Here is a 57,671-nt window from a genome sequence, read left to right as displayed (position 1 = left end):
CTTTTTTTATGGATAATATTTCTTTTTCAACCATAAACTTGCTTTTACCAATAGAATCAAAACAGGAACTTCTACCAAAGGACCAATAACACCAACAAATGCTTGAGGAGAATGAAGTCCAAAAACAGCAATAGAAACAGCAATAGCTAACTCGAAATTATTACCAGTGGCTGTAAATGCGATAGATGCGTTTTTATCATAAGGAATCTTTACAGATTTATTAAGAAAGAAACTCACAAAAAACATCAATACAAAGTAGATAATTAAAGGTATTGCAATTTTTAAAACATCCATTGGTAATTCTAAAATTTGATCTCCTTTTAAACTAAACATTAATACAATTGTAAATAATAATGCATATAATGTTATTGGAGAAATAGCAGGAATAAATTTGTGATGATACCATTCTTTACCTTTAAATTTCATTAAAAAATAGCGACTTAAAAAGCCTGCTAAAAATGGAATTCCTAAATATATGACAACACTTTCTGTAACGTCTTTCATAGAAACGCTGACATTAAAGGTGGCTAATCCTAATTTGTTTGGTAACACATTGATAAAAAGCCATACGAAAAAACTGTACGATAATACTTGAAAAATAGAGTTTAATGCTACCAACATCGCTGTGTATTCTCTATTTGCTTTGGCCAGATCACTCCAAACAATAACCATTGCGATACATCTTGCTAATCCTATCAGAATTAAACCAATCATATAATCAGGTTCGTTTTGTAAGAAAATAATTGCCAAAACAAACATCAAGATTGGCCCAATAATCCAATTGAGTAACAAGGATATCCCAATCACTTTTTTGTCCTTAAATGCAGTTGGAAGCAAAGAATAATCGACTTTTGCTAAAGGCGGATACATCATTAAAATAAGTCCAATTGCTAACGGAATATTTGTTGTGCCTACGGATAAAGCATTGGTAAAATTTGAACTATTCGGAAAAATAACGCCTAAACCAATTCCTAATGCCATTGCAAGGAATATCCAGAGAGTAAGGTATCGGTCTAAGAATTTTAATTTTGGTTGCATTTTTATTTATTGATTTTTGAAAAGACATAAAACATTTCTGTGGCGATTTGCCAACTTCGTTCTGTGTAAACTTTATCTTGTTCTGGAGTGTTATCTGCAATTTTAGGGTCTTCAAAAGTTATCGGAATTCTTCTTTCTGCACCTGCTATAAAAGGGCATCCTTCGTCTGCTTGTGAACAAGTCAGAATGGCTGCAAATTTTGAAACTGGATTGTAAGGACTATCATACTTTTTAGAAAAACCAATAATAGGCAGCGCATTTTCGCCAAACTTAATAGCATAAATTGGATTGTTACTTTCCGCTATTTTTAGAATTTGAAAACCTTGCTGACTTAATGTTTCTGCGATTTTTGGAAATAAAGCCGTTTCTTCTGTACCACCCGAATAACAATTTACATTGGATATATTAAAATGTGCGGCTGCAACTTGAGCCCAAATTTGTGCAAAATGACTTCTACGCGAATTGTGGGTGCAAATGAAATTAAGATTTATTTGCTGTTTTTCATTTATTTTATTTTGAATAAAATCTATCAATGGCTCTAGTAGAATTTTTCGGTCTTCGTTAATTTTTAATAAATGAAAACTTTCTACTGTTTTTTTTATCGCTGGGTACATATTTCTAATTGATTTCAAAATGCTTAGACAAAAAATCTTCAATTTCTATAACTGTTTGTTTTGCAGTCCTGTTCACACCTATTAACGTTGCGGAAGCGTAACCCGACCAATTCCCATACCCAACAAACCACAAGCCTTCAACTTCTAAAGATTTGGTTTCATTGGTTTTAGCCGCTCCTTTCTCATCTGTTTTTACTAAGGATTTTAGGAAAGAAGTATCGTAACCAAAGCCTGTGCACCAAATAATAGCATCAAATTCTTCTTGATTGCCATCATTCCAAATCACTCCTTTTTCGTATAATTCGAGGAATGAGCCATTGGAAATTAAAGCTCCTCTTTCACGAGCTTCTTTTACAGGTGGAACCATTACAATACTACCTAAACTGTACTGTGAAGCGTCAAAAACTTTGCCCTCTAATTCTGCTTTATATTTTGCATTAGCTACTTTAAAAAGATAATATCCATCTACTTCATCTGGTAAAAAATCAGGAGCTTTTTTTGTTGCCCATTTTACTGATGTAATTTTTGAAACTTCAGCGACAATTTGAGCACCTGAATTACCTTCTCCAACAACTAGGGTTTTTAAGCCGTTAAATTTCTCTGGATTTTTATAGTTACTAGAATGAATTTGAATTCCCTTGTATTTTTCTATTCCTTTTGTATGGGGAATAAAAGGATTCCCCCACGTTCCAGTTGCAGAAATAACAGCTTTGGTTTTAAAGAAACTTTGGCGCGTATGAACGTAAAAAATACCATCAACTTTTTTAATTTCAATAACTTCACTATTCCGTTTGATATGAAGTTGATAATGCTTTTCGTACTGTTCTAAATAATCTATAACCTGTTGTTTCGGTGGAAATTTATGTTCTGTTTTTGGCATTATCCATCCAGGCAACGAGCTGTAATCTGCTGGAGAAAAAAGCGTTAAACTATCCCAAGCATGAAGCCAAGCGCCTCCAGGAGTATTTTGTTTATCTAAAATAAGATAATTCAATTTTGCACGTCGTAGATAATAGCCACACGCCAATGCACTTTGACCGCCACCAATAACTATAACATCAAAAATACCCTCCATTTCGTTGATTTTTATTGATTTATTTTACATTCTTAGCAACAACCCGAATTAGGTGTACAACAAGTATTGTTTAGTTCCGACAAATTCACTTTTTGTTTTTGGCTAGGAATTCCACACGCATCTTCGGCTAAACATGCCGTTGTTTTGTTTTTTAAAACAAAAGATTTTCCGTTAAAATCTAAATCAAATTTTCCAATCGTTTCGGCTTGATACTCTACTTCAATTTCAGCATCTTCGATCCCAAGTTTTTCCTCGGATAGTTTGATGATGTTTAACAGTTTACCTGGTTTTAGACGATGTTCGTAATCATCTGCATTCCATAACTGAAAGTTAACTACTTTTTCGTTACGAATGGTTCCGCCACAATCGATAAAGTTTTTTGTAATTTGACCAACTTCTGTTACGTGAAAGTGTTCGGGAACAAAAGTCCCATTTTCTAATTGAAATTCAACATTCTCTAATGTTGGTAGAATTTCTTTAATTTGTTCAAGTGTCATAGCTTATTATTTATAATTTGACTTGTTATGATTAATATTCATTTACTTTTACCATTATCGTAATATTACGATGATAATTAATATAAAAAAGTCTTAACAGCATTGTTTAATGTGAACATCTTGTTTAAAAAATGCATTCAAATCGTTTTGAACATCATTCCAAACTTTTTCATCGATACAATAGCAAACAGACTTTCCTTCGATAGTTCCTTGAATAATTCCAAGTGTTTTAAGCTCCTTTAAATGCTGAGAAATCGTTGCTTGTGCCAAGCCTAATTCATCAACCAAATCATTGCAAATACACGCTTTCTGATTGATAATGTATTGTAAAATAGCAATACGTGCCGGATTTCCAAATACTTTGAACATGAGTGCTAATCTATTTTGTTCGTCTGTAAATATTTCTGATTTTGTAGTTCCCATAGATTAATTTCGTATCGTAATATTACGATAATAAAATAAATCAATCCTCATAAAATTTCATTTTAACTCAACTTTTTGATTAAATAAACTAAAAAAATCCGCTCTTTGAGCGGATTTATGTATTCTATTTTACTATTTTATTTATTAAGCCTCGCAAGAAGAACAAGAAACTAAGTTGGCTACTAATTCTTTTGAAACAGATTGAGAGCGTTGATAATACAATGTTTTTACGCCTAATTGCCAAGCTTCAATCATTAAACGGTTGACTTCTTTTACAGGTAAATCTGGCGGAATGTTAAGATTTAAGGATTGCGATTGATCGATGTATTTTTGGCGAATTGCTGCTTGCTGAACAATTTCTAATTGAGAAATTTCTTTGAATGTTTTGAATACATCTTTTTCCTCTTTTGTCAATTGATCTAAATGCTGTACCGAACCTCCATTTAGCATGATTTCACGCCAAATATCTTCGTTATCGATTCCTTTTTCGCGTAATAATTTTGTTAAATATTTATTTTTACGCATAAAGTTCCCTTTCGATAAACCAGCTTTGTAATAATTAGACGCAAACGGTTCAATTCCTGGAGATGTTTGTCCTAAAATTGCAGAAGAAGAAGTTGTTGGTGCAATTGCACATGTCGTTGTATTACGACGTCCATAACCTTTCAATACTTCTGGTTCTCCATAAATACGTGCTAATTCTTCTGAAGCTTTATCAGCTTTTGATTGTATATGTTTGAATATTTCTGTAGTACGCAATTTTGCCTCCATTCCTTCGAAAGGAATCATATTGCGTTGTAAATAAGAATGCCATCCTAACACACCTAAACCTAAAGCTCTGTGACGTTTTGCAAATCGATTCGCTGAAGCTAAATAATAATTTCCTTCTGTTTTTTCGATGAATTCTTGCAATACAGCATCTAAGAAAAAGATGGCTAAACGAACCGCTTCTGTATCTTTCCATTCGTCGTATAACTCTAAGTTCATAGAAGATAAACAGCAAATAAATGATTCGTCCACAGAAGAAGGCAACATAATTTCTGAGCAAAGATTAGACGCATTAATTGACATTCCTAAATCTTTGTAAACCTGCGGTTTATTTTTATTAACGTTATCTGTAAAGAAAAGATAAGGTAATCCTTTTTCTTGACGAGATTCTAAAACTTTCGCCCAAATTTGACGTTTTTCAACATCTCCATCAATCATTTCTTGCATCCAATAATCTGGCACACAAACACCATAAAATAAATTCTGAATAGGACTCCCTATCGATTTAATTTTTAAGAATTCTTCAATATCATCATGATCGATATCCAAATAAGCTGCAAATGCACCACGACGTGTAGAACCTTGCGAAACAACGTTCATTGCAGAATTGAACAATTCCATAAATGAAACTGCACCACTACTCTTTCCGTTATCTGTGATTGCTGCACCCCGCTCGCGTAATTCTCCGAAATAACCAGAAGTTCCACCACCGATCTTTGTTTGCATGATTACTTCACCTAATTTATGCGTAATACCTTCGATACTATCAGGAATATGAACATTGAAACAAGAAATTGGTAAACCACGCTCCGTTCCCATATTTGCCCAAATTGGAGATGATAAACTCATCCAACCTCTTTCAATCATTTCTTTAAAAGACTCTTGAAGTTCAGGTTTGTATAAACGTTTCGCAGCTGCTGCTGTAATACGATCTATTGCTCCTTCGACTGTTTCGCCTTTCAACAAATAACCTCTATTCAAAATCTGTTCAGATTCGGAGTTTTTCCACCATAATTTTGGTGCTTCTCCGTCAGAAAATATATTTTGAAGGTCGTCGTGCGGTATCGGATTATCCATAGTTTTAGATTTTATTATGATATTATATGAAATAATTTTATTTATAGTTGTGTTTTGATGAATGATTCTTTTGGTTAAAATAAATCCTCTGCTGATATACTCTTATCGTGTTTTGTATAATCTACAGGTCGTTTTGCAAAGAAATCGTCTAAACTACTTGCAAAAACTTCTTCTTCGAACCAAGCCATTGGTTTGTATTGTTCTTGTGAAATATGATATATTTTTTTGTAACCAATTTTCGCAACAGCTTCGTCTATACGATATTTCATGTAATTTAATAAATCTGTTTTTGAGTAATAACCGAATTCTCCTTTTTCGAAAATCCAATCTAACATCATTTCTTCTTGATCAATATAACCACGAACTGCAGTTTCTACCCAGTTTTGATCTAATTCTTCTGGTAACAAACCTTCTTCACGAATTTTATTAATCAAATAAATACCAGCATTTGCATGAATTTGTTCATCTGTAGATGTCCAAGCAATAATATTTGCTGTATTTTTCATTAAACCATCAAAACGTGTAAACGCTAAGATATTTGCAAATTTCGAGAATAGTGAACTATCTTCGATAACCAATGCAAAGAATAATAATTTCTCTACGATTGATTTACTTTCGTCTCGCATAATTTCGCCAACGAACGTATTATAACTTTTGAAAATAGGATTTTGTAATGCAACATTAAACTCATCCAAATATCCATTTACTTCCAAAATACGAGAATATGCTTCACTATGTCTGAATTCACATTCTGCAAAAGTAGCGCCTAACCCATTTAATTCTGGTTTTGGAAAATAATGGTATAAATCTCCCCAAAAACCTTTTACCGTTACTTCAACTTGTGCAATAGATAAGATAGAACGTTTGTGAATTTCACGTTTCACATCATCTAAGTTGGCGTGATAATCTTGGATATCCGAAGTAAAATCAACTTCTCCATGCACCCAATATGCTTTTTGGATTGCCTCAGTGAATGTTAAAATTTCAGGATACTCAAACGGTTTATAGTTTACCCTTTTATCAAAAATAGACATAGTTTTTAGACTTTTTTTAGATTAATAAACTTCAGTAAAAAACGATTTATTTCATTAAAAAAAAACAAAGTTAGTCGTTTAATCTTTTTTAGAAATTTGAACCTCAATAGGGTTACATTTTCGTTTCAGTTACTCATTGATTTTTTCAAAATTAAGATAAGATTTTACAATTAAAAATTTTGTGATCTTAAAAATTAAAAAGATTATCAACAAGTTGTTAATTAATTGATTTACAGTTAGTTGATTTTACGTTTTTATTCGTTATAATTTAATAATTTTTATCGAAACTACAACTAAATTGCTAATTATTTTTCTATAATTCAGCAAAAAAATAGGCAAGCCTTGAAGTAGACTTGCCTAAAAGAATATAATTAAATTCTAAATTTTATCTGGCAATATTCACTGCACGAGTTTCACGAATTACAGTTACACGAACTTGACCTGGATAAGTCATTTCGTTTTGAATTTTATCTGAAATTAAGAAAGATAATTCAGCAGCTTTTGTATCATCAACTTTATCACTTTCTACAATTACACGCAATTCACGCCCGGCTTGTATAGCATATGCTTTTTCAACTCCGTCAAAATTAAGTGCAGTCGCTTCTAAATCTTTTAAACGTTGCATGTACGACTCTACAACTTGACGACGCGCACCTGGGCGAGCTCCAGAGATACTATCCGCAACTTGTACAATTGGCGAAAGCAATGATGTCATTTCAATTTCGTCGTGGTGTGCTCCAATCGCATTAATTACATCTGGATGTTCACCATATTTCTCTGCCCATTGCATCCCCAAAATAGCGTGTGGCAATTCTGATTCTTGCTCCGGTACTTTACCAATATCATGTAACAAACCTGCACGTTTCGCTAATTTAGGATTTAACCCTAATTCTGCAGCTAACGTTCCTGCTAAATTTGCAACCTCACGAGAGTGTTGTAACAAGTTTTGACCGTAAGAAGAACGATATTTCATGCGCCCAACGATACGAACCAAATCTTTATGTAAACCATGAATTCCTAAATCAAGGATCGTTTTCTTACCAACTTCGATGATTTCATCCTCAATTTGTTTAGTTGTTTTTGCAACAACTTCTTCGATACGAGCTGGATGAATACGACCATCGGTTACTAAACGGTGCAAAGATAAACGAGCTATTTCACGTCGAACAGGATCAAAACAAGAAAGGATAATCGCTTCTGGTGTATCGTCTACAATTACCTCAACTCCTGTTGCAGCTTCTATTGCACGAATGTTACGACCTTCACGACCAATAATACGTCCTTTGATTTCGTCAGATTCTATATTAAATACAGACACTGCATTTTCTATTGCTTGTTCCGTTCCGATACGTTGAATAGAAGAAATAACAATCTTACGTGCCTGATTTTTAGCATCTAACTCAGCATCTTCCATAATTTCTTGAATATGCGCTTGAGCTTTTGTTCTCGCTTCATCTTTCAAAACTTCAATCAATTCAGCACGAGCTTCATCAGCAGAATAATTTGATATTTTTTCAAGGATTTCTACTTGTTTTTTGTGCATAGTATCCACTTCCTTTTGCTTAATGTTAAGCTTTTCAGTGCGTGATTGTATATTTCCTTTCTCAGATTTAATCTGATCTTTTTGTTTCTGAATATCTGCTAAGTCCGTTTTGATTCTCTCTTCACGTTCTTTTACTTTAAGCTCAGCATCAGCTACTTTTCTTTCGCGTTGATTAACAACTTCTTCATGTTTAGATTTTAATTCTAAAAATTTTTCTTTTGCTTGAAAAATTTTCTCTTTTTTAATCGCTTCTCCATCTTTTTCAGCATCACTAATCAAATTTTGTGCTTTGCGAGTAGCTTCATCAATCAGTTCTTGATTTTGCTTATCAACTGATTTTTTTGATAAGAAATATCCTACCGCCGCACCTATGATTAATGTAACAATTGCAATAATTATTGTCATTGGTTCCATAGTTTATGTAATGTTTATATATAAAAAAACCTACATTAGTAAAGTATGTTTTGAGTTAACTCCTGTAAACAGGATTTGAGTTAGTCCGTTAGTCAAGTATCCGCTGTCAAATAAATGAACCTATAAAGGTTGCGGCCCGCTTTCCGAACGGTGTTCACTCGGTAACAAAACTAGTGTTGAGTTAACCAAAATAGCTAGAACTAATGTAGGAATATTGTTTATTGGACAGTTTTATAACTGTCAGAACTTCTCTTTTTATTTTACGATTGACTGATCAATCAATTCTAATAACTTCGAAATGCGCTCTGTTGTCATTTCTTCATTATCTTTCACTTGCTTTTTCAGTTTTGCTTCGCGTAAAGCTAATTGAATTGTCACCATTGCAAGTGCGTCTTGTTTGTCAGAAACAGCGTACTTTTGTTCAAATTGTTTCAAAATACTATTTATTTCTTCTGCACAAGAAAGTAACATTTCTTCTTCATCAGAATTAATCGTCATGGGATAATGACGTGAAGCAATTTTTATCTCAATTCGTTGAGTTGACATTCTTTTTTATTAATTATTAGTTTTAATTTGAGCGATGCACGTATCGACTTCTTTGATTAACTTGTTCATTCTTTGCTTCATCATTTTTTTATACTCCTGATTTCCGCTCATTGCATTAACGACTTTTAATCGTTTTACTTCTTCATTTAAATTTAAGTTATTCGCTTGCGAATCTCTCAATTTATTTTTTAATCTGGCATTATCCTCTTTCAAAGAATTGATTTCATTTTGTAATTTTTCCAATTCTTGAATCGAGTTTTCTGCGTCTTTCAATATATCTTTATAATTCCCAAGTTGGCCTAAAACACTTAAAACCTTGTTTTCAAGTTCATTAAATTTTACCATTTTTTCCATCTCCTGAGAATTTCTATTATCCTAGCTTCTATTGCAAAAATAGTATTTTTTTACATCTAATCAATACAAAAACCTAAATATTATCAGTTTTTTTTTATTCATTTGACAAATAGATATTTACTCTCTTATTCTGCTTTATCTATCTGTTTTTATCCACACTTACAGTAAACTTCTAATAACGAAAAATAAAAAATACAAATCATACTTATTTTTTTAATTAATCCTATTCACTTTTACAATTTACAACATTTAAAACTTAATTTTAGAAAAAATTATCTCTAAATAATTTTTAAAAATTCTAAAGATTAATGATGTTTGTAGAAGAATTAGTTTACATTTAACTAATTTGTTAATTATTGAATAGAAAAAATGAACGTGATTAAACCAATTTTACTAAACCTATTACTATGTTCTACTGTTTTTGGACAACGAGCAGAACAACCGAAGGCAGACAGTTATCCCAAAAATATATTTCAGAATCCATTAGAAATCACCAATTATTTATCAGGTAATTTCGGAGAGCTTCGTAGCAATCATTTTCATGCTGGACTTGATATAAAAACACAACAACGAGAAGGTTTAAAAGTAAACGCAATTGGAGACGGTTATATTTCTCGTATCAATGTTTCGCCAACAGGCTACGGAAATGCACTTTATATCGATCATCCAAATGGATACACTTCTGTTTATGCACATTTGAGAGAATTTACACCAGAATTACAAGCTTATGTGCGTAAACAACAATATGCGAAAGAAACCTTTAAAATTGAATTACATCCAAAACCAAATGAAATTCCTGTAAAAGCAGGAGATTTGATTGCTCTTTCAGGAAACTCTGGTAGTTCTGGCGGTCCGCATTTACACTTCGAAATTCGTGATACAAAGACGGAAGAACCAATCAACCCCTTTTATTTTGGTTTTGATATTCCAGACACAAAAAAACCTTCTATTTTAGGAGTATACGCTTACCCAATTAATGGTGAAGTGAATCAAAAAAATAATCGTATCGCTGTAGCAAATGGTGGAACTATTTCAGCTTCAGGAACGATTGGATTTGGTGTAAAAGCTTACGACAAGCACAATGGCGCAGAAAACAATAACGGTGTACATCAAATCAATATTTATGTAAATGATGAACCAATTTACACGTTTACATCAAATCGTTTTTCGTTTGATGAAGCCCGAGCTATAAACAGTACGTGTGACTATGCCGATATTCAAAAAAATAATAGCTGGGTGTATCAAGGATTTGTGAAAGATGGAAATCCTGTGCGAATGTATTCTAATTTGAAAAATAACGGAATTTTAGAACTTGAAGATGGAAAATCGTATAAAGTAAAAATTGATGTGTCTGATTATGCAGGTAATTTATCTTCGCAATCATTTATAGTCAATGGAAAATCGTTTGTAGAAAGTGTAAAAACTCCTGAAACAAATCCAATGTTATGGAACAAAGAAAATCATTTCAAAAATCAAGGAATCGAAATCTTTTTTCCAAAAAATATATTCTACGAAGATTTTGATTTAAGCTACAAATTCTCGAATGGGAAACATTGGGTTGGCGATTATTATATGCCAATTCATCAAACTTATACGCTTGTAATTGAACCAACAGCTGAGATTCCAACTGCACAATTAGACAAAGCTGTCATTGTTCGTGAGTATCAAAAAAGAGGAGTTTGGAAAAAAGATTATTTAACGACAACACTTAAAAACGGAAAGCTGGTTGCAAATCCAAAAGATTTTGGTGTTTTTTCTATTTTAATCGATAATACTAAACCGACAATTACTCCGTTAAATATCAAATCAGGTAGTCAATTTACTCAAGCAAATGGTATTATTCGCTTTACAATAAATGATACACAATCTGGAATAAAAGACTACAAGGCTTATATAGATGGAAAATGGGTATTGGCCGAATATGATCATAAAATTAAACGATTAACAATTAATTTGAATAAAGAACAAATTTCGGTTGGCGACCATCAATTAGAATTAAACGTGAAAGATGAAAAAAACAACACAGCAACGTACTCTACAACATTCAAAAAGATTTCTTAGTACCATAAGTTTATCGCTTTTGGGTGGAATTTTATTTGCGCAAACAGCACAAATTAATGGTAAAGTTGTCGACGAAAATAGAATACCGATTAGCGAAGCCGAAATTATCGTAAATGATCAATCTTATTTTACAGATCAAAATGGTAATTTTAAAATTGATATTCCGTCAAATGAATCGATTATTGTAACATTCAACAACAATGGTTATCATTCTTTTACACAAACTTTTACGATAAAGGATAAAAATAGAAAAGAAATATTTGTTCAATTAGTACCCGATGAAACTAATGCGATTCAATTAGGCGAAGCAACAATTTCATTTCAATCCAATACAAACAAACCTTTGCAAAGCACCGTTTTAAGTGCGGCACAAATGCAACAAGGACCAAGTTTGACGGGCGGAGTTGCTGATTTATTAAAAACGTTGCCATTCGTTAACTCGAATACCGAATTGAGTTCGCAGTACATGGTTCGAGGCGGAAATTATGACGAAAACTTAATTTACATTAACGGAATAGAAGTGTATAAACCTCAACTTATTCGCGCTGGTGAACAAGAAGGATTAGGCTTTGTAAATCCGTCAATGACAGAATTCATCAACTTTTCCGCTGGTGGATGGGAAGCTAAATATGGCGACAAAATGTCATCAGTTTTAGATATAACCTACAAACGTCCTAAAAAATTTGAAGGACAATTAGAAGCAAGTTTAATGGGTGGAAGTTTGACATTAGGTGGAGCTTCTAAAGACAAAAAACTTTCGGCTATTGTTGGTGCACGCTATCAGAATAGAAATTTAATTTTAAACACCTTAAAAGGTGACACCAATTTCAACCCTGAATATTACGATGTACAAGCAAATATCAATTATAAATTAAATGACAAATGGAATGTTGCATTTTTAGGAACCATGTCACGTTCGCGTTACGAAATGTTTCCTACAAAACGTGAAACATATATCAATGCTGTAGATAATCCATTGTTATTAACCGTTTATTACAACGGAAAAGAAGACGACAAATTTGCAACTGAAACGGGAAGTTTATCGTTTACCTATCAACCGAATTCTAAATTAGACTTAGGTTTAGATGTTTTTGCATACCATTCGAAAGAAAGAGAGTATTTTGATATTCAAGGTTCTTATTTTATTTCAGAAGTTGATGCCGATGGTAAAGCAACCTCAACCAATGATGTTGGTTCTCAAATTGACCATGCACGAAATAATTTTGATGCGTTGGTGGCGGGAATTCAACACAAGGGAAAATATAAAATCAATGGAAACAATAATATTGAATGGGGAGCAAAATTTCAACAAGAAGACATTCGCGATTTATTAGGTGAATGGCAAGCAATAGATTCTACGGGATATGTTGTGAATCCGAACCCTAATCAAGGATTAAATTTAAGTTATTATGTCAATTCAAAAAATAATTTAAAAACCAATCGTTTTTCTGGTTACACACAATACACGAGCAAATTCATGTGGAACGATGCAAAAGTATTGTTCAATGCGGGTGTTCGAGCAGCTTATTGGGATTTTAACGAAGAAACAACGGTTTCGCCTCGCGCACAAATTGCGATTAAACCAAATTGGGAAAAAGATATGTTGTTCCGTTTTTCGACAGGTATTTATTATCAACCTCCCTTCTATCGCGAAATTCGTCGTTTAGATGGAAGTTTAAATGACAAAGTAAAATCACAACAATCTATACATTTTATTCTTGGAAACGATTACGAATTCAAGTGGATGAATCGTCCGTTCAAGTTAACATCTGAGGTTTATTATAAAATCTTAAATGATTTGAATCCGTATTATGTGGACAATGTAAGAATTCGTTATACTGCAGACAATAACTCAAAAGGTTATGCTTACGGAGTTGATATGCGTTTATTTGGACAGTTTGTTCCAGGAGTCGATTCATGGTTCTCGGCTTCATACGCGCGTGCTTATCAAAATATAGATGACAAAGGAAATATTCCATTACCAACAGATCCTCGATTCAAATTATCTGCATTTTTCCAAGATTACATGGAGTTTTTACCATCTTTCAAGGTAAATGTTAATTTGATTTATGCATCTGGTTTACCGAACGGAGCTCCTCAATTTGCAGATCCTTACCAATACCAAACAACGTTGACAGATTACAAACGCGTGGACATTGGTTTTGTAAAAGAAATTATCAATCAAAAAGACTTAAAACCATCAAGCGGTACGTTTTGGAGTAATTTCAAAGAAATTTCGATTGGTGTAGATGTTTTCAATGTATTTGACATTAAAAATGAAATCAGTAATTCGTGGATTCGCGATGTGAATTCTAACCGAGTTTATACCATGCCAAATTATTTGACAGGACGTTTCTTTAATGGTAAGATTAATTTTAAGTTTTAAAAATATATTTATTGAAACCTAAATCCCTTATTATTACCATTTTCAGTTTATTCTTCGGATGTAGTAATCTCCATGAAGATAAAACTTTAATACTTAAAACTATTGAGAGTGAAAATTACAAGATAGAATGGTATACAAAAAGTGGACTTACTACAGTTTATCCTAATTATATAGATATCACTAATAAAATTGAACATAAAAAACACGAAATTGTCGATCATCTTGATATTTTAGATATTATTCTAATTGATAACGTTAGTTTATTTATCATATATAATAAAAATGCGCAACTTTCTGAAATTAGAAAAAATGATAAAAAACTGGGTTTAAAAATAATCCCAAAGAATTATCATATATATTATACAGGAAAAAGACATTATTAAAAATAATATCAAAATTCAATTCAAAAAAAACTTCATACATTTACCGAAGCACTTCTCACGACAGAAGTGCTTCTTTTTTTACTTGAAATCTGACAAAACGACACACTATGAGCATTGGCAAACTATTTGATTCTATCAGAAACAAAAAAACGAATAAGAATATGTCTGACCAAAATATACACGAAGAATTAGAGAATGAAAACATTCAAGAGAACGTTCAAGAGACGGAAAACACTGTAGAACAGCCACAAGAAGAAACTTCTGGAAAGTCAGAATTAGAAATTATTAAAGAACAATTAGCAAAGGAGAAAGACCAATATTTGCGTTTATTTGCTGAGTTTGATAATTACAAAAAACGTACATCGCGTGAGCGTATGGATATTTTCAAAACAGCAAATAAAGAAGTGATTACATCTTTGTTACCTGTTTTAGATGATTTCGGTCGCGCATTAACTCAAATTGAAAAATCTGGAGACGACAGCTTACATCAAGGTGTTGAATTAATCAATAATAAATTAATCGAAACCTTACGTGGAAAAGGATTGAAACAAATGGAAGTAAATCCTGGAGACGATTTTAATACTGATTTACATGAAGCTATCACACAAATACCTGCTCCAACAGAAGAGTTGAAAGGTAAAATTGTAGATATTGTAGAAACGGGTTATTTATTAAATGATGTTGTAGTTCGCTACGCAAAAGTTGTTGTTGGATTGTAATTTAGATTAAGAACATGTCATCAAAAAGAGATTATTACGAAATATTAGGCGTAGATAAATCGGCAAATGCTGATGTTATCAAAAAAGCCTATCGTAAACTTGCCATCAAATATCACCCTGACAAAAATCCTGGTGACAAAGAGGCAGAAGAAAAATTTAAAGAAGCTGCAGAAGCTTACGAAATTTTAAGTGACGACCAAAAACGTGCACGTTACGACCAATTCGGACATGCTGGAATGGGCGGAGCTGCTGGCGGAGGATTCGGCGGAGGCGGAATGAACATGGAAGATATTTTCTCTCATTTCGGCGATATCTTTGGAGGTGGTGGATTCGGTGGCGGATTTGGAGGTCAATCTCGAGGTCCACGTCGAATGAAAGGTTCTGATTTGCGTATTCGCGTAAAATTGAACTTAGAAGAAATGGTAAACGGTTGCGAGAAAAAAGTAAAAGTTAAACGTTTCAAACAAGCTGAAGGTGTTACATCTAAAACATGTCCATCTTGTGGTGGTTCGGGACAACAGGTTCGCGTTACGAACACATTTTTAGGACAAATGCAGACTGCTACAACTTGTTCTACTTGTCAAGGTGTTGGAAAAGTTGCGGATAAAATTCCTTCAGGAGCAAATAATCAAGGTTTAATCAAAGTTGAGGAAACAATTGACCTGAAAATCCCAGCAGGAGCAAGAGAAGGAATTCAATTGCAAGTTCGTGGAAAAGGTAACGATGCGCCTTTTGATGGTGTACCTGGGGATTTATTAGTTGTTATCGAAGAAGAAGAACACGACACATTAAAACGTGATGGAAACAACTTACATTTTGATTTGTATGTTTCTATTCCTGACGCTGTTTTAGGAGCTTCAAAAGAAATTCCAACAGTTAATGGAAAGGTAAAAATCAAAATTGATAAAGGAACTCAATCTGGTAAAGTATTACGCTTAAAAGGTCAAGGTTTACCTGATCTTAACGGTTATGGAAAAGGTGATTTATTTGTTCATGTTAACATTTGGACACCAACTCATTTATCAAAGGATCAAGAAGCGTATTTTGAAAAAATGAGAGATGACGATCATTTCTCACCAGAGCCTTCTAAGAATGAGAAATCATTTTTTGAACGTGTAAAAGATATGTTTCAGTAATTAATAAATATTGAATTTTATAAAGCATCCAGACAATATATGGGTGCTTTTTTTATGTTTATACTATATTCTTCATTTATTTTTTATATTATTTCGTTATTAATTAAAAAATAATATAACTTTATTGAAATTAATAACACTATACAAATGAAGAAAAATTTTACTCTTATCTTCTCTGCATTTTTGTTATCAATGACTGCTCAAGCTCAGAATGCTGAACAATTAATTGATAATTACCAATTGCAGAGATCGGGTAACAATGTCGAGTACAAATTTGTACAAACGATTAATGACGAAAAAGATCAAACTCAAAGAGTATTTACCCAACGAACTTTCCAAGGGATTCCTGTTTATAACAGTTATACAACTTATTTAGTAAAAAATAATCAGGTTGTTTCTGCTTTAGCTTCTGAAAATTTTAATTCTCAATTAAAATCTGCAGCTGTTACTCCAACACTTACATCTCAACAAGTACTTCAGAACATTGCACAATCGGAAGGTTTAAAACTTATTACGAACGAATCTTCAGATGAATTTGGTGTTCATTTTACAAAAGATGACACTTCTGAATTGGTTTATTTTATCAATGATCAGAAAGAAGCTATTTTAAGTTATACATTATCTTATCGATTATTTAACGAAAAACAGAACGATGTCATACATGTTGTTGTTGATGCTAAAAATGGCAAAATCATAGATAAACACAATACAACGTTAAGCTGTAGTTTTGATCATGGAGCCTTTCATAACGAAAATTTAGCACACTTTAATAAAGCAGATTGGGATTGGTTATATGACGATGGTAATAATGTAGCATCTGCTCAGTATAATATCTACAAATTACCAATAGAAGCGCCTAACAGAGGTGATCGTTCAATTGTTAATTTATCTATATCTAACACCACTGCATCTCCAAATGGTTGGCATAATGTAGCGGATGGAACAATCAAAACAAGAACCGAAGGGAATAATGTACGAGCTGTACGAGATCATAATTCAACTGCATATAATACGTTCAATTCTATAGCAAATACAGTTACAATTAACAACAATGATTACGCAGATGCAGGAGAATCTTTAAATTTTGATTTCCCTGTAGATTTCAGTTTAAATCCTTTTAAAAACTGGCAAGCAGCTACAACTAATTTATTCTATATGAATAATATGATGCATGACATTCTTTACAACTATGGTTTTACTGAAGTAAACGGAAATTTCCAAAAAGATAATTATGGAAAAGGAGCAACAGGAAATGATGATGTAGTAGCATTAGCTCAAACACGATTTAATGAAGGTGTTTTAAACAATGCAACTTTTGCTACTCCTGCTGATGGTAAATCACCTCGTATGGCAATGTATTTGTGGAATCCTCCAGCAAATGCAGATACAGATCCTTTAACAATCAATTCTCCTTCAACAATTGCAGGAAAATATAGTGTTTTCTTTTCGCCATTTGGTGCTGAATTACCTACTACAGCCCTAACTAAAGACTTAGCTTTATTACGTAAAAGCGAAACAGAAGGAAACGAATTTGATGGTTGTGGCACCATAATAAATACTGCTGAAATTGCTGACAAAATTGCTGTTGTCTACAAAGGAGGAAGTTGTAATTATGTTACAAAAGCTAAAAATGCACAAAATGCAGGTGCAAAAGCACTTATCATAATCAATAATATTGGAGGAAACTTTACAATCACAGGAAACGATTCTTCTATTACAATTCCTGTTGTTGGATTGACAAGAATTAATGGAGACAAAATAAAAAATGAACTAATAAACGGAACAACTGTTAATGCAAGTCTACAACACAAAGACATTCCTTACGCTGACGGAAGTTTTGATAATGGTATCATTGCACACGAATACGGACACGGTGTTTCTAACCGTTTAACTGGCCCAATAACAAATTCTAACTGTTTAGGTAATCTTGAACAAATGGGTGAAGGTTGGTCTGATTTCTTTGCCTTAATGTTAACTCAATTACCAGGTGATACTGGCTCAACTAAAAGAGGTATTGGAACATTTGCTACCAGTCAATCTGTTGATGGAAACGGAATTCGTCCTACTCCATATTCAACTGATATGACGGTTAACCCTGCAAAATACAGCTTCTTAAAATCATATGGCAATAACGATTCACCACATAGAACAGGATATGTTTGGGCATCTATGATTTGGGATATGAATTGGAAATTAATCGACAAATATGGCTTCTCTCCTGACCTATATAATGGTAAAGCAGGTAACAACATGGCTTTACAATTAGTCATGACAGGTCTTAAATTACAAACATGTTCTCCAGGTTTTGTAGACGGTCGTGATGCTATCCTTATGGCTGATGAACAACTATACGAAGGCGCTAACAAATGTGAAATATGGGAAGCTTTTGCTAATCGTGGTTTAGGATATAGTGCAAGCCAAGGGAGTGTATTCAGTAGAATTGACGGTACAGAAGCGTTTGACATGCCTCCTGCAGATGTATTAAATTGTGATTTATCTACAAGTGACTTAAAAGAATCATCATTACAAATGTATCCGAATCCTGCAAAAGATATGGTTTACATAATGGATAAATCAATCAAAAATGACATCAAAGTAGATATCGTAGATATGACCGGTAAAGTGGTTTCAACAAAAACTGTTAAATTCGATGGACAAAAAGGAAGTGTTGAAACAAACAACTTACCTAAAGGTGTTTATATTTTGAAATTCAAAACTGATCAAGGAACAGTTACAAAAAAATTAATTAAAAACTAATTTCTTAGTATATATCAAATAAAATAACCAGCTCATTGAGCTGGTTATTTTATTTGATTCAATAGCTACTATTATTAATTAATAATAATTTTATTGGATTGATTTTTTGTTTTCACGATGTAAATTCCTTTAGGTAAATTATTCAATTTAACTTTTGAATTATTAGTTACGTGTTGAATGGTTTGAACTAATTGTCCATTAAGATTATAAATCTGAATCGTTTCGTTCTTCTCAACTCCATTGATAATAAACTCATGATTTTTAACCGGATTAGGATATATAACTAATTTCGCTGAATTCATATTCACATCATCCGTTGCTAATTTTTCGTAACAAGTCCAAGACAAGTTATCAAAAGAAACACGGTTATTTGTTGTTTCATCAACCAATTCGATGACAACATCTCCTTCAACATTGATGTTTTCGATTGTAGTCGTTTTGGCTTTTTTAGAATAAGGAATTTGTCCTTTTACTTCTCCGTTAATTTTTAACGTATAAAAACCTTCAGAATCTGAAAATGGTAAATACGTTTTAACGGATAAAGAACCTATTCCTCCAGAAATAGTAGAAGATGTTAAAGTTCCTTTTTTTATACAAATTGCTTTGTTACTATCTCCATCGATATAAACTTGTCTATCTGTTCTTGCATTAGTAGCACTCCACACAATTCCATTATTAGACCAAGTTCTATCAGTGTAAGATGATGCAGGTGGTGTACCTCCTGTTGATGGAATATTCTCAAAGTCTTCTGTTCCACAAGTTGTTCCTTCTCCAGACCCCCCTCCTGTGTTAGTTTCTTGAGTTGTCACTTCTATTGCAATACTGTTATCAGATTTATTTCCTGCATAATCTTTTGCAACAACATAAAAAGAATACGTAGAAGAAGCTTTTAAACCAGAAATTGTAGCATTGTTATAGTTAACTGTTGAATTGTATTCGTTGTTCATGTAAACATCATAACGATTCACACCAACATTATCTGTAGAAGCTGTCCAAGTTAAAGATACACTTGAAGAAGTTACATTTGTAGACGCTAAATTTGTAGGAACCGTAGGTTTTTCTGTATCTGGCTCACCTCCGCCTTCTCCTCCGAAAGATTCTGGCCAAGTATTTTGCGCGTCAGGTCCACCCCAAATAACTGTCGCCAAATAAGGATTATCAATAAAAGGGTTTCTATTTCCTTGTACATTTGCAACAACATTATTTCTTTGAATCTCAAATTGAGATACAGGATCTTCTACATTCCATTTTAATAAAATATCAGGAAAATCTGAAGAATATGTACTTGGCCCAAATGTAATATTAAGAGGTAAAGCTCTCGAATTATATCTTGCATACATATACATCAGAATACGAGCTACATCTCCTTTCCATTCGTCTCCTGGATACCAACCTCCACGGTTAGTTTTCATCGCCATTGCTCCTACTCCATCATCAAAAAACAAACTACCTCTTGTACTATTTAATGAAACATCTGCAGGGCGCAAATGATGACCATCTGCTCCAGGTCCTGAAGTTCCTAAATTTGGAGTACCCTTAGATTTTGCATAAACATGCTCTCTATTCCAAGATCCACTTTTAGATCTACTTCTTTGATGTGTCCCTGAAGATTGAGAACCATATATCAAAAGTAAATTTGAAGGATTTTCTGGATCAACATCACTTTTTCCTAACAATGTTTTAAGTTCACTATACGAAATGACTTTTTTATGAGTATCAGAAATCAATTTTGCAAGATCTCCTTTCATTTCATTCTTCGTCTTATCAAAATTGACGCTCGAGTAATATGCTGGAGCTTTTTGTGCTTGTGCAAATAATGCTAAAGCAAATGATAAAAAAGTAAATTTCAATTTCATTTTTAAAGTAATTATTTATTTAATTTTATAAAGTTTGTTTTGTTACAAGAAAGTTCTATTGTATAATTTTTCAAGATTAATGGAATTTGAATATTAAATTCCAAAAAATATTTCTCACCAAATTGATAAAACTTTGCTTCTTTCTTTTCTCTCAAAATAGATGAAGTAACTTCAACATCTATTTCTTCTTCGTCAATTGATTGCGTTAACCAATTAATATTTTGATCAGTAAAAAGGAATACATCACAAAATAATCCGGGATGATCTTTTCCTTGACCTACAAAAAGCCTATTTTCATGTTCATCAATTCCAATCACATAGACAGGCAATTTTTTTCCACTTACATTCAAACCTTTTCGTTGACCAATTTCAAATCCTTCTACTCCATTATGTTCACCAACAATAAATCCATCAAAAAGTGAATATCGCCTTTGTTCAACTCTCCAAAAAAGTTCTTCCTCTTTCGATAAAAAAACAGGCTTTTCTTTCTGATAAACTAACGATTCGTATGGTATTTCTACAATCTGTCCGATCATGACTTGTTGTGATTTTATTGTTAAAATCTCTTAAAAAAAAGAGAAGGACTGCAAAGATAAAGTGTTAATATTAATTAAACTTTAAGAAATTAACTTAATTGCTGAAAACAAAAAAAAGACATCAAAATTGATGTCTTTTTTTCATATTCCATAAAAATAAAATTAATGTTGATGTTTTGAATGATCCTCATCTTTTTTAGGATTAGCTTCGGTGTAATGCTCTCCTTCAGCCTCCTCGCGTTCGTATAAACAACAAGAGTGTAAATTTTCGTAAACCTTATCATCTGCACGTTTCTCATTCGTATCATGCCCAACTGCAACTACTGCATTTTCTACCGCATCAACCTTATTTTTTGTCTCATTCAGAACAATATGCAAGTTATGTGTATCTTCGTCCCAAGTGGCTATTTTAACACCTTTCACTGCATAAGCCGCTTTCTCTATACGTTCTTTACATTGACCACAATTTCCTTTTACATGTAAATCATGCTTTGCATTTTTATTTTGTGCTTGTGCGCTAATTCCTAAAGTCGCAACCAAAGCAAATGCTAATAATTTTTTCATTTTTATATAATTTTTAATGATTTTTATTTTAAATTAAATCTTAATCCAGCGTAATACATTTGTCCAAAAACTGGTGCATAAACTATCGAACTATCGAAATTTGAACCAAAAGGATTATCAGCTCCTAAAATGACACGTTTTTGTTGATAATTTGTTACATTTTCCCCTCCTACATACACTTCAAATCGTTTTGAAAAAACTCTTGTAATCTGAAAATTCATTGTTCCGAATGGATTCGAATACTCGTTCAATTGATTTTCTGGCAAATTGTCCAATGTATTTGGTAAACGTTGTTTTCCTATCCAATTATAAGTAATATCAAAACGCCAATTTTTTCCATTTTTTTCATGCGTTTCATATTCTAAATTCGTAAAGAAACGATGTTTTGCTTGCAAAGGACGTCCTAATTTACCTTTTTCATAATCCGTTGCGATATCATAATATTTGTATGATGCTCTTATTTTGAAATGTGTAAATGGATTATAATTAAAATCAAACTGAAAAGAATTTGCATACGAATCGCCTTCTAAATTATAAAAACGAACCTGACGAGCTGAATAATCAATATCGGTTACAATTTGATTTTCGAAATCTGTTCGATAAAAATCTGCTGTAATATCTGCGTTTTTTCCAAATAATTTAAACTCTTGCGTTACAGAAAAACCATAATTCCAAGCTATTTCTGGATCTAAACCATAGATCTCTCCTCCATCTCCAATAATATTAAATTGTCTTGATGAAGCAAACAAATTTTGATTTTCTGCAAAAATATTATTCATGCGTTTTCCTCGACCAACAGAAGCTTTTATGGTTGTTCCTTTTGCAGGTGTATAGCGTGTATGCAAACGTGGCGTCAAAAAGAAACCCATTCGATTGTGATAATCTGCACGAAGCCCTACAATCATATTGAAATTCTTCATATTATCAAAGGTATATTCGAAGAATGCTCCTGCTGAATTATCAATTCGATCATAATTCGCATCTGTCGGAAGCGCTACAAATTCTTTGAATTTATCGTACGTAAAACTCGCTCCTGTAGAGAATTTATTTTTGGTATTGCTAATAATCGAACTAAAAATATAATTAGCATAAAAGCTCTGTTGTTCGATATCATATTGATTCAGTCCAAAATAAGAATCTTGTTTATGGTAACTAAACGCTGTTTGCAATCCCATACTTTGATAAGGCATTTCTGGAAAAACATATCCTATTTTTGATGAAACATCAACACGATTTGTATTGATTTCTGATCCCCAATAATTAGTTGTCAACTTGTCGCGTTTTTTATCAAAATCTAACTGTCCAGCTTGCTTTTGATCATTCAGATATCGTGCAGAAAAGAATCCAACCCAACCTTTTTCTAAGTTTTGATACTGCCAACGATTCATCACATTTACTTGATGACCAAGTGGATTGTCTAAAAATCCATCATCGTTCATATCATTTTTAGATAAACGTGCGTTTCCATGCAAAAACAATGAAGAACTCCATTTATCATTTAATTTTTTATTTAAATGTACATTCCCTTCGAAACGAGAATCTGATGAACCATACAAATTGACAAACAATGGAATATCGTCAGCAGGTTTTATTAATTCTGTATTAATCTGCCCAGAAATACTTTCGTACCCATTAATCACCGTTCCCGCACCTTTTGTAACCTGAATACTTTCTACCCAAGTTCCAGGTGTAAATCCAAGTCCGAAAGCTTGTGATGCTCCACGAACATTTGGAATATTTTCTTCCGCAATCAAAATATACGGTGATGTTAATCCCAACATTTTGATTTGTTTATTTCCTGTTACCGCATCCGAAAAATTGACATCAATGGAAGGATTTGTTTCGAAAGATTCGGCCAAATTACAACAAGCGGCTTTCAACAATTCTTTGCTTGACATTGTCGTCATATTGGTTGCAAACTTCGATTTTTTAAGTGAACTACTTGTATCTCGTAACACAACTTCATTTAAAGACGTATCGCCAAAATGATTTTTTACATTGATTGTAATAGTTATAAACTCGTCTTTTAACTCTTTGAAAGTAGTTGTTTCATTCTCATAAAAAACTCCTAAAACTGATGTTGGTTGATAATTCTCGATCTCAAAATTTCCGTTTTCATCTGTGAGTACAGCAATATCTGTCGATTCCCAGAATACTTCTGCTCCAACAATTGCTTGCTGATTTTGATCTGTTATTTTTCCTTTTAAAGTAGATTGTGCGTAAGTTAACGCAACACTTAGTATTAATACTGAAGTGAATATTTTTTTCATTTTTACGATTTAAGGCTAAATGCCTATTTATTATTATGTACTTGCTGATTTTGATTTAATCAAGTACTTTAATATTCAAGTAATAACGTATTGCTTTCTGATTAGTTTTTAATCGAAATAAAACGGTTATTAGCCTTCGTAAAACGTTAATTGAGAATTGAGTATATAATATGGAGGCGCATTTGATGCAACATAAAAATCAAGAAAACTTGACTGATTGTTAACCTCTTCATTCTGAATCGAAATTTTAATTTGAAGAATTTCTGAAGCAATAAAACTTATCGGAAAAAGCTTCTGAATTTTAACTGTTTGTTTTTCTACAAATTTATCCGAATATGAAATATCCTTGCAACAATCATCATCTTCTTCTGTTTCTCCTTGTGGAATCTCACAGTGATTTGATTCTGATTTCGGAGGACAACATGAAGTTGTCATTTCCATCTCGCACGAATTATTATCAAGATGATTCAACTTCACTTGCTCCATCTCTCCTTGACAAAAATGCATAGAAAATGCATAACTAAGATTTGAAAAAATCAAAATTATTGACAAAACGTATTTTATGTAATGTTGCATTTTCATGTCGAACAAAAATAAACAAAATTTTGAAATACAGAGAATAGAAAATTTATATCATTTTCTGATTTATTTATAGAGTTTCCTTCTTAACCATACAACTTTTCTTACATAAATTTCTTAATAATAACCTTTCTCTATTTGATTTTATCAATTCATACCTAAAAACTCATCAAAATTCACTAAAATTGCACTTTAAATAAGAACACACAATTAATTATGTCAGAAGATATTTTCAAGAAAGTAGTTTCTCATGCGAAAGAATATGGTTTCATTTTTCAATCGAGTGAGATTTATGATGGATTATCAGCCGTTTACGATTATGGTCAAAACGGAGCTGAGCTAAAAAATAACATCAAACAATATTGGTGGAAAGCAATGGTACAAATGCACGAAAACATTGTCGGCATTGATTCTGCTATTTTTATGCATCCTACTACTTGGAAAGCTTCAGGTCACGTTGATGCGTTTAATGATCCTTTGATTGATAACAAAGACTCTAAAAAACGTTACCGTGCCGATGTTTTAATTGAAGATCATTGTGCTAAAATCGAAGGTAAAATCGAAAAAGAAGTAGCTAAAGCTGCAAAACGTTTCGGTGATGCTTTTGATAAAGATCAATTTGTTGCGACAAATCCTCGTGTTGTAGAATACCAAAATCAAATCAACACTATTTTAGCACGCATGGGTAAATCTTTGGAAAACGAAGATTTGGACGATGTAAAAGCTTTGATTGAAGAATTAGAAATTGCTGATCCTGTAACAGGTTCTAAAAATTGGACAGAAGTACGTCAATTCAACTTGATGTTCGGTACAAAATTAGGAGCTACAGCAGATCAAGCAATGGATTTATATTTACGCCCAGAAACAGCTCAAGGTATTTTCTTAAATTACTTGAACGTACAAAAATCTGGACGTATGAAATTACCTTTCGGAATTGCTCAAATTGGTAAAGCTTTCCGTAATGAGATTGTTGCACGTCAGTTTATTTTCCGTCAGCGTGAGTTTGAACAAATGGAAATGCAATTTTTCGTAAAACCAGGAACAGAATTAGATTGGTACGAAAAATGGAAAGAAACTCGCTTAAAATGGCACCAAACTTTAGGATTAGGAAATGATAATTACCGTTTCCACGACCACGAAAAATTAGCGCATTACGCAAACGCTGCTGCTGATATTGAGTTCAAATTCCCATTCGGATTCAAAGAATTAGAAGGAATTCACTCGCGAACAGATTTCGATTTGAAAGCGCACGAACAACATTCAGGTAAAAAAATTCAATATTTCGATAACGAAACAAATGAATCGTACACACCTTATGTTGTAGAAACTTCTGTTGGTTTGGATCGTATGTTCTTAGCAGTTTTCTCAAACTCTTTAAAAGAAGAAATATTAGAAGATGGATCAGAACGTACAGTTTTAGCTTTACCACCAGCTTTAGCACCAATCAAAGCGGCTATTTTACCATTAGTTAAGAAAGATGGTTTACCAGAATTTGCAGAACAAATCGTGAAAAAATTACGTTTAGATTACAATGTAATTTACGAAGAAAAAGATTCTATTGGAAAACGTTACCGTCGTATGGATGCAATTGGTACACCTTTCTGTATCACTGTTGATCATGATTCATTAAACGATAATTCTGTTACATTACGTTTCCGTGATACAATGGAACAAAAACGTGTTTCTGTTGATGATTTAGCACAAATTATTGATAAAGAAGTTAACATGAAATATCTTTTCGAAAAATTATAACATTTTTCAATACAATAATACTAAAGCTCAGCACGTTCTGAGCTTTTTTTGTATTTTTTATTAATTTTTTTAACAATTTGGCAAGTCTTTTGATTTTAAACTAACATATTAATCTAAAAAAAATAAATTTATGGGCTTTATTATTAATCTTTTGGTATCAGCATTAGTTGTCTTTGGACTTGCTAACATTTTACCTGGAGTAAGTATCAAAGGATACGGATCTGCAATAATTGTTGCAATTGTTATAGGTCTTTTAAATGCTTTTATAAAACCTTTGCTACAATTTATTAGCTTACCTATAACAATCTTAACATTAGGATTATTCTCATTTGTAATTACGGCTATAATTATATTGTTAGCGAGCGCAATTATGGGAGATAGTTTTCATGTTGACGGATTTTGGTACGCCTTATTATTCGGAATTATTTTAGCTTTTGTCAACTCTTTAGTTGGAGGATTGATGGGCGATTAATTTTACACATTATTACATATAAAAAGCTGTCTTATCTGAGACAGCTTTTATTTTTTGTATTGATTATACGCTTTATCTAATCGAGTTTTAATTCTCTTTTTTACTAATCTCGGAGCAAGAATTTCAATTTCTTCACCAAAGCCTAAAATTTCTCGTTCTAACTCAAAATTATGCACCACTTCTATCGAAAACAACGTTCCTTCATCTGTAATCTCCAATGTTTTTTGCGATGCATGAATAGGTTTTGTCACGACATAAGGCGCCAATTTTTTATTAACCCGAAAAATAACTCGTTGCTCCCTTTCTTTCACGTTTTTTGTCACACCAATCACATTATTATAATACGTATCAAAATCAATTTCTAACTCATCAATAAACGGCTCATTGGCCAATTCATAAAACTCAACAATCCTATCCAAAGCCAAAGTATACAACTTCATGTCTTTTCTCGATTTAGCCAATAAAAACCAACGATTGCGATATTCTTTTAACAAATACGGATAATAAACTTGTTGTTTTGGTTCTTGAATTTTTGCTTTGAACGATTGATACGAAATCAACAAAGGTTGTTTCTTGACAATTGCTTGATACAACCGATTCAAATGTTCTAAACCTTTTAATAAAGGATTTTCTTCGAACTGAATATAATTTGGTTGTTGATGAGTTTGCTTGGATAAATTATTTTCGAGACGCGTAATAATCTCATTCATATCATCAAAATAATTAAAACCATTCAATTGTTTCATCACCGAAATCACTTCTTTCATTTTATCCAAATCTGCAGACGAAACTGGTGAATTATGAATCGAATACTCTCGATCTTCATATTCATAAAACTTTTTTTCTCTAACAACAATTGGCGCGTTATAGCCCAATTTATCACTACGCATCACTTGTAAGTCACCTTGTATCGTTCGTTTCGAAACTCCAGACGTTATTCCTTCATATTCGTATAAAGCTTCCGAAACTTTTTCAATCAAATCATCTAAAGTCCACTTTCTATAATGATTTTGCAAACATTTATCAATCGTTTGGTAGCGTATTAATGCAATTTTATTAGTTGCCATGGTTGATTTCTTTGTTCAATACTACAAATTTCAAATCAAAGTACGCAATCTATTTGCGTAGAAATTTTTATTTCAACTTTTATTCAAAATATTTTCAATATAAAACCCTCTATTTATCATTATTTACAAATTATTTTGAAAAAATATTTTATTACGCAATTCTCGTGCGTACTTCTACTCCAACTTTGTCAAAGGTTTAACAACCAAATGATTTTAATTGTTCCTTGACAAATGTTTCAGTATAGCATTGTAGTAGAAAATGTTTCATCACTTCTATTCTGAATAATTAAAATCTCCAGTGGATGGGTCGTAGGTTCGAATCCTACTTTCAGGAAACTGAAATAGCTCAGTGGGTAGAGCAATTCATACAGACTTTAAATCTGTTCATCGCCCGAAAGGGCAACATTGAAAACAAAAAAGCTAAAAAGTTTTCTTTTCGAATAGAGAATTTATTTCGTAGAAATGAATTTGAAATAAGATCAAAAACTTGCTTAAAACCTGAATTTGAAACTTTAGTTGATGATTGATTTTAAAGTTTTTAAACAAAACATCAAGTCAAAATGATTTGAAACAAGTTTAAAAATAAGACATCAAAACAAGCTGCTCAAACTTCAAATTCCGTTTTAAAAAAGGAAAATGATTTAGCTTTTTTAATTAGTAAAAAAGACCAGATTCTTCGATAAGCTCCTTTAGATTTGAAAATCTTAAATTGTAATAAAAAAAGAAGAGAATAGAGTTTGAGTAAACTATGACAGGCTCAGAGCTATATAATCTCATATTCTGATTAAGACTCAACTCTTTCTTATCAAATTCTCAAATAGAAATTCGGGCTTAAAACCCATTAGTAAGGAATCGAGTTATTGATAAGTTTCTCTTCTCATTAAATTCAAATTTATGGAAAAAATTGTTATCGGAATTGATGTGAGTAAATTAACTTTAGACATCTGTATTCAAGTAAATAAAGAGAATCGTTTTGAGAACATTTCTAATACTGAAAAAGCAATAAAAGATTTTTTCAAACAGTTTGATAAAAAACAAGAAATTCTGATTGGAATGGAGAATACAGGTCGATTTAACGCTATTCTTTACAGCGTTTTAGTCAACTATTCTTTTACTGTTTATGTGATTAATCCTTTGCATTTGAAAAAAAGTATGGGGCTCGTTAGAGGTAAAAATGATAAAATTGACAGTGAACGCATTGCTGTATTTTTACTGAAAAACCATATGGATCTTCAAGAGTGGAAACCTAATTCTCAAGTGATTGAAAAAATTAAATTATTGAATGCTGAAAGAAAACATCGCGTTAAAATAAGAGCTGGATTACTAGCTCAAGCAAAAGATGAATTATTTTTAAAATCAATTGTTGACAAAGCTGTTTTACGTTTAAACACTAAGCTAATCGATGTATTAACTAAACAAATTAATGAGATCGAAGATAGAATCTATCAATTAATTTGTAATGATGAACAGCTTTATAACCATTATAAAAGAATACAATCAATTCCTGGTGTAGGAAAAGTTTTAGCATTTAATATGTTGATTAAAACGGATGGTTTTACAACCATAAATACGCCAAGACAAATGGCTTGCTATGCTGGAATAGCTCCATTTGATTTTCAATCTGGAACTTCCATAAGGCGAAAACCGAAAGTTTCATCAATGGCTGATAAAGATTTGAAGAAACTATTGCATTTAGCTGCAATGAGTGCTATTCGTTTAGACAATGACTTGGCTATTTATTATCATCGAAAGGTAGAAGGAGGGAAAAATAAAATGTCTGTTTTAAATGCTGTTAGAAATAAAATTATTCATCGGATTTATGCACTAATTAAAAATCAAAATATTTATAAAAATAACTTGGTTTTGTCATAGAAATCAGAATGACAATAATTCGTCAGTTCGAGTGGTTTTCGTTTCGAAAGAAAAAGAAAATTATATCGAGAATAGAGAATTATTCAATCCTTTTTCTCGATACAAAATTGTTTCACAATTTCACTCGAAATGACGGTTTGAAAAAATAATAAAAACCTATAAAAATAATAAAATGAAAAAATTAGCAATTAACAACCAAGAAATTGGAATCTATATCAAAAATAAAGAAGTAGAAAAAATTTACACAAGAGGAAATTATTGGATTTTCTTCAATAAAAACATCGAAAAACTAAACATCAACGAAATAATTGATGAAAAATACCAGGCAATGTTTATGGAAAATGAAATATTGAAAGAAATGGTAGATTTTATAGAAGTGTTGCATAATGAGGTATTGATTATTTACAAAAACAATCAAATCTATGATTCGTTTTACAATAAAAATGTGATGATTTGGAAAAATTCAACTCAATTAAAAGCTGTAAAATTTGATTTGAATTCTACTGACGAAATTAAGAATTTAACAAAAAGAGAAATTGATATTTTAAGAAAAGCTGGTGCGATTCGTATTATTTCAATTCCAACTTATCATGAAGGAATTTTGTTTAAAGACAATGAATTTGACTCGGTTTTTAAAGCTGGCGATTATAAATTTTATAACAACGAAGTCAAAATTTCGATGGTTTCTTATGATATGCGTCCGCAAACAATTGAAATTTCTGGACAAGAAATTTTGACAAAAGATAAAGCACAATTGCGAATCAATTTTATGGTAGACTACCAAATCACAGATTTGATAAACGCTTTTCAATCGAACAAGGATTTCGAGAAAATGATTTATCAAGCGATTCAATTGGGATTGAGAGAATTTATTGGCAATATGAATTTTGATGATTTGATGTCGGATAAAAATTCGGTAACGAATTATATTATTCAAAAATATGAAACTCAATTTGAAAAAATTGGTCTAAAATTAATCAACGCAGGGATGAAAGATATTATTCTTCCAGGAGAAATAAGAGAAATTATGAACCGCGTTTTGATTGCCGAAAAAACAGCACAAGCCAATTCGATTACACGCCGTGAAGAAACTGCTTCGACAAGAAGCTTGTTAAACACAGCAAAATTAATGGAAGAAAATGAAACTTTATGGAAATTAAAAGAAATGGAATACATTGAAAAAATAGCTGATAAAGTTGGAGAAATCTCAATTTCTGGTGGATCAAATGTATTAAATGAATTAAAAACTATGTTCTCGAAATAGTATTCGAAACATAAAAAAAACGTTTAAATTTAGATTAAAATGTCACAAAAAATAGATAATAAACCAATTAACGGAAATGATTTGATTGCCTTGGGTTATCCTGAAAATGAAATATTAGGAATCGCCTTAAAAATCAACAAAAAAAGAAATGGTTACACAAAAGCAGAAATGCTTGATAAATATGTGCAAGTTTTATCTTCGCCACAAGATTTCTTAGAAGATAAAGTTTTTAAAACATTGGCAAAAGGTTTTATTGATGGAATTCATTCGCCAAAACAAGATGAAAACTTAATTGAATTGAAAGAAAATCCTAACGATTTCAACATTTATGGTGCAGAAAATATTGAAGATGGTGCATTAGAACAAATGAAAGTGGCCATGAAATTACCTGTAACTGTTGCAGGTGCTTTGATGCCAGATGCGCATCAAGGATACGGTTTACCAATTGGTGGTGTTTTAGCGACAAAAAATGCGATTATTCCTTATGGTGTCGGTGTTGATATTGGTTGTAGAATGGCTTTATCAATTTATGATTTACCAGCTTCTCATTATTTTGAACATCACGATTCGTTAAAAGAAACGTTGATAAAAAACACAAAATTTGGTGCAGGCCATGGATTTCATGGTCAATACAAAGCAGAACATCAGGTTTTGGATGACACAAAATTTGAAACGAATACTTTTATTCAGAATTTAAAAGACAAAGCGTGGTCGCAATTAGGTTCTTCTGGTGGTGGAAACCACTTTGTAGAATTTGGTTTGATCGATTTCAAAGAAGATGATGAGAAATTAAACATCAAAAAAGATTCGTATTTAGCTTTATTAACACATTCTGGATCGAGAGGCTTCGGTGCTACTATTGCTGGATATTACACTAAAATCGCTAAAGAAATTTGTAAACTTCCGTATAAAGCACAAAATTTAGCTTATTTGGATTTGGATTCTGCAGAAGGTCAAGAATACTGGATTTCGATGAATTTAGCGGGTGAATATGCTTCGGCTTGTCACGAAATTATTCATCAAAAAATCGCAAAATCAATTGGTGCTGAAGTTTTAGCGAAAGTAGAAAATCATCATAATTTTGCTTGGAAAGAAATTCACAATGATGAAGAAGTAATTGTGCATCGAAAAGGTGCTACACCAGCTGCTAAAGATGTGATGGGAATTATTCCAGGTTCGATGACTGCGCCAGGATTTTTGGTTCGAGGAAAAGGTGAAGAAAATTCGATTCATTCGGCTTCGCATGGAGCTGGTCGACAAATGAGCAGAACACAAGCGATAAAATCATTGTCTCAACACAAGATAAATGATTATTTAAACGATTTTGGAATTACATTAATTGGCGGTGGAAAAGACGAAGCCCCAATGGCATACAAAGATATTCACGAAGTAATGGCTGCTCAACAAGATTTAGTTGATGTTGTGGCGATATTTACACCAAAAATGGTCCGAATGGCTGATGACGGCTCAAGAGAAGATTAAATGAAAAGCCTGAACAAATTTGTTCAGGCTTTGTATAGTCTAAAAGATTAAATCCATTCTTTTGGATGCATTAATACATCAAGTAATTTAGCTTCTGGTGAATCTGTTTCAGGCTGATGATTATAATGCCATTGTACGTGTTTCGGTAAACTCATTAAAATAGATTCAATTCTACCATTTGTTTTTAAGCCAAACAAAGTACCTCTGTCATGAATTAAATTAAATTCAACATAACGACCTCTCCTTATTTCTTGCCACTCTTTTTGAGCGGCAGTATATTCGTCATACTTATGTTTTTCAACAATTGGCAAATAAGCTTCTAAAAAAGAATTTCCGACTTCCGTCACAAAATCATACCATTTTTCAACAGGCATTTCTTCGGTTGGTTTTAAGTAGTCAAAAAACAAACCACCCACTCCTCTTGCTTCTTCGCGATGCGTATTCCAAAAGTATTTATCACATTCTTGTTTATATTTAGGATAAAATAAATCATTATGTGCATCACAACTTTTTTTACAAACCGAATGCCAATGAATAACATCATTTTCATCTAAATAATAAGGTGTCAAATCTTGACCTCCGCCAAACCATTGATCTACAACATTTCCATCTTGATCATACATTTCGAAATATCTCCAATTAGCATGTGTTGTTGGAATATGTGGACTTGTTGGATGAATAACCAAACTCAATCCACAAGCAAAAAATTTACCTGATGAAACATTTAGCGCTTTTTGCATTGTTTCTGGTAATTCTCCATAAACTTTCGAGATATTAACACCAGCTTTCTCAAAAACAGCTCCGTCAGTTAAAACACAAGAAAGACCTCCACCTCCTTCTTCGCGATGCCATTCGTCTTTTATAAATTTTGCTTTACCATCTACTGCTTCTAACTGAGCAATAATCTTCTTTTGAAGATCTTGTATATATTGGAAAAATTGATCTTTCATCATAATTATTTTTGCAAATATACTAATGATATCTACTCGTGATGAAATTAGGTTTAGGTTTAAATAAGATCAAGCAATAATTAAATAAGATCAAGCAATAATTAAACTAAAAAAAACACATATTGATTAATAATTTTTAAATGGTATATTAAAATTCAAGCTTGCTGCTTCTCCTCTTTCAGTAAGAGCAGGAATTATTTTCTTATTATCTTTTTTCAATTTTACAACATAATTTACAAAAGCTTTGTAAGAAGAAACTTCTCTGAATCAGTTCCAATTATTTCTAAATCTTGAAACTCGCCTTCTTTACTTATTTTGAATTTAACCTTTGTATTAACATTTATTTCATTAATTGTTAAATCATTACTTTTTAAAACCTGTTCTACTTCAAACAATAGTTGTTTATTAAAATATTTACTAAAGCAGTCTGCTAATTTCTGTACACCTTTCTTCTCATATTTTTCACATCCAGGGTAAATTAACATTACAGCTTTTCTATTTCTTGTCCAAATAAAACAGAGCTAAATAGCAATAGTATAAATAGTAGTTTCATTATATTTTATATTTAACTAAAATAATCAAAACATCAAATCAATGTAATCAATTATATTTATTACAATTTAAAACACGATATATATAATTGATATATTCTTAAAGAAATAAAATCACACCAATAGTCTTTATAATAACTGATTTACAATTGTTTAATAAAATAAAAAACGAATAACTATCTAATTCCCCATCAATACAATACTTACACAAAAAAGTTATTAACAATATTATTCACAAAACAAATCTTTGTCCTACATTTGCAAAAGAAATTTTATAAAAGAAAATATAAATGTCACAAAACGGAATTCCATCGGTTAATTTAGCAGACTTTTTATCTGATGATCCTGCAAGAAAACAAAAATTTGTCAACGAAATTGGTCAAGCATATGAAGAAATAGGATTCGTTGCTTTGAAAGGACATTTTTTATCTGACGAATTAGTTGAAAATTTATATAAAAGCGTTCGCGAATTTTACGCTTTACCTACAGAAACTAAACAAAGTTATATCGTAAAAGGCATTGGTGGTCAACGTGGTTATACGGCTTTCGGAAACGAACATGCTAAAGGTAGAACTGTTGGTGATTTGAAAGAATTTTGGCATTTTGGACAGTATTTAACTGAAGAAGATAAAGCGAAATACAATTATCCAGAAAACGTGAAGGTAAATGAAGTTCCTGGTTTTAATACTTATGGAGAAGAAACATACCTACAATTAGAAAAAACTGGAGTTTACGTATTGCGTGCTTTGGCCTTATTCTTAGATTTAGATGAGTTTTATTTTGATGATAAAGTAAAAAACGGAAATTCTATTCTAAGAGCAATTCACTATCCTCCTATCACAGAAGAACCTAAGGATGCTGTTCGTGCAGGCGCTCACGGTGACATCAACTTGATTACGTTATTAATGGGCGCTCAAGGTCGTGGATTACAAGTTCAACGTCACGACGGAACTTGGGTTGACGCAATTGCCGCTGACGACGAATTAGTTATTAATGTTGGTGATATGTTATCTCGTCATACAAACAACAGATTAAAATCTACTATTCATCAAGTGGTGAATCCTGAGAAAGAACTATGGGGAACATCTCGTTTTTCTATACCTTTCTTTATGCATCCAGTTTCTGATATGGATTTATCTGTTTTAGATAATTGTATAACAGAGGAAAATCCAAAACAATTTGAAGATATTACTGCTGGAGATTTTTTAACTCAGCGTTTAAAAGAAATTGGTTTAATTAAATAAACCATATTTAATCTATTATTTCAAAAAAAGAGAGTTGATTTTTTCAACTCTCTTTCTTTTTACATACCTTTTACGTACATATTGTAGTTAAATATATCCAAACACAACAAGGTGTATTTATAATCACTTTTATTGATATTCACTTCTAAAATTGGATCAGAATTGTAAAATCTAATTTTTAAATTGTCATTTTTATCCAACAACAAATAAATAGAAGAAATCGTCGGTCTAATCTCATTCATCCAATTTTTCAATAACTCTGTAGAGTCTTTAATTAATTCAAACTTCTGAAAATAATCTTGAAAAAAATTCTCTAATCGTTGTACTTGTGTTAACCGATCTAATTCACGATACAAATCTATAAAAGCACATAACTTTTCTCTTTTCGGACAAACACATGGATAAGGATGTTCGCCATTGTAAAACCATCTTTGCCACTTTTTACAACTTGTTTCGTCAATCGCTTTTTCAAATTCATCTTCATATTTCAAAAGCCACCAATTCATTCGGCAAATTCGTAAACTACCTTTTGAAAGCTGTAAAAGTTCGTCTATATAAGCACTAACATTTAACATGAAATAGAAAATTAAAGTACAGCTAATTTACATTTTTTTTTCTTGAATTTTAAGATTTTAAGAATAATTTTTCAAATTTTAATATCTTAAAACTTTCATCAAATAAAAAGTTATAAAAGAACATTTTATCATGCATGATTTTATTCTTCATTTGTACATTTCGAACTGGGATTAAGACATTAAACTGAAACTTCCTATCTTTCTCAAAATGTGCTACTGCAGCATAATAAACCAAATTATACCATGAATCAATCGGTGCGTAAATTCCATAAAAATCTGGGTACAAAGCATCCGATTCATTCTTATAAACATTTGTAATTGTATAGTGATCTATTTCAAATTTTGTGACACATTTATAGGGAGATAATTTAGTACAAAAAGATAAATTTTGATCGTACTTCGCCCCATCTAATTGCAAACCAAATTCATCCATTTTTAAGTCTTGGAATTTATTAATTGTTGGATCAATTACAATTATTTTATTCGGAAAAGCCAAACTTTGTTTTTGGATATCCTGCAAAATAGTATCATAAATCGTCGTTCGTATTTGATCTGGATTAATAATTTGCGCATCAACTGATAAGAATAAGTTAAAGGTTAAGATGAATAAAAATAGTCTCATTCTGTTTTTTGATTAAAATTTATTTACCTTTATTAGGCTGTTAAAATGAAATCAAAATTAACACAAAGATTCTAATTCGTATTATTTCTTCATTGTAATGTGATTAAATAGTTAAGCTATCGTTAAAATAAAGCTTTTTAATTTTTCTCTTACAGTGTATTAATAAAAGCTAACTATTTACTTTAAAAACATATAATCAATTACAAATAATTAGTATAGTTTTTATCTATATATAGTATAAATAAAAACTTTAACTATTTTTTCAAATAACACATAAAAGTAGGACATTTGCAGTGTCAAATAATTTATTCATAGATAGTAAAACAAAGAGGACAAACGAGTATAAGGAAATGGATTTATGAAGTTTGAAATTACTCGCACTCTTTTTTACTTTTTAGAGTTTTTTATAGTAGTTTAGGTTGGTTAGTAATCCGTTCTTATAGAACGGATTATTTTTTTATAGCTGTTCTATAAAATCTCTCAGTAAATTATAGACTTTTTCAGAATAACTTAAATCTAAATTTTCGGGTGTATCATAAGGATCATGATAAAAACCTTTTCCTCCTAATGTATAAATAAAAAAAGACGGAACACCTTTCATATAAAACGAGCAATGATCAGAATTACATGCCTCTCCTCTTGTTTTTATTTCTCTAAGATAATTATTTTTGGAATTTATTTTTACTAATTGTTGAAACTCCTTCAAAAATATCTTACCATTCACCACTTGAACCCCCTGCTCGCCAGCTCCCATAATATCCAAATTAATTAAAAACTTGATTCGGTTCAAAGAAAATAATGGATGATTAACATAATAATCTGCACCTAAAATACCTGCTTCTTCGCCTGCAAAAGCCATAAAAACGGTTTTATATTTGGGTTGATGTTGTGAATAATACTTCATTAACGTCATCATCATTGCAGTTCCACTTGCATTATCACTTGCTCCTGGAAAAATTGTAGACCCCACTTTTCCTAAATGATCATAGTGCGCAGAAATTACAACTACACTATCGTTGTTCTTTCCTTCTATATACCCAATTATATTATTTGCCTCGAAAGAATTATTCAATTCTGATTCAATAAAAAAATCGTTTATTTTTAAGTTTTTTGTAAAGTAATTATCCGAAATAATAAATTCTGAAACCGAAGATCTTCTTTGACTTAGACTTGCAGTTAGTTTATCCGAAGTAAATCTAAAAATAGCCCGATGTTGGTTGTTATCTTTTTCATAAATATTCGCCCATTGTTTGTAATATTGCTGAATAGAATCAACTTTTGTTTGTAATGGAGGCAAAATAATGTGTTTCTCTTTTTGATTTTGATTATCCTTTATAATAAAACTTCTTGTCTTTTCTTTAGATTGAAAAGATGCGATATATGCAACTGTATCAAATATATAAAAGGGTAAATCAACTTTAGATATTGACTTAGAGCTTGGTTTCACAATAAAATCAATCCCATATTTTAACTCTTTTCCATTTATTTTCAACTTTGCATCTTTAATTACATTAATCGGAAAAGTGAATGTTTGATGATAATCCGAAGAAAATGATTTTAGTCCATTTTTTTGAAATTCGTTTTGTATATAAATACCCGCATTCCTCATTCCATCTTCTATATAACCACGTCCAGCAAAAGATTTTGAAGTAAGTGAATCTAAAACTGTTTTAAAATAGTTTTGGTCAAACGATTGAGCTTTAGCTATCGCAACTGTAAAACAAGAAATCAATCCAAAAAGTATTATTTTTTTCATCATCATTTGATTCATATTCTTTTAAAAAAAAACATTCAACACAAACTCAATTATCATTTTAATAAAAAACAACAACTATCTATAGTAACTCGTTAACAAATTTAGAAAATCTTTAAAGAGTAAATCAAATTAATACTACTATAATTTTTATATCTTGCATTATATAAGTTATTATAATAAAAACAACAAATCACAATTAAATGAAAGAAGTCGTAATAGTTTCAGCTGTTCGTACAGCAATGGGATCTTTTTTAGGAAGTTTATCAAATGTTCCTGCTACAGATTTAGGTGCAACAGCGATTAAAGGCGCTTTAAATAAAATTAACCTTGATGGTTCTTTGGTTGATGAAGTATACATGGGGAATGTTTTGCAAGCTGGAGAAGGACAAGCTCCTGCTAAACAAGCCATGATAAAAGCAGGTTTACCAAATACAATTCCTGCAACAACCGTAAATAAAGTATGTGCTTCAGGAATGAAAGCTGTTATGTTTGCAACACAAGCAATTCGTTTGGGTGATGCAGAGATTGTAGTCGCTGGAGGAATGGAAAACATGTCGATGGTTCCTTTTTATTCACCAAATGCAAGAACAGGTAATAAATACGGAAATACCGTTTTATTAGATGGCATTGTAAATGATGGACTACAAGATTATTATAGCAAAGAAATGATGGGTCTTTTTGGAGATACTTGTGCAACTGAATTTAATATTTCTCGTGAAGAACAAGACGAATTTGCCATTAATTCTTATAAAAAATCGGCTGCTGCTTGGGCTGCGGGTAAATTTGACAATGAAGTTGTTCCTGTAGAAATTCCTCAACGCAAAGGAGAGCCAGTTATTTTTAAAGAAGATGAAGAGTATAAAAATGTAAACTTTGACAAAGTTCCAGGTTTACGTGCTGTTTTTTCTAAAGAAGGTACTGTAACTGCGGCCAATGCGTCAACGATTAATGATGGAGCTTCTGCTTTAGTTTTAATGTCTTTAGACAAAGCAAATGAATTAGGAATAAAACCTTTAGCTAAAGTAATTGCTTACGCTGACGCTTCTCAAGAACCTTCAAAATTTACGACTGCACCAGCGAAAGCGGTTGAGAAGTTATTGAAAAAAGCAAATATGTCTGCAACTGATGTTGATTTTTGGGAATTTAACGAAGCTTTTTCAGTCGTTGGAATCGCTAATACTAAAATTTTAAACTTAGACGCTTCTAAAGTCAATGTTAATGGAGGTGCTGTTTCTATTGGTCATCCACTTGGAAACTCTGGATCTCGTATTTTAGTTACCTTATTAAACGTTTTAGAACAAAACGGAGGTAAAATTGGTGGAGCAGCTATCTGTAATGGTGGCGGTGGAGCTTCAGCCATGATTATCGAAAAAATGTAAAATTCAATATACCAAACTAAAAGCGTCCACTCATCTTGTAGACGCTTTTATCTTTTGAAATTGAATGAATTGTAAAAAATATCAAAAACATTCTACATTTATTTATAATTGGCTAAAAAACCTTTTCTATATTTGTTGAACTGAACAAACACTTTTGTATGGAATATTTAGAATTTGAACAACCTATCAAAGATTTAGAAGAACAGTTATTAAGCTGTCAAATCGTCGGCGAAGGAAGCGGTGTTAACATCAAACAAGCTTGCGTTGAAATTGAGATTGCAATTGAAAATAAAAAGAAGGAAATCTATGGTAATTTAACACCATGGCAACGTGTACAATTGTCTCGTCATCCTTCTCGCCCTTATACTTTAGACTACGCTTACGCGATTACAGATAATACATTTATCGAAATTCACGGAGACAGAACATTTGCTGATGATAAAGCTATGGTTGGTGGTATGGGAAAAATCAATGGTCAAACTTTCATGATTATTGGTCAACAAAAAGGTAAAAACACCAAAGAAAGACAATATCGTCGTTTCGGAATGTCGAATCCAGATGGTTACCGCAAAGCATTACGTTTAATGAAATTAGCAGAAAAGTTTAATATTCCTGTTCTTACTTTAGTCGATACTCCAGGTGCATATCCAGGTTTAGAAGCTGAAGAACGTGGACAAGGAGAGGCAATTGCTAAAAACATCTACGAAATGTTAAAACTTACTGTTCCTGTAATTACAGTTGTAATTGGTGAAGGAGCTTCTGGTGGAGCTTTAGGAATTGGTGTAGGAAATAAAGTTTTCATGATGGAAAACACGTGGTACTCTGTAATTTCACCAGAAAACTGTTCGACTATTTTGTGGAGAAGTTGGGATTACAAAGAACAAGCTGCTTCTCAAATGAAATTAACTGGACCTGATATGTTAGAATTAGGATTAATTGAAGACATCATACAAGAACCTCTTGGTGGTGCTCATTACAAGCCAGAAGTTGCGTATACAAATCTTAAAAATAAAGTTTTGGAAACGTACAATGAATTGAAAAAATTATCTCCAAAAGAACTACAAACGCAACGTCAAGAGCGTTATATCAAGTTCGGAGAATTTTCAGGATAATACATTTTACAACAACATGTATTGTAGAATATACAAATTTAAAACGAGATATAAAATTAGTTATATCTCGTTTTTTTCTTTAATTTTGAGCCTCTTATGGAACAAGCAAATTATAATCCTGAAATACCAGCCAACAAGCACAATATCATTGGTTTAGAGAAAGGTAAACTTCCTCCACAAGCTGTTGATTTAGAGCAAGCTGTACTTGGTGCGATGATGATTGATAAAAAAGGGCTGGATGAGGTAATCGACATCCTTACACCACAAGTTTTTTATCGTCCCGAGCATCAAGCGATTTATGCTGTCATTCAAAAATTATTTAACGATTCTGAACCGATTGATTTGTTAACGGTTTCGAATGAATTAAAAAAAGATGGCAAATTAGATCGTATTGGAGGTGATTATTATTTAATCCAATTAACACAAAAAGTTTCTTCTTCTGCACACGTCGAATATTACGCACGTGTGATTCAAGAAAAATATATTTTACGTCGGTTAATTGAAATTTCGAGCCAAGTGATTGAAAAATCATACGACGATACAGCAGATGTTTTCGATTTATTAGATTATTCAGAATCGAAATTATTCGAAATTACAGAAGGTGGTATCAAACGTAGTTATTCAGAAGCCAAAGATTTGGTAACTGAAGCAATTGATAAAATTAAGGCCCAGTCTACAAAAGAAGGAATGTCTGGTTTATCTTCTGGATTTACAGAAATTGATAAAATTACTTCTGGCTGGCAAGAATCCGATTTGATTATTTTAGCCGCTCGTCCAGGTATGGGTAAGACTGCCTTTATCCTTTCGATGGCGAAAAATATGACGGTTGATAAAAATATTCCAGTTGCCGTTTTCTCTTTAGAGATGTCTTCTGTTCAATTGATTACACGTATGATTTCAGGTGAAACAGGGATTTCAGGTGAAAAATTGCGTAAAGCAAAATTGGCTGACCACGAGTGGAAACAATTATATACAAAAGTAAAGGGTCTTGAAAATGCACCTTTATATATCGATGATACTCCCGCCCTTTCGATTTTCGATTTAAGAGCAAAAGCACGTCGTTTGGTTTCTCAGCATGGCGTAAAAATGATTTTAATTGACTACTTGCAATTAATGACGGCCGGTGGAAAAGCAAACGGAAATCGTGAACAAGAAATTTCGATGATTTCGCGCTCATTAAAAGCGATTGCAAAAGAATTAAGTATTCCTGTTATTGCACTTTCGCAATTATCGCGTTCGGTAGAAACACGTGGAGGAAGTAAACGACCTTTACTTTCAGATTTACGTGAATCTGGAGCTATTGAACAAGATGCCGATATCGTTTCGTTTATTTATCGTCCCGAATATTATAAACTCGAATATTGGGATGACGAGAGTGAACCTTGTGCTGGACAAGCTGAATTTATCATTGCGAAACACCGTAATGGTGCGTTAGAAAATGTACGTTTACGCTTCATTAATGAACAAGCTAAATTTACTGATTTAGAAACTTCTTATGGTAGCGATTTCGAAATTCAAAGTTCAATGAATGATGGTTCGCAAGAAATGGGAAGTGCTATGAATTTATCTGCTATTGATCCTTCAGATGCCTTTGGAGATTTTGGAAGTGAGTTTACCAGCTCGATGAACAATGACGACGATAATTTACCATTTTAATACATAAAATCAATTTAAATAAGATATATCTTAAGCTGAAATCGTTTTCAGCTTTTTTTGTTTATATTAATTACAATTAATAATTCTTTCAAGCTTATGGTGACCATCTTAGTATTTGAAATCTTGAAATACTTTTGAAATATTCTATTTTCAATAAACTAAAAAATACTTATTCATCATTCCTTGCAATCAACTCAATTACATTTTATTCGATAAACTATCAGTTTTATTTATCCTAAAAGTTTTGTTAGGAACGAGAATTGCTACAACTTTGTATAGATTAAATAAAGAGTGAAATGGCAAGTTCAATCAGAACACTAAATCCTGCTACAGGTAAAATCGAAAAAGAATTTCAAGCCTACACAAGCGAAGAAATCAATCAATATATAGACGACGCAAACGAATTATATCAAACATGGCGATTCGAATCTTTTGAAGATCGAAAAGCTGTAATGAAACGTGTTGCAAACGAAATGCGTAAACAAAAATCACGATTAGCAGCTTTAATTACAACTGAAATGGGTAAACCATTGCATGAAAGTGAAATCGAAATTGAGTATAGCGCAAATATTATCGATTATTATGCAGATAATGCAGAAGAATTTTTAGCAAATGTTCCTTTACAAACAGAAAAAGGTGATGCCTATGTGGTTTCAGAACCTATTGGTGTTTTGTTAGGTGTTATGCCTTGGAATTTTCCTTTTTCTCAAATAGCACGTTTTGCAGGTCCACATATCATGGCTGGTAACACGGTTGTTTTGAAAACAGCTTCTAATATTCCGCAATGTGGAATTGCATTCGAAGAAATGTTTACAGCAGCTGGTGCACCAAAAGGTTTGTACAAAAACTTATTGATGTCAGGAAAAGATACTGATGCAATTATCAATAACCCAAAAATAGTTGGTGTTTCTTTAACTGGTTCAGAAGCAGCAGGTGCAGAAGTTGCAAGTATTGCAGGTAAAAATGTAAAACCTTCGGTTTTAGAACTTGGTGGTTCTGATCCAATGATTGTTTTAGATGATGCCGATATCGAAAAAGTAATGAACGGAACAATTAATGGACGTTTGCGTAATGCTGGACAAGCGTGTACTTCTTCGAAACGAATTATTGTACAAGAAGGTATTTACGACGAATATTTAAAACGAATTACAGCTCATGTAAATGGAATGAAAGTTGGCGATCCGACACAAGCAGATACTAATATGGGACCTGTCAGTTCAGAAAATGCCTTAGAAAAATTATTGGATCAGATCAATGATTCAGCAAATAAAGGTGCAACAATTGTTGCTGGAGGAAAACGTATCGATCGTGATGGTTTCTTTTTAGAACCAACGATTTTAACCAATTTAAAACCTGGAATGAAAGCTTATGACGAAGAAGTTTTTGGTCCTGTAGTTTGTATTTGGAAAGTAAAAAATGTGGAAGAAGCACTTAAAATTGCGAATGACACAACTTATGGATTGGGGGCATCTATTTACACCGAAAATGTCCCAAATGCAGAGAAAATTGCACGTAGAATAGATTCGGGTATGGTTTACGTGAATAAACAAGTTTCATCGAGTCCAGATTTACCTTTTGGAGGAGTAAAACATTCGGGATATGGACGTGAACTTTCTAAAGCTGGAATTTTAGAATTTGTGAACAAGAAATTAATCATGATTGCAAAATAGTTTTTCGATCAGCATGATCAAACATAAAAAAATGCAACTTTTAAGAGTTGCATTTTTTTATTGAATAAAACCTTGTTTTTGTTCCATTTGGTCAATTTTGAAAAGAATCAAATCGCGCATTATTTTCGCTCTATTTTTAGCTTCATTTGCTATCTCTCCTTCAAAATTTTCGTCAATTATTCCAAACCACAATTCCATCCAACGTTCGAAATGATGTGGTTTTAATTTTTCTTTCTGACTCAAAACCAAATGTGTTCGCATTGGCCAACCTTCAAAAGTTGCTTTTCCCAACAAAACAGTTTCCCAAAACTGAATCATATGCGGTAAATGTTCGTCCCAATTTACCTTAGCAACTTCCGAAAAAAAGTAACCAATGACATCATCTTTTTGCACTTTATCGTAAAACGTATTTACCAATAAAGCAACATCTTCTGAAGTTTCGATATCTTTTTTCATTAAAACAAATTTACAAAGAACTTAATTCAATTCATCAATGTTTTTAATCACAAAAAAATGCAGTAATTTTACAGTCTTATAAAAACGAATCGAATTGGATAGCAATAGACAACAAAAAGTAAGTAAATTATTTCAAGAAGAATTAGCAGAAGCTTTTAGAAAATGGGCTGTAAAGGAATTCCCAGGAAATTTGATTAGTGTTACAGAAGTAAAAGTAACACCAGATTTAGGCGTTTCTAAAATCTATGTTAGTATTTTCCCTAACACTCAAAAAGATGAAATTTTCAAGGAAATAAAAGTAAATACACCGTTTTTTAGAGGAATTTTATCAAAAAGTGCTTCTAAACAAATGCGTATTACACCTGAATTAATTTTTATTTTAGACAATTCGTTAGACGAAATGGATAAAATCGACAAAGCGTTAAGAGGAGAAGGAAATAATCCGATCTTATAATGAGAAACATTTCGCTTTACATTGCAAAACGCTACATTTTTTCGAAAACGAATACAAATGCTGTAAACATTATTACATCGATTGCTGTTGGTGCTATTTTGGTTGCTACAGCTGCTTTGTTTATCATTTTATCCGTTTTTTCGGGTTTAGAAAAAATGAATTTAAAATATTATAGCAATGTAAATCCTGAAATTAAAATCTCTCCTTCGAAAGGAAAAGTATTAGACAGTTTAACTTTTGTTGTGGATCAATTGAAACAACAAAAAGAGGTTAAAGCTTTTTCGAAAATCATCGAAGAAAAAGTCTACATTAATTACAAAGGAAAGCAAGATATTGCCTACTTAAAAGGTGTAGACGAAAACTTTACCAAAGTTACCCGTTTGGATACGGTAATTTATGGTGGACAATATTTAGATTATACACGAGCGGATAATTTTATTGTTTCGAATGGAATTGCAGAACGTTTGCAACTTTATATCGATCCGATAACGCCAGCAGATTTGATGATGCCAAAGGCAGGAACTGGTTTAATCAAACAAGAAAGTGACGCTTTTACGAGTAAAGATGCGTATAGTGTTGGTGTCTTTATGTTGAATGAACAATATGATAAACATATTTTTACAACACTTGGATTAGCGCAAGAATTATTACTCTTGAATCAAGACCAATGTTATTCGATTGAAGTTAAAACAACTGGCAAAAAGTCGTTTAATGAAGTGAAGAATCAACTTCAAAAAGCATTAGGCGATAATTATAAAATTGAAACCAGACAAGATTTAGATTCAGCTTTCTTGAAAGTGATGAATATGGAAAACTTGATTAGTTACCTGATTTTTACTTTAGTCATTATCATTGCGTGTTTTAATTTGGCAGGAACAATTATCATCTTGATTTTAGATAAAAAGAAAGAAATACAAACCATGTATAGTTTTGGTCTATCACGAAAAAACATTCGTAATATCTTCTTTCAAACTGGATTTATCATTACTTTTATTGCGATGACAACAGGTTTATTAATTGCTTCGGTAATTGGATTGTTACAAATTAATTTTGGATTGGTAATGGCATCCGCAACCGTTCCTTTTCCTTTTCTATTTTCTGTAGAAAACTTTATTGCTGTTATTATAACGGTATTAGGTTTAGGAAGTTTAGTTTCGTGGATAGTATCAAGACAAGTGAAATAAAAAATACAACTATTCAATATAAATAGCTTGAAGATTTCTTCAAGCTATTTGTATTTTAATCCCATCTATTCCAACGAATATAATTAGGTTTTGAGAAATCAAAATCCATCATTTGATAATCTCTATTATCTAATAAATTAGTTTTGATTAAGTTATTACCTTGTCCTGGAATTGACGGATAATACGACAATGAAAATCGAATATTGTTAAATACAAAATAATCATTTGTCAACATTACACCTATACTAAAACGCGAATAAATCGGGTTATTATTCAAAATAAATTTTTTGCTATCCCCTATCGCTGCAAACATAGCATTGAAATAAGGTGAAATACGAAATCCTAAAAATTCGTATGGTAAATACGATTGTAATTGATATTCTATCATCAATTTTTGTTGCCCCGTTAAATCTCTATCCGATTTAAAACCAGCCATTCCAAGATAATCATGTTCATGAAGAGAGAGTTGATCTGCGGGTGAATCCATCCGATTATGTCCCAATAAATAATTCGCCTTTACGAAGTTCCTGAATTTCCAATCTCCCCAATTGATTAACCTTGCCATATATTGCATTTCCACTGACAAGGTTTTTTGTTCAAATTTTCCTTTGTTAAAAAAGCCTCCAAATTCAACACCAAAACCCCAGAATCCGGTATTCAAGAAACCTCCCGCAGAAGCTTTCCCTCCTAAATAATAACGAGTTGTTTGGCGAATATTCTGAATTCCGCCTATTATTCCTAAAGTTTTACCAATTGCAATATCTTCTTCGATATCATAATTAAAAATATATTTTGTTTTGATGTATCGTTTAGATGAAATTCCTAAACCTACTAAATAATTGGTTTGATCAGAAAAAAAATGAACCGGATCATTTTCTTCTGTAGGCATTTCCGTATAATTACGATCATAAAATCGACCAGAAACAATAAGGTTAGTGATATTTTCGGAATGACCATCATCTATTCGAAAAGCCCTCGCTAACCAATAATCTTGAAAATTATACTTAAATGGATTGTTTTCTAAAACTGGTTTATCAAAATCTAACGAATCTTTAAAATAAATTTGCCCCACAGAAACTCCTCCTGCATAATGCGCCAAAGGAGAATAAAAAGGACGTACAAAACTCACCGATTTGGAATAATGATCATCTTCATTCTTAAAATAACGTACATTACCAATAATTCGAGTTTGTGCAATATTAGGCACTGTATAATTGAATTGATAAAGCGAATTTCCTGTTTTATAATTGTGACGATAACGATTATCAAATACATGTCCTACCCCCAGAAAATTTCGTTCACGAACTCTTAATCCTGCTTTTGAACTTGAAACGGAACCTGTAATAAACATACTCCACGAATCTATCGAATTAACATATAAATCAACCGAATCTGTTCCAACAGCTTCTTCTTTGATTTCGACACGACGAATAGAACGATTTGCACGAATTAGACGTTCTGACTCTGCTACTTTTAATGAATCATAACGTTCGCCTGGTTTAACTAACATGTTTTGGCGCAACACAAAGTGTTTTGTTTTCCCGTGTAATGTATTTCCAGCTCTTTCTATCCATTTTGTAGGTACTCTAGTCGTATCTTGTAAAGAGTAACCAAAAGGATCTTGTGTCTTGTAATATATGTTTCGAATTACCTTCCCTTGATACTTTTCGTTTTCAGCAGCATTATTGTATTGAATAGGAAATCTTGTTGGTTTTTTCTTGAACAATAATGTTTCGTAAAGTTTTCTGAATTTAGAATGAGATTTATTTTCTATCCTAACGGTATCAATTTTAATACTGTCATCTTGTGCATTCACAACCATGGATAAACTGAAAAATAGAAATCCAAAAAATGTTAATGATATATTTTTTTTATTAAACACACTTCAAGTTATAAAAGTCTAACCGCTTTTACAAATCTTGTTTTCCAATAATTTTCATCAAGGGAAGAGATAATAACACCTTTTGAAGTCGAAGAATGTACAAAATAGATTGCTCCATCGTTATTAATACGCTCTACGATACCCACATGAGAAATAGAATTTCCAGAAGTATTAAAGAAAATCAGATCACCTATTTTAACATTTTTAATGTTAATTTCTTTTCCATACTCAGCTTGATCACTCGAACGACGCGGTAATTCTAATTTCATTTCCTTAAAACTTACATAAACTAATCCCGAACAATCGAAACCAGATCGAGTAATTCCTCCATATTTATAAGGTGTACCTAAATAAGACTTGGCTGTTTTTAGAATTTTATTAATGTCACGAGGAGCGCTATCATCTGCATTTACAGAACGAAAAACTTCTGAAGTTTCTGATTTTTTAGTTGAAGAATATACTTTTTTAGCACCTGTTTTTTTGTAAGAAGTTACTTTGCTACTTCCACAAGATGTTAAAAACAAACTTATCATTAGGATTGTTGTAAGGTATATATGCTTCTTCATTTCTATATTCTTTTCTATTTTACTTCAACAACTTTTCAACGAATAAATGTACTAAATATTATTTTGCATCACCTCTGTTAACAATTGTTTGGCTCTTAATAATCGAACTTTAACATTTGGTAAGGTTAAATTAAGTTCCTCCGCAATCTCTTTATAGGTTTTATCTTCGATGTATCTCAATTCGATAATTTTCTGATACGGTTCTCTCAGCTTTGCAATGGCCTTTATTAGCGTATCATTATCTTGTTTCTGTATCAGATGTTCTTCAGGAGATGGATGATCTTCTAAAATCTCGAGTAGATTCGTTTCATCATCAATTGAAATATTAAGTTTAGGAGATTTTCTAATATGATCAATCATCGTATTATGAGCAATAGAAATCACCCAAGTCTTAAAGTCAAAATCTTCGTTATATAATTTCAATTTACTGAAAACCTTAGTAAACGTTTCTATCGCGATGTCTTCTGCTTCTTCCTCGTTTCTAATCTTACTATAAACATAATAATAAACTTTGTTCCACAAAACCTCAATCACAGCATTCTGAGCGTTTCGTTTTCCTTTTTTAGCTTCTAAAATTATGTTTTCTAAAGTCATTTATAAATCAATTATTATAAATATAGTAAATTTTATCCATAAAAAAAAGCTTCAATACGTATATTGAAGCTTAAATCAGTAGACCCACAGGGATTTTTAATTACATTATAATTAATTAACTATAAGTAATTTACAAATTTTTCGTTCCAAATTCGTTACAAAATATGCATTTACAAAAAGATGTAGCAATTCTACTGGACAGGAAATAGCCTCAATTAATACTAAATTTATGTTGTTTAAATACGAAATAGGAACGGAAAAGTCCCTTTTTTTTTATTTATGTTCTTAAAATATTTATATTTATTAAATTCGGTCAAAAAATCGTTTATTATGATATGAATTTTAACGATAAAAGAACGAAAATAATAAGCTACAAACCTTTATTTATCGACCTTTTGGTCAGTTATAATTCTTAAAATTGTATCGAGTTTTCTGTTGATGATAGAAAATTTAACTTCCTGAGTATAATTATCAATATTTTCATTTACAACATTTGCCTTATTCGAAAATTTTACATGATCATCATACATCGATATAGAATCATTTATCCAATAATCCATAGATATATCTTCAAATACATTTTGAATATTTTGTAAAAATTCCCAGTTCGGATTTCGTCCAGCTAAATAGTTGTACAACGTTTGGCGAGTTATACCTACTTTATCTGCCAACTCTTCTTTACTAATACCATTTTTTAGCCTTTGGTATTCTAATTTTTCTTTAAAAACATTCATAAAATTATTTAGATTGATTCTTAATTGTAAATATATTTTTACATTTTGTTTTATAATGTAAATAATTGTTTACATTTGTATAACAAAACATAACAAAACAATACAAATCTAAACAAAAAATAGACATTAATATTATGTATTTGCATAAAGAACAATTAGACGAATTATTTCGTTTTTTACCCACAAGATATCGAAAGGAAGTTTGTAAACGTATGAAGATAAAATATACCGATGCAAACAAACAAAAAGTATGGCGTGTAAAAACTGGAGAAACGACAGACAATAAAATGTTAGAATGTTTGATCAAACTGGCAAAAGAAAATCAAACATTATACAAGAAGAATAAACAGCTTTTAGAAGCTGAATAATTTTTTTGTCTTTACTCAACCATTATTTAGACATAAAAACAAAATTTAGACAATCCGCTATGATTAAACAAAACTTTTATCCAGGAATGATTAATTCCGAAATAGAGTTTTTCACAACAGGTGAAACTCTAACATTTATTCAAAATGGTAAAATGTTACCATTCTCAAAAATAGATTCAACTATATATCAAATGTTGAAAGATGAAATGTATAAAGATATTGACGCTCATTTGGCACTTATGGACTGGCATCCAAATAACGAACAAATGCAAGTAGAACAATTTACAAAATGCAGATATGGTGGCTTAGACTTTAATGCAGACATCACTGCATCTGGTCGAGTACAAAAAGGTGAATATTGGGAATGCCCAATAAGAACTAATTGCAAATCTGCTGGATTAGTTTGTAAAAATATAAAAATACATCATCAACCTATTACCATAGATGAAGTTCAATTGATAAAGCTATTAGTTACCGATATGACGAACGATGTCATTGCAATGGAACTAAATATAGCTTTGGGAACTCTCCACCTAAAGAAACGTGTATTATATGAAAAGCTTGAAATTTCGACCAAACAAGAATTGACAATTTTCGCTTTTCAATACAATATTATACACACCAATTAAGAGGCAATTAACAACATATAAAAAAGAAGTTTAACGAAAAATTCAACAAAAATGAGTTTAGAAAAAATCACAACACAAGAACTTTCAAGCGCATGGAATGTGTTAGAAATTCTACAAAGAACACAGAAATTTAACGTAGAGCAATCTACACGTAAAGTTTTAGAAAGATTTGAATTTCTTGAAAATTCTAAAGAATTAATAATGCGTGAAATAGTTGATCGTGTTCATCCAGTTCATAATGATTTAAAACAAAAAAAGGCATCATGAAAACAAACACACAATTTCAAGCTATAGATGCTTGGTTAATGAAATGGGTAGATTATTATAATTCAGAAGATGCCAATATTTGATATAATAGCATATGATATCGACTATGAAGTTTACCGTTGTAGAAAATGTGGTCAAACTTTTCAAATAAAACATATTTGGAGCGATATTTTTTTGACTAAACCTAAACAAAATATTAACAAAAACCCAAATATTAGACAGTAATGAGATTCTTCACAGAGAATGACAAAGAAATAACAGATAGAGTAAAAGACGGTAGAACTAAAATATTTACCGATGCTAACTCAGCAGAGAAATATGCACGTCAAAAAAAATCATATCACTATCCATTATTCGCAATGGATAATAAGAAAAAAATAATCGCGTACGGAGTACCTAAATAATTAAAAACAAAAATATGGAAGGATTAAAGTTAATCAAGTCAACTGAAATTGGTTTGACTTGGAAAGAAATAAAAAAGTTATTGAATACTTATCCTGATGAACAATTAGAATCAAAAGCTGTTTTACATCATATAGATAATGAAGAATGTGAAATTCATGCCTATTACATGAATGATTTTTATGAAACAGAAGAAGATTTTATAAATCCATCCGGAGAAGGTGTAGAACCTATTAGTCATTATGAAAATGAAGATGTTTCTGATGAAAAAATCATATTCAAAAAAGGTACTCCAATTTTATACATATCATAATTATGGCAATCAATAAATTTCAAATTATCGGAAATGTAGGAAACGATCCAAAATTACATTTCTTCGAAGGAAAAGATCAATTATCAATTCAGTTTTCTGTAGCTGTTACAAAAACGTGGAAAAACGCACAGGGCGAAAAACAAGAACATACTACTTGGATTCGATGTACACGCTACACAAAAACTCAAGAATTAGCTAAATACATCAAGAAAGGAGATCGTATTTATGTAGAAGGAGAAGCCTTTGCATCGGCATACATAAAAGAAGGAAAAGCAGAACCAGTTTTAGAAATGCGTGTCAATAAAATAGACTTTTTAGAACGTAAATCTTCTACAGCAACTCCACCCGCTCCTGATGATGTTCCTCCAAGTGATAACGCAGAAGACGATTTACCTTTTTAAATTTTTTAATAATGAAAGAAAGATTAATTATTAAAACATCAGGAATTCAAATAATGGAAGGTGATTTTGTTAGAACTATTGTTGGTTTTTTTTATAGACTAACTGGAAATAAAATTTCTATAATCTTTAATGGTTCAAAAGGATACTTAGACAATATAGAATTATCGTGTGAGGGGAATCAAAAAGAAGGTACTAATATTATTAATTTATACGATATAACCCTGAAAAGGAATCAAATATCAAAGAAGCAAATTAATATATTTTATTCAGAAGAAAATGGGATAAGAGTATCATTAGGAAAATTATTACCAACAGACCCAAAACCGATGAAATTACCTTTTTAATAACAATTCAAAAACAATAAAAAAATGACTACAGAACAAATTGAACAAGCATGGGGTGAAGAATTATACAATGCTTTTTCGGAATGGATAGATGATAAGGGATGGTTAGTAGGAAATTGGCCAGACTATTTAGAAGAAAATTATTCTAATTGGGACAAAAACTACAACGACACTAATATAAAATCAAATTTGTATTCTCAAATGTATAATTTGGATATTGAATTTTTAGATGAAAACGAAGATGCTTGTAGACCTGTTGAATTAAGAGAGGTAGAATTTTATACAACATTATCTGAAAAACTAAATAAAAGTTATAAGGTTACAAAATCACTTAGTCTAATTGATTTTAATGATGAAGATGTGGTTAAAATTATTAATGCAGCAAATAATTTTAATCCTAAGGATTATTCTGAAAAAGATACTGTATTACCAACTGAAGAATCTTTATTAAAATTAAAGATTATCACACATCCTGATTGGCAATATTTCTTTAACGATGAAAAAATATGGAAAGATGTTGTAAAAGATATACAAGATGGTATAACCTTTTTCTTTTATTGGAAAGATAATTTCATTTGTTGGGAAAGATAAATTAACCACCATGCACAACTACGACAACAACGATTACCGAACTTTTAAATTAATAGGATTGTCAGCAATCCTATTAATTATCATTCTTATTTATTTCTTTAAAATCCGCTAAAACTATGTCACTAATCAAAGAAGAATTTATCAACGATTTACTTTCTAAAACCGATATTGTAGAAGTATTTTCACGTGATAATAAAATGAGTAAACAAGGTGCTAACTGGACATGTTTATCTCCATTCAAACAAGAAAAGACACCTTCTTGTATTGTTTCGCCAACCAAACAAATGTTCTTTGATAAATCTGCCGATATCAGTGGAAATGTATTTACGTATTTAATGCAGAAAAACAACTTCACATATCCAGAAGCTGTACGCGAATTGGCGAAATTCTATGTAATGGACGTGCAATACGAAGATTCTGCATCGGCTCAACAATACGAAGAAAAGAAAAAGAAAATGGACGATTTGCGTCCTATTCTAAAAGCTACTCAAAAACAATTCGAAGAACAATTACATTTATTACCAAAAGATCATGCTGCGTGGTTAGAAATCGCAAAACGTGGTTATACAGAAGAACAAATTCAACATTGGGGAATTGGTTATGCACCAGGTGGAAAATTTTTGTACAATTTACTTTCTCCTAAAGGTTTGGTAGAACCAGGACGCGAACTAAATTTAATCAACGAAAAGAACAACGATAAAATTTGGGAACGTCTTACCTACCCTATTTTAGACGAACGTGGCGAAATGATTGGTTTTGCATCACGATCTTTAAAAGATGGTGACGAAACAAAATGGATGAATCCTGCGAACACAGAGTTCTACAACAAAAGTTCTCAACTATACGGACTTAATTTTGCTTTAAAATCTATTGCAAAAACCAATACCGTTTGGTTTGTAGAGGGCTATAATGATGTAATTGCATGGCAAGAAAATGGAATTCCAAACGCTGTTTCTCCTTACGGAAAAGAATTGGCAGAAGGTCAAATCAAGAAAGTAAAACGATTTGCACACAAAGCAATTGTTTGTTTCGATGGCGATGAAGCTGGTACAAATGCTATTCTTCGAAATGTACCAAAATTGTTTGCACAAGGTTTTAATGTCGAAGTATGTTTACTTCCTAACAAGTTAGATCCTGATGATTTTATTCGCAAAACTATTTTAAATAAAGATGAAAAGTTAGATCAACATTTACGTGATAACGACTATATCCAAAATGGTTTTTCATTTTTAATGGAAAATTGGATTACTGGCGATACACCAATCGAAAAAGCAGAAGGCGTTAAAAAATGTTCGCGTGTTCTTTCTACTATCGAAGATAAAACCTTTCGTGAAATCTATTCAGAAATGTTACAGAAAGCTTCTAAACTTTCGAAAACAGTTCTAAAAGAAATCATCAAAGATTTAGATTCTGAGAAAATAGAACGCAAAAATATCAATCTTTCTGAGTACGATTTACCAGTAAAGTTGCAAGATGTTGACATTTCGAAATACAAATCAATGATTCGCGAATACAATTTCTTTCAACATGAAAATGAAATTTGGATGTTAGTCGAACGCAATGACGAATTAGATACGTTCAAATCGATTTCTAATTTCGAAATTGAAATCATTCAACACATGAATGATGATAAATATCCAAAGAAACTATTTCGTATTCGTAACAAAAAAGGTGTAGAACGTATTTTCGATGCGCCTGCAGATGCTATGCAAAACACAGGTGTATTTACCAAAACGATTGAAAACCAAGGAAACTACCGTTTTAAAGGTCGTACAAATCATTTAGAAAACTTAAAGGATTTCCTTTTCGATTCTATGGGTACGGGTCGTGCTGTAGATGTTTTGGGATGGAATCCAGAAGGTTTTTTTGTTTGGAATAACGAAGTGACTATTCCAGGAACTGGACGTGTTAAAATGGACGATAATGGCGTATTTCATTTCAACGATACAACATTCTATGTACCATCAGCGAATGGGATTTATAGAAACAATCCTACTCGTTACATTTCACAAAAACGTTTTATCGTGAAATCGGGAGATTTTACTTTGGGCGAATATTTAGCACAATTACGAAAAGTTCACCGCGATCATGCGATTACAGGAATTCTATTTTTATTCGCAGCTGCTTTTCATGATATTGTGAAATCAGAAATCAGCGCATTTCCTTTGTTATTTTTATTCGGTCCTGGTTCTTCTGGAAAGGATCAATTATCACAAGGTTTACGTTCATTTTTTGGTGACATTCAATCTGTAATTTCCCTTTCATCTAAAAAATCTACAGGTAAAGCACAAATTCGTGAGTTCGCTCAATTTGCGAATGTTATTACCCACTTATCAGAATATCGTAATGGTGATCTTGAAACAAACGAAATGTTGAAAGGACTTTGGGATTTGAACGGATATAAATTCGGAACATTAGATTCGCGCGTTTCTTCTGACGAAGTTCCAATTCTTTCAGCTCCATTAGTTACATCAAATGATTGTCCAACTGAAGAACCGCTTATCATTCGTATGCTTTGGGAAGAAATGGTGGTAAATTCATTTGATGAACAAGCCAAACAAAACTTCAACAAGTTAGACGATATGATCAAAAAAGGTGTATCACATTTCATGGTCGACATCATCTTGAAACGTCACCTGGTTGAAGAACGTTTTACACGCGAATTCAGAGAATATAAGTCAACATTAGCCAAAAGAAAATCATTCAAAGGATTACCAGAACGTATCGCGACTAATCATGCTGTTATTGCTGCCATGTACGAGATTTTCCACAACGAAATACATTTTCCTTTTACACGCGACGAAATGTTAGCTCATTTTGACGCAATGGTTACCGCACAACGCAGAAGAATAGAAAACGAATCTGTAATTCAGAAATTCTGGCAATTGTTCGCATCATGTTTACGCATGTCTACGCCAGCTTATTTAAAGCATGGTTTAGATTTTAAATTAGACGGTTCTACGATTTATTTCAACTTCTCATTTGTATACGGAAGAATTCAACAAGATTGGTACCGCACATTTGATCAAACCGCTCCAAACAAATCAGAATTACGCAAAGCAATGAAAGATGATAATGCATTTATCGGTGCACACGATTCGGTTCGTTTCTCAGAAGGTGCCAATACATCTGCATTGAGTTTTGATATGGAGAAGCTGAAACCAGAAGATAGAAATACAATTTCCTATGCTGTGGATATACAAGAACGTTCGAAAGCGATGCCAACCCCTGTGACCCCAGACTTATTTGTAAATAATAAAGAAGTTTCGGCGAATTCTGACACAACAAATAAAGAAGTAGAAGATGATTTACCATTCTAACAAAGAAATTAAACTAAAAAATTGCGTCAATAATTTCTCAAATGACACATTTTTTTTCCAACATTTCCAACAGAGAGTAAAATATTGATTTTAAATAAATTAAATATAAAAATAGTGTTGGAAAAGCTGTGGATTTGTTGGAACACGTTGGAAATTGTTTTTGTTTTCCAACACTTTCCAACACAAAAACAACCAATTAAGCAATTAACATATTGTAAATCAATTTTGTAGGATTGTTGGAAAACGATTTTATTTTTTCACTTAATAGAAACAATTTTTAGACATTTTCACAAAAAATAGACATGAAAAGAGCCACAATTAATTTAAGATTAGCACAATCAAAGGATTTCAAACAGGAATCTATTGATTGTAACAACATAAGAAAGATGGTGATACGTGAAAACTTTCCGTTTTTCATCTACCTAAAAGAGTTTGATTGTTACGATGGTCCTATCCTGATGAACAAAAAATTGGATATGGAATTATTCCGAAAATATTTAGAAGCCAATTTGATTTATGTGTTCGAATCAGTGGACCACGAAATTTTGTATGGCGATCTCGGATTAGAAAAAGAAGAACCACAAACTGACATCGCATGTTAACATTAGTAGAACAAGCCAGAGTAATTTTGATTATTGACGATTGCACATCCATTGACGAAGTATCGGAAGTAACAAGTTTCATATATGGTTATGTCATCGAATTGACATCAGACACCCAAGAACGAAAAGATATGCACGCTTTCCTTAGAAAAGTAGCATTCCATAAAATAAAAGAATTTTTAATTGAAAAATAATGAAAAAATTAGCTGCAATAAAAAATGCTTACAAAAGATTTTGGATACAATTACCAGAAGAAGCGAAAGAACAAGCATTACAAAATAATGGATTTATTCATCAAAAATATTTAATTGATTCAAGAGGTAGCCTTTTAGATTGCTTAGATTTTGAATGGATGGACACTTATGATTCTGAATTTGGTTTATCGATAAGAGTTTTTAGACCTAAATCACTTCAAGGAATCGAAAACAATAATGGTTGGATTTGTATAGAAAGTGAAGAGGATTTGCCGAAAGACTATGAGATTAGTTACCACGCATGGAACTCAGAAGG

The 57,671-nt window shown here is 31.8% G+C and carries 55 protein-coding genes and 1 pseudogene; 30 read left to right on the top strand and 26 right to left on the bottom strand.

Features of this window, described 5'->3' with window-relative positions; translation table 11 throughout:
• Positions 1–6: 6 nt before the first annotated feature.
• The 10 genes from arsB to IF125_RS04465 form a co-directional block, all read right to left on the bottom strand.
• The gene (gene arsB / locus IF125_RS04510; protein WP_225541670.1) at positions 7–1,038 is read right to left on the bottom strand and encodes an ACR3 family arsenite efflux transporter; all 1,032 of its coding nucleotides are present in this window, start codon (positions 1,036–1,038) and stop codon (positions 7–9) included.
• 2 nt (positions 1,039–1,040) lie between these two features.
• Complete coding sequence (locus IF125_RS04505; RefSeq protein WP_225541669.1) at positions 1,041–1,652, bottom strand: low molecular weight phosphatase family protein; 612 nt, start codon at positions 1,650–1,652, stop codon at positions 1,041–1,043.
• 4 nt (positions 1,653–1,656) lie between these two features.
• Positions 1,657–2,727 (bottom strand): ArsO family NAD(P)H-dependent flavin-containing monooxygenase, encoded by a 1,071-nt coding sequence (locus IF125_RS04500; RefSeq protein WP_225541668.1) that lies wholly within the window; start codon positions 2,725–2,727, stop codon positions 1,657–1,659.
• A gap of 32 nt (positions 2,728–2,759) precedes the next feature.
• On the bottom strand, positions 2,760–3,224 hold the full coding sequence (locus tag IF125_RS04495; RefSeq protein ID WP_225541667.1) for a DUF6428 family protein: 465 nt from the start codon (positions 3,222–3,224) through the stop codon (positions 2,760–2,762).
• A 93-nt stretch (positions 3,225–3,317) separates the two neighbouring features.
• Positions 3,318–3,647 (bottom strand): ArsR/SmtB family transcription factor, encoded by a 330-nt coding sequence (locus IF125_RS04490; protein WP_225541666.1) that lies wholly within the window; start codon positions 3,645–3,647, stop codon positions 3,318–3,320.
• A gap of 144 nt (positions 3,648–3,791) precedes the next feature.
• Complete coding sequence (locus IF125_RS04485; RefSeq protein WP_171622012.1) at positions 3,792–5,492, bottom strand: ribonucleoside-diphosphate reductase subunit alpha; 1,701 nt, start codon at positions 5,490–5,492, stop codon at positions 3,792–3,794.
• Between the two features lie 74 nt (positions 5,493–5,566).
• Positions 5,567–6,526 carry a ribonucleotide-diphosphate reductase subunit beta gene (locus IF125_RS04480; RefSeq protein WP_225541665.1) on the bottom strand — a complete coding sequence of 320 codons (960 nt, stop codon included), beginning with the start codon at positions 6,524–6,526 and terminating at the stop codon, positions 5,567–5,569.
• Between the two features lie 385 nt (positions 6,527–6,911).
• A complete protein-coding gene (gene rny, locus IF125_RS04475) occupies positions 6,912–8,483 on the bottom strand; it encodes a ribonuclease Y (protein ID WP_171622014.1) in 1,572 nt (523 codons plus the stop codon).
• Between the two features lie 255 nt (positions 8,484–8,738).
• Entirely contained in the window at positions 8,739–9,029 is a 291-nt protein-coding gene (locus tag IF125_RS04470; RefSeq protein WP_171622015.1) for a cell division protein ZapA, read from the bottom strand.
• Between the two features lie 9 nt (positions 9,030–9,038).
• The gene (locus IF125_RS04465) at positions 9,039–9,383 is read right to left on the bottom strand and encodes a hypothetical protein (RefSeq protein WP_225541664.1); all 345 of its coding nucleotides are present in this window, start codon (positions 9,381–9,383) and stop codon (positions 9,039–9,041) included.
• Between the two features lie 369 nt (positions 9,384–9,752).
• Here IF125_RS04465 and IF125_RS04460 point away from each other — a divergent pair, with 369 nt between their 5' ends.
• The 6 genes from IF125_RS04460 (at position 9,753) to IF125_RS04435 (ending at position 18,825) form a co-directional block, all read left to right on the top strand.
• Positions 9,753–11,444, top strand: a complete 1,692-nt coding sequence (locus IF125_RS04460) for a M23 family metallopeptidase (protein ID WP_225541663.1) — start codon at positions 9,753–9,755, stop codon at positions 11,442–11,444.
• The gene (locus IF125_RS04455) at positions 11,392–13,830 is read left to right on the top strand and encodes a TonB-dependent receptor (RefSeq protein WP_225541662.1); all 2,439 of its coding nucleotides are present in this window, start codon (positions 11,392–11,394) and stop codon (positions 13,828–13,830) included. Before IF125_RS04460 ends, IF125_RS04455 begins: the two co-directional genes overlap by 53 nt.
• Before the next feature lie 11 nt (positions 13,831–13,841).
• Positions 13,842–14,213: a hypothetical protein gene (locus IF125_RS04450; protein WP_225541661.1), complete on the top strand. Its 372-nt coding sequence runs from the start codon at positions 13,842–13,844 to the stop codon at positions 14,211–14,213.
• 107 nt (positions 14,214–14,320) lie between these two features.
• Positions 14,321–14,932, top strand: a complete 612-nt coding sequence (locus IF125_RS04445; protein ID WP_171622020.1) for a nucleotide exchange factor GrpE — start codon at positions 14,321–14,323, stop codon at positions 14,930–14,932.
• A 14-nt stretch (positions 14,933–14,946) separates the two neighbouring features.
• Positions 14,947–16,068, top strand: coding sequence for a molecular chaperone DnaJ (gene dnaJ / locus IF125_RS04440; RefSeq protein WP_171622021.1), 1,122 nt, complete (start codon positions 14,947–14,949; stop codon positions 16,066–16,068).
• A 147-nt stretch (positions 16,069–16,215) separates the two neighbouring features.
• Positions 16,216–18,825 carry a T9SS-dependent M36 family metallopeptidase gene (locus IF125_RS04435; protein WP_225541660.1) on the top strand — a complete coding sequence of 870 codons (2,610 nt, stop codon included), beginning with the start codon at positions 16,216–16,218 and terminating at the stop codon, positions 18,823–18,825.
• A 74-nt stretch (positions 18,826–18,899) separates the two neighbouring features.
• Here the strand turns inward: IF125_RS04435 and IF125_RS04430 are convergent, their stop codons facing one another.
• The 5 genes from IF125_RS04430 to IF125_RS04410 form a co-directional block, all read right to left on the bottom strand.
• Positions 18,900–20,681 (bottom strand): endonuclease, encoded by a 1,782-nt coding sequence (locus tag IF125_RS04430; RefSeq protein ID WP_225541659.1) that lies wholly within the window; start codon positions 20,679–20,681, stop codon positions 18,900–18,902.
• An 11-nt stretch (positions 20,682–20,692) separates the two neighbouring features.
• A complete protein-coding gene (locus IF125_RS04425) occupies positions 20,693–21,217 on the bottom strand; it encodes a tRNA methyl transferase PRC-barrel domain-containing protein (protein ID WP_225541658.1) in 525 nt (174 codons plus the stop codon).
• Positions 21,218–21,379: 162 nt separating this feature from the next.
• Positions 21,380–21,781 carry a heavy-metal-associated domain-containing protein gene (locus tag IF125_RS04420; RefSeq protein ID WP_225541657.1) on the bottom strand — a complete coding sequence of 134 codons (402 nt, stop codon included), beginning with the start codon at positions 21,779–21,781 and terminating at the stop codon, positions 21,380–21,382.
• A 23-nt stretch (positions 21,782–21,804) separates the two neighbouring features.
• Positions 21,805–24,051, bottom strand: coding sequence for a TonB-dependent receptor (locus IF125_RS04415; RefSeq protein WP_225541656.1), 2,247 nt, complete (start codon positions 24,049–24,051; stop codon positions 21,805–21,807).
• A 129-nt stretch (positions 24,052–24,180) separates the two neighbouring features.
• A complete protein-coding gene (locus IF125_RS04410) occupies positions 24,181–24,627 on the bottom strand; it encodes an HYC_CC_PP family protein (protein WP_284583959.1) in 447 nt (148 codons plus the stop codon).
• A gap of 219 nt (positions 24,628–24,846) precedes the next feature.
• Here IF125_RS04410 and IF125_RS04405 point away from each other — a divergent pair, with 219 nt between their 5' ends.
• Both IF125_RS04405 and IF125_RS04400 read left to right on the top strand, forming a co-directional pair.
• Positions 24,847–26,382 carry a glycine--tRNA ligase gene (locus IF125_RS04405; protein WP_225541654.1) on the top strand — a complete coding sequence of 512 codons (1,536 nt, stop codon included), beginning with the start codon at positions 24,847–24,849 and terminating at the stop codon, positions 26,380–26,382.
• Between the two features lie 130 nt (positions 26,383–26,512).
• Positions 26,513–26,854, top strand: coding sequence for a phage holin family protein (locus tag IF125_RS04400; RefSeq protein WP_225539317.1), 342 nt, complete (start codon positions 26,513–26,515; stop codon positions 26,852–26,854).
• A 47-nt stretch (positions 26,855–26,901) separates the two neighbouring features.
• On the opposite strand, the gene IF125_RS04395 is transcribed toward IF125_RS04400, so the two are convergent.
• Positions 26,902–27,921, bottom strand: coding sequence for a helix-turn-helix transcriptional regulator (locus IF125_RS04395; RefSeq protein WP_225541653.1), 1,020 nt, complete (start codon positions 27,919–27,921; stop codon positions 26,902–26,904).
• Between the two features lie 894 nt (positions 27,922–28,815).
• Between IF125_RS04395 and IF125_RS04390 the strand changes: the two genes are divergently transcribed.
• The 3 genes from IF125_RS04390 to IF125_RS04380 all read left to right on the top strand — a co-directional run bounded on the left by IF125_RS04390 (position 28,816) and on the right by IF125_RS04380 (position 32,539).
• Positions 28,816–29,793, top strand: a complete 978-nt coding sequence (locus IF125_RS04390; RefSeq protein WP_225541652.1) for an IS110 family RNA-guided transposase — start codon at positions 28,816–28,818, stop codon at positions 29,791–29,793.
• Between the two features lie 172 nt (positions 29,794–29,965).
• On the top strand, positions 29,966–31,057 hold the full coding sequence (locus IF125_RS04385; RefSeq protein WP_225541651.1) for a slipin family protein: 1,092 nt from the start codon (positions 29,966–29,968) through the stop codon (positions 31,055–31,057).
• Between the two features lie 39 nt (positions 31,058–31,096).
• Complete coding sequence (locus IF125_RS04380) at positions 31,097–32,539, top strand: RtcB family protein (protein WP_225541650.1); 1,443 nt, start codon at positions 31,097–31,099, stop codon at positions 32,537–32,539.
• A gap of 47 nt (positions 32,540–32,586) precedes the next feature.
• On the opposite strand, the gene hemF is transcribed toward IF125_RS04380, so the two are convergent.
• Together hemF and IF125_RS04370 are read right to left on the bottom strand one after the other, a co-directional pair.
• On the bottom strand, positions 32,587–33,489 hold the full coding sequence (gene hemF / locus IF125_RS04375; protein WP_225541649.1) for an oxygen-dependent coproporphyrinogen oxidase: 903 nt from the start codon (positions 33,487–33,489) through the stop codon (positions 32,587–32,589).
• Between the two features lie 233 nt (positions 33,490–33,722).
• Positions 33,723–33,974: a hypothetical protein gene (locus IF125_RS04370; RefSeq protein ID WP_171622678.1), complete on the bottom strand. Its 252-nt coding sequence runs from the start codon at positions 33,972–33,974 to the stop codon at positions 33,723–33,725.
• A 356-nt stretch (positions 33,975–34,330) separates the two neighbouring features.
• Between IF125_RS04370 and IF125_RS04365 the strand changes: the two genes are divergently transcribed.
• Complete coding sequence (locus IF125_RS04365) at positions 34,331–35,284, top strand: isopenicillin N synthase family dioxygenase (RefSeq protein ID WP_225541648.1); 954 nt, start codon at positions 34,331–34,333, stop codon at positions 35,282–35,284.
• 59 nt (positions 35,285–35,343) lie between these two features.
• Here IF125_RS04365 and IF125_RS04360 read toward each other — a convergent pair whose 3' ends face one another.
• The 3 genes from IF125_RS04360 to IF125_RS04350 form a co-directional block, all read right to left on the bottom strand.
• Positions 35,344–35,790 carry a hypothetical protein gene (locus IF125_RS04360; protein ID WP_171622676.1) on the bottom strand — a complete coding sequence of 149 codons (447 nt, stop codon included), beginning with the start codon at positions 35,788–35,790 and terminating at the stop codon, positions 35,344–35,346.
• A gap of 118 nt (positions 35,791–35,908) precedes the next feature.
• Positions 35,909–36,481, bottom strand: a complete 573-nt coding sequence (locus IF125_RS04355; RefSeq protein ID WP_171622675.1) for a hypothetical protein — start codon at positions 36,479–36,481, stop codon at positions 35,909–35,911.
• Between the two features lie 457 nt (positions 36,482–36,938).
• On the bottom strand, positions 36,939–38,237 hold the full coding sequence (locus IF125_RS04350; RefSeq protein ID WP_225541647.1) for a M28 family metallopeptidase: 1,299 nt from the start codon (positions 38,235–38,237) through the stop codon (positions 36,939–36,941).
• A gap of 200 nt (positions 38,238–38,437) precedes the next feature.
• On the opposite strand from IF125_RS04350, the gene IF125_RS04345 reads away from it, so the two are divergent.
• From IF125_RS04345 to IF125_RS04330, 4 genes are all read left to right on the top strand, one after another.
• Positions 38,438–39,616, top strand: coding sequence for a thiolase family protein (locus IF125_RS04345; protein WP_225541646.1), 1,179 nt, complete (start codon positions 38,438–38,440; stop codon positions 39,614–39,616).
• Between the two features lie 158 nt (positions 39,617–39,774).
• Positions 39,775–40,728, top strand: a complete 954-nt coding sequence (locus IF125_RS04340) for an acetyl-CoA carboxylase carboxyltransferase subunit alpha (protein ID WP_171622672.1) — start codon at positions 39,775–39,777, stop codon at positions 40,726–40,728.
• Between the two features lie 96 nt (positions 40,729–40,824).
• Complete coding sequence (dnaB, locus tag IF125_RS04335) at positions 40,825–42,384, top strand: replicative DNA helicase (protein WP_171622671.1); 1,560 nt, start codon at positions 40,825–40,827, stop codon at positions 42,382–42,384.
• Between the two features lie 296 nt (positions 42,385–42,680).
• Positions 42,681–44,054 (top strand): NAD-dependent succinate-semialdehyde dehydrogenase, encoded by a 1,374-nt coding sequence (locus tag IF125_RS04330; protein ID WP_225541645.1) that lies wholly within the window; start codon positions 42,681–42,683, stop codon positions 44,052–44,054.
• A 57-nt stretch (positions 44,055–44,111) separates the two neighbouring features.
• On the opposite strand, the gene IF125_RS04325 is transcribed toward IF125_RS04330, so the two are convergent.
• Positions 44,112–44,510: a group III truncated hemoglobin gene (locus IF125_RS04325; protein ID WP_171622669.1), complete on the bottom strand. Its 399-nt coding sequence runs from the start codon at positions 44,508–44,510 to the stop codon at positions 44,112–44,114.
• 94 nt (positions 44,511–44,604) lie between these two features.
• Here IF125_RS04325 and rbfA point away from each other — a divergent pair, with 94 nt between their 5' ends.
• Both rbfA and IF125_RS04315 read left to right on the top strand, forming a co-directional pair.
• Positions 44,605–44,964 carry a 30S ribosome-binding factor RbfA gene (gene rbfA / locus IF125_RS04320; RefSeq protein ID WP_188319794.1) on the top strand — a complete coding sequence of 120 codons (360 nt, stop codon included), beginning with the start codon at positions 44,605–44,607 and terminating at the stop codon, positions 44,962–44,964.
• Positions 44,964–46,148, top strand: a complete 1,185-nt coding sequence (locus IF125_RS04315) for an ABC transporter permease (protein WP_171622667.1) — start codon at positions 44,964–44,966, stop codon at positions 46,146–46,148. The genes rbfA and IF125_RS04315 overlap by 1 nt, the downstream gene beginning before the upstream one ends.
• 55 nt (positions 46,149–46,203) lie before the next feature.
• On the opposite strand, the gene IF125_RS04310 is transcribed toward IF125_RS04315, so the two are convergent.
• The 4 genes from IF125_RS04310 to IF125_RS04295 form a co-directional block, all read right to left on the bottom strand.
• Positions 46,204–47,964 (bottom strand): BamA/TamA family outer membrane protein, encoded by a 1,761-nt coding sequence (locus tag IF125_RS04310; RefSeq protein WP_225541644.1) that lies wholly within the window; start codon positions 47,962–47,964, stop codon positions 46,204–46,206.
• A 74-nt stretch (positions 47,965–48,038) separates the two neighbouring features.
• A complete protein-coding gene (locus IF125_RS04305) occupies positions 48,039–48,596 on the bottom strand; it encodes a C40 family peptidase (RefSeq protein ID WP_171622665.1) in 558 nt (185 codons plus the stop codon).
• Positions 48,597–48,647: 51 nt separating this feature from the next.
• Positions 48,648–49,190 carry an RNA polymerase sigma factor gene (locus IF125_RS04300; protein WP_225541643.1) on the bottom strand — a complete coding sequence of 181 codons (543 nt, stop codon included), beginning with the start codon at positions 49,188–49,190 and terminating at the stop codon, positions 48,648–48,650.
• Positions 49,191–49,570: 380 nt separating this feature from the next.
• Entirely contained in the window at positions 49,571–49,924 is a 354-nt protein-coding gene (locus IF125_RS04295; protein ID WP_221855983.1) for a helix-turn-helix domain-containing protein, read from the bottom strand.
• Between the two features lie 134 nt (positions 49,925–50,058).
• Here IF125_RS04295 and IF125_RS04290 point away from each other — a divergent pair, with 134 nt between their 5' ends.
• The 12 genes and pseudogenes from IF125_RS04290 to IF125_RS04235 all read left to right on the top strand — a co-directional run.
• Positions 50,059–50,292, top strand: a complete 234-nt coding sequence (locus IF125_RS04290) for a hypothetical protein (RefSeq protein WP_221855985.1) — start codon at positions 50,059–50,061, stop codon at positions 50,290–50,292.
• A 59-nt stretch (positions 50,293–50,351) separates the two neighbouring features.
• The gene (locus IF125_RS04285; protein ID WP_225541642.1) at positions 50,352–50,921 is read left to right on the top strand and encodes a helix-turn-helix transcriptional regulator; all 570 of its coding nucleotides are present in this window, start codon (positions 50,352–50,354) and stop codon (positions 50,919–50,921) included.
• A gap of 51 nt (positions 50,922–50,972) precedes the next feature.
• The gene (locus IF125_RS04280; protein ID WP_225541641.1) at positions 50,973–51,188 is read left to right on the top strand and encodes a hypothetical protein; all 216 of its coding nucleotides are present in this window, start codon (positions 50,973–50,975) and stop codon (positions 51,186–51,188) included.
• Positions 51,189–51,412: 224 nt separating this feature from the next.
• A complete protein-coding gene (locus tag IF125_RS04275; RefSeq protein ID WP_225541640.1) occupies positions 51,413–51,592 on the top strand; it encodes a hypothetical protein in 180 nt (59 codons plus the stop codon).
• Positions 51,593–51,606: 14 nt separating this feature from the next.
• On the top strand, positions 51,607–51,903 hold the full coding sequence (locus IF125_RS04270; protein WP_225541639.1) for a hypothetical protein: 297 nt from the start codon (positions 51,607–51,609) through the stop codon (positions 51,901–51,903).
• Positions 51,904–51,905: 2 nt separating this feature from the next.
• A complete protein-coding gene (locus IF125_RS04265) occupies positions 51,906–52,304 on the top strand; it encodes a single-stranded DNA-binding protein (protein ID WP_225541638.1) in 399 nt (132 codons plus the stop codon).
• 11 nt (positions 52,305–52,315) lie between these two features.
• Positions 52,316–52,648 (top strand): hypothetical protein, encoded by a 333-nt coding sequence (locus IF125_RS04260; RefSeq protein WP_225541637.1) that lies wholly within the window; start codon positions 52,316–52,318, stop codon positions 52,646–52,648.
• A 24-nt stretch (positions 52,649–52,672) separates the two neighbouring features.
• The gene (locus tag IF125_RS04255) at positions 52,673–53,239 is read left to right on the top strand and encodes a hypothetical protein (protein WP_225541636.1); all 567 of its coding nucleotides are present in this window, start codon (positions 52,673–52,675) and stop codon (positions 53,237–53,239) included.
• A 116-nt stretch (positions 53,240–53,355) separates the two neighbouring features.
• Positions 53,356–56,559: a DNA primase gene (gene dnaG / locus IF125_RS04250; RefSeq protein WP_225541635.1), complete on the top strand. Its 3,204-nt coding sequence runs from the start codon at positions 53,356–53,358 to the stop codon at positions 56,557–56,559.
• Positions 56,560–56,861: 302 nt separating this feature from the next.
• Positions 56,862–57,161 carry a hypothetical protein gene (locus tag IF125_RS04245; RefSeq protein ID WP_225541634.1) on the top strand — a complete coding sequence of 100 codons (300 nt, stop codon included), beginning with the start codon at positions 56,862–56,864 and terminating at the stop codon, positions 57,159–57,161.
• On the top strand, positions 57,155–57,355 hold the full coding sequence (locus tag IF125_RS04240; protein ID WP_225541633.1) for a hypothetical protein: 201 nt from the start codon (positions 57,155–57,157) through the stop codon (positions 57,353–57,355). Before IF125_RS04245 ends, IF125_RS04240 begins: the two co-directional genes overlap by 7 nt.
• Positions 57,355–57,671, top strand: a pseudogene (locus IF125_RS04235) (hypothetical protein); the annotation flags it as partial. The gene IF125_RS04240 and the pseudogene IF125_RS04235, both read left to right, overlap by 1 nt.

Origin of the sequence: Empedobacter stercoris (assembly GCF_020281205.1) — a bacterium.
GTDB lineage: Bacteria > Bacteroidota > Bacteroidia > Flavobacteriales > Weeksellaceae > Empedobacter > Empedobacter stercoris.
This window is presented reverse-complemented; position numbering and strand designations above follow the sequence as displayed.

What these genes read in the sequence shown, in the direction of transcription:
- arsB (WP_225541670.1), bottom strand. Translation starts at nt 1,038, where the DNA reads ATGCAACCAAAATTAAAATTCTTAGACCGATACCTTACTCTCTGGATA.
- IF125_RS04505 (WP_225541669.1), bottom strand. Translation starts at nt 1,652, where the DNA reads ATGTACCCAGCGATAAAAAAAACAGTAGAAAGTTTTCATTTATTAAAA.
- IF125_RS04500 (WP_225541668.1), bottom strand. Translation starts at nt 2,727, where the DNA reads ATGGAGGGTATTTTTGATGTTATAGTTATTGGTGGCGGTCAAAGTGCA.
- IF125_RS04495 (WP_225541667.1), bottom strand. Translation starts at nt 3,224, where the DNA reads ATGACACTTGAACAAATTAAAGAAATTCTACCAACATTAGAGAATGTT.
- IF125_RS04490 (WP_225541666.1), bottom strand. Translation starts at nt 3,647, where the DNA reads ATGGGAACTACAAAATCAGAAATATTTACAGACGAACAAAATAGATTA.
- IF125_RS04485 (WP_171622012.1), bottom strand. Translation starts at nt 5,492, where the DNA reads ATGGATAATCCGATACCGCACGACGACCTTCAAAATATATTTTCTGAC.
- IF125_RS04480 (WP_225541665.1), bottom strand. Translation starts at nt 6,526, where the DNA reads ATGTCTATTTTTGATAAAAGGGTAAACTATAAACCGTTTGAGTATCCT.
- rny (WP_171622014.1), bottom strand. Translation starts at nt 8,483, where the DNA reads ATGGAACCAATGACAATAATTATTGCAATTGTTACATTAATCATAGGT.
- IF125_RS04470 (WP_171622015.1), bottom strand. Translation starts at nt 9,029, where the DNA reads ATGTCAACTCAACGAATTGAGATAAAAATTGCTTCACGTCATTATCCC.
- IF125_RS04465 (WP_225541664.1), bottom strand. Translation starts at nt 9,383, where the DNA reads ATGGAAAAAATGGTAAAATTTAATGAACTTGAAAACAAGGTTTTAAGT.
- IF125_RS04460 (WP_225541663.1), top strand. Translation starts at nt 9,753, where the DNA reads ATGAACGTGATTAAACCAATTTTACTAAACCTATTACTATGTTCTACT.
- IF125_RS04455 (WP_225541662.1), top strand. Translation starts at nt 11,392, where the DNA reads ATGAAAAAAACAACACAGCAACGTACTCTACAACATTCAAAAAGATTT.
- IF125_RS04445 (WP_171622020.1), top strand. Translation starts at nt 14,321, where the DNA reads ATGAGCATTGGCAAACTATTTGATTCTATCAGAAACAAAAAAACGAAT.
- dnaJ (WP_171622021.1), top strand. Translation starts at nt 14,947, where the DNA reads ATGTCATCAAAAAGAGATTATTACGAAATATTAGGCGTAGATAAATCG.
- IF125_RS04435 (WP_225541660.1), top strand. Translation starts at nt 16,216, where the DNA reads ATGAAGAAAAATTTTACTCTTATCTTCTCTGCATTTTTGTTATCAATG.
- IF125_RS04430 (WP_225541659.1), bottom strand. Translation starts at nt 20,681, where the DNA reads ATGAAATTGAAATTTACTTTTTTATCATTTGCTTTAGCATTATTTGCA.
- IF125_RS04425 (WP_225541658.1), bottom strand. Translation starts at nt 21,217, where the DNA reads ATGATCGGACAGATTGTAGAAATACCATACGAATCGTTAGTTTATCAG.
- IF125_RS04420 (WP_225541657.1), bottom strand. Translation starts at nt 21,781, where the DNA reads ATGAAAAAATTATTAGCATTTGCTTTGGTTGCGACTTTAGGAATTAGC.
- IF125_RS04415 (WP_225541656.1), bottom strand. Translation starts at nt 24,051, where the DNA reads ATGAAAAAAATATTCACTTCAGTATTAATACTAAGTGTTGCGTTAACT.
- IF125_RS04410 (WP_284583959.1), bottom strand. Translation starts at nt 24,627, where the DNA reads ATGCAACATTACATAAAATACGTTTTGTCAATAATTTTGATTTTTTCA.
- IF125_RS04405 (WP_225541654.1), top strand. Translation starts at nt 24,847, where the DNA reads ATGTCAGAAGATATTTTCAAGAAAGTAGTTTCTCATGCGAAAGAATAT.
- IF125_RS04400 (WP_225539317.1), top strand. Translation starts at nt 26,513, where the DNA reads ATGGGCTTTATTATTAATCTTTTGGTATCAGCATTAGTTGTCTTTGGA.
- IF125_RS04395 (WP_225541653.1), bottom strand. Translation starts at nt 27,921, where the DNA reads ATGGCAACTAATAAAATTGCATTAATACGCTACCAAACGATTGATAAA.
- IF125_RS04390 (WP_225541652.1), top strand. Translation starts at nt 28,816, where the DNA reads ATGGAAAAAATTGTTATCGGAATTGATGTGAGTAAATTAACTTTAGAC.
- IF125_RS04385 (WP_225541651.1), top strand. Translation starts at nt 29,966, where the DNA reads ATGAAAAAATTAGCAATTAACAACCAAGAAATTGGAATCTATATCAAA.
- IF125_RS04380 (WP_225541650.1), top strand. Translation starts at nt 31,097, where the DNA reads ATGTCACAAAAAATAGATAATAAACCAATTAACGGAAATGATTTGATT.
- hemF (WP_225541649.1), bottom strand. Translation starts at nt 33,489, where the DNA reads ATGAAAGATCAATTTTTCCAATATATACAAGATCTTCAAAAGAAGATT.
- IF125_RS04370 (WP_171622678.1), bottom strand. Translation starts at nt 33,974, where the DNA reads ATGTTAATTTACCCTGGATGTGAAAAATATGAGAAGAAAGGTGTACAG.
- IF125_RS04365 (WP_225541648.1), top strand. Translation starts at nt 34,331, where the DNA reads ATGTCACAAAACGGAATTCCATCGGTTAATTTAGCAGACTTTTTATCT.
- IF125_RS04360 (WP_171622676.1), bottom strand. Translation starts at nt 35,790, where the DNA reads ATGAATTGGTGGCTTTTGAAATATGAAGATGAATTTGAAAAAGCGATT.
- IF125_RS04355 (WP_171622675.1), bottom strand. Translation starts at nt 36,481, where the DNA reads ATGAGACTATTTTTATTCATCTTAACCTTTAACTTATTCTTATCAGTT.
- IF125_RS04350 (WP_225541647.1), bottom strand. Translation starts at nt 38,237, where the DNA reads ATGAAAAAAATAATACTTTTTGGATTGATTTCTTGTTTTACAGTTGCG.
- IF125_RS04345 (WP_225541646.1), top strand. Translation starts at nt 38,438, where the DNA reads ATGAAAGAAGTCGTAATAGTTTCAGCTGTTCGTACAGCAATGGGATCT.
- IF125_RS04340 (WP_171622672.1), top strand. Translation starts at nt 39,775, where the DNA reads ATGGAATATTTAGAATTTGAACAACCTATCAAAGATTTAGAAGAACAG.
- dnaB (WP_171622671.1), top strand. Translation starts at nt 40,825, where the DNA reads ATGGAACAAGCAAATTATAATCCTGAAATACCAGCCAACAAGCACAAT.
- IF125_RS04330 (WP_225541645.1), top strand. Translation starts at nt 42,681, where the DNA reads ATGGCAAGTTCAATCAGAACACTAAATCCTGCTACAGGTAAAATCGAA.
- IF125_RS04325 (WP_171622669.1), bottom strand. Translation starts at nt 44,510, where the DNA reads ATGAAAAAAGATATCGAAACTTCAGAAGATGTTGCTTTATTGGTAAAT.
- IF125_RS04315 (WP_171622667.1), top strand. Translation starts at nt 44,964, where the DNA reads ATGAGAAACATTTCGCTTTACATTGCAAAACGCTACATTTTTTCGAAA.
- IF125_RS04305 (WP_171622665.1), bottom strand. Translation starts at nt 48,596, where the DNA reads ATGAAGAAGCATATATACCTTACAACAATCCTAATGATAAGTTTGTTT.
- IF125_RS04300 (WP_225541643.1), bottom strand. Translation starts at nt 49,190, where the DNA reads ATGACTTTAGAAAACATAATTTTAGAAGCTAAAAAAGGAAAACGAAAC.
- IF125_RS04295 (WP_221855983.1), bottom strand. Translation starts at nt 49,924, where the DNA reads ATGAATGTTTTTAAAGAAAAATTAGAATACCAAAGGCTAAAAAATGGT.
- IF125_RS04290 (WP_221855985.1), top strand. Translation starts at nt 50,059, where the DNA reads ATGTATTTGCATAAAGAACAATTAGACGAATTATTTCGTTTTTTACCC.
- IF125_RS04285 (WP_225541642.1), top strand. Translation starts at nt 50,352, where the DNA reads ATGATTAAACAAAACTTTTATCCAGGAATGATTAATTCCGAAATAGAG.
- IF125_RS04280 (WP_225541641.1), top strand. Translation starts at nt 50,973, where the DNA reads ATGAGTTTAGAAAAAATCACAACACAAGAACTTTCAAGCGCATGGAAT.
- IF125_RS04275 (WP_225541640.1), top strand. Translation starts at nt 51,413, where the DNA reads ATGAGATTCTTCACAGAGAATGACAAAGAAATAACAGATAGAGTAAAA.
- IF125_RS04270 (WP_225541639.1), top strand. Translation starts at nt 51,607, where the DNA reads ATGGAAGGATTAAAGTTAATCAAGTCAACTGAAATTGGTTTGACTTGG.
- IF125_RS04265 (WP_225541638.1), top strand. Translation starts at nt 51,906, where the DNA reads ATGGCAATCAATAAATTTCAAATTATCGGAAATGTAGGAAACGATCCA.
- IF125_RS04260 (WP_225541637.1), top strand. Translation starts at nt 52,316, where the DNA reads ATGAAAGAAAGATTAATTATTAAAACATCAGGAATTCAAATAATGGAA.
- IF125_RS04255 (WP_225541636.1), top strand. Translation starts at nt 52,673, where the DNA reads ATGACTACAGAACAAATTGAACAAGCATGGGGTGAAGAATTATACAAT.
- dnaG (WP_225541635.1), top strand. Translation starts at nt 53,356, where the DNA reads ATGTCACTAATCAAAGAAGAATTTATCAACGATTTACTTTCTAAAACC.
- IF125_RS04245 (WP_225541634.1), top strand. Translation starts at nt 56,862, where the DNA reads ATGAAAAGAGCCACAATTAATTTAAGATTAGCACAATCAAAGGATTTC.
- IF125_RS04240 (WP_225541633.1), top strand. Translation starts at nt 57,155, where the DNA reads ATGTTAACATTAGTAGAACAAGCCAGAGTAATTTTGATTATTGACGAT.